The sequence below is a fragment of the Pseudomonas sp. PKS genome (genome assembly GCF_051913525.1).
Classification (GTDB): Bacteria; Pseudomonadota; Gammaproteobacteria; order Pseudomonadales; family Pseudomonadaceae; genus Aquipseudomonas; species Aquipseudomonas guariconensis_D.
The window spans coordinates 1-57671 of sequence record NZ_JBEGDO010000017.1; the positions used below are offsets into that span (position 1 = coordinate 1).

The 57671-nt window shown below is 63.1% G+C and carries 46 protein-coding genes; 17 read left to right on the top strand and 29 right to left on the bottom strand.

The genetic code is table 11. The annotated features are described in order from the left end of the window. Positions 1-45: 45 nt before the first annotated feature. The 4 genes from ABOA88_RS17035 to ABOA88_RS17050 form a co-directional block, all read right to left on the bottom strand. Positions 46-2892, bottom strand: a complete 2847-nt coding sequence (locus ABOA88_RS17035; RefSeq protein WP_367851473.1) for a valine--tRNA ligase — start codon at positions 2890-2892, stop codon at positions 46-48. A 200-nt stretch (positions 2893-3092) separates the two neighbouring features. Further along, a complete protein-coding gene (locus ABOA88_RS17040; RefSeq protein ID WP_196167705.1) occupies positions 3093-3461 on the bottom strand; it encodes a DNA polymerase III subunit chi in 369 nt (122 codons plus the stop codon). Between the two features lie 5 nt (positions 3462-3466). Beyond that, positions 3467-3895 (bottom strand): DNA polymerase III subunit chi, encoded by a 429-nt coding sequence (locus ABOA88_RS17045; RefSeq protein WP_196167704.1) that lies wholly within the window; start codon positions 3893-3895, stop codon positions 3467-3469. Between the two features lie 48 nt (positions 3896-3943). Then, the gene (locus ABOA88_RS17050) at positions 3944-5434 is read right to left on the bottom strand and encodes a leucyl aminopeptidase (protein WP_043210717.1); all 1491 of its coding nucleotides are present in this window, start codon (positions 5432-5434) and stop codon (positions 3944-3946) included. Between the two features lie 271 nt (positions 5435-5705). Here ABOA88_RS17050 and lptF point away from each other — a divergent pair, with 271 nt between their 5' ends. Together lptF and lptG are read left to right on the top strand one after the other, a co-directional pair. Then, on the top strand, positions 5706-6821 hold the full coding sequence (gene lptF, locus ABOA88_RS17055) for an LPS export ABC transporter permease LptF (protein WP_196167703.1): 1116 nt from the start codon (positions 5706-5708) through the stop codon (positions 6819-6821). Beyond that, positions 6814-7875: an LPS export ABC transporter permease LptG gene (gene lptG / locus ABOA88_RS17060; protein WP_196167702.1), complete on the top strand. Its 1062-nt coding sequence runs from the start codon at positions 6814-6816 to the stop codon at positions 7873-7875. Before lptF ends, lptG begins: the two co-directional genes overlap by 8 nt. 163 nt (positions 7876-8038) lie before the next feature. On the opposite strand, the gene ABOA88_RS17065 is transcribed toward lptG, so the two are convergent. From ABOA88_RS17065 to gcvH, 6 genes are all read right to left on the bottom strand, one after another. Then, positions 8039-8527 (bottom strand): RDD family protein, encoded by a 489-nt coding sequence (locus ABOA88_RS17065; protein WP_196167701.1) that lies wholly within the window; start codon positions 8525-8527, stop codon positions 8039-8041. Positions 8528-8616: 89 nt separating this feature from the next. Continuing rightward, on the bottom strand, positions 8617-8829 hold the full coding sequence (locus tag ABOA88_RS17070; protein WP_043210709.1) for a cold-shock protein: 213 nt from the start codon (positions 8827-8829) through the stop codon (positions 8617-8619). 344 nt (positions 8830-9173) lie between these two features. Next, positions 9174-10295: a glycine cleavage system aminomethyltransferase GcvT gene (gene gcvT / locus ABOA88_RS17075; protein ID WP_367851472.1), complete on the bottom strand. Its 1122-nt coding sequence runs from the start codon at positions 10293-10295 to the stop codon at positions 9174-9176. Between the two features lie 26 nt (positions 10296-10321). Then, on the bottom strand, positions 10322-11698 hold the full coding sequence (locus ABOA88_RS17080) for an L-serine ammonia-lyase (RefSeq protein WP_367851471.1): 1377 nt from the start codon (positions 11696-11698) through the stop codon (positions 10322-10324). A 147-nt stretch (positions 11699-11845) separates the two neighbouring features. Then, the gene (gcvP, locus tag ABOA88_RS17085) at positions 11846-14701 is read right to left on the bottom strand and encodes an aminomethyl-transferring glycine dehydrogenase (protein ID WP_196167698.1); all 2856 of its coding nucleotides are present in this window, start codon (positions 14699-14701) and stop codon (positions 11846-11848) included. Between the two features lie 9 nt (positions 14702-14710). After that, positions 14711-15094, bottom strand: a complete 384-nt coding sequence (gcvH, locus tag ABOA88_RS17090) for a glycine cleavage system protein GcvH (RefSeq protein ID WP_196167697.1) — start codon at positions 15092-15094, stop codon at positions 14711-14713. Between the two features lie 438 nt (positions 15095-15532). Between gcvH and chrA the strand changes: the two genes are divergently transcribed. Next, positions 15533-16903: a chromate efflux transporter gene (gene chrA, locus ABOA88_RS17095; protein WP_196167696.1), complete on the top strand. Its 1371-nt coding sequence runs from the start codon at positions 15533-15535 to the stop codon at positions 16901-16903. Positions 16904-16958: 55 nt separating this feature from the next. Here the strand turns inward: chrA and ABOA88_RS17100 are convergent, their stop codons facing one another. From ABOA88_RS17100 to arcD (ABOA88_RS17135), 8 genes are all read right to left on the bottom strand, one after another. Beyond that, positions 16959-18860 carry a potassium transporter Kup gene (locus tag ABOA88_RS17100; protein ID WP_196167695.1) on the bottom strand — a complete coding sequence of 634 codons (1902 nt, stop codon included), beginning with the start codon at positions 18858-18860 and terminating at the stop codon, positions 16959-16961. A gap of 244 nt (positions 18861-19104) precedes the next feature. Beyond that, positions 19105-20310 carry a sodium/glutamate symporter gene (gene gltS / locus ABOA88_RS17105; RefSeq protein ID WP_196167694.1) on the bottom strand — a complete coding sequence of 402 codons (1206 nt, stop codon included), beginning with the start codon at positions 20308-20310 and terminating at the stop codon, positions 19105-19107. Between the two features lie 182 nt (positions 20311-20492). Further along, positions 20493-22001 carry a sigma-54-dependent transcriptional regulator gene (locus ABOA88_RS17110; RefSeq protein ID WP_196167693.1) on the bottom strand — a complete coding sequence of 503 codons (1509 nt, stop codon included), beginning with the start codon at positions 21999-22001 and terminating at the stop codon, positions 20493-20495. Positions 22002-22102: 101 nt separating this feature from the next. Then, positions 22103-22471: a DUF5064 family protein gene (locus ABOA88_RS17115; RefSeq protein ID WP_196167692.1), complete on the bottom strand. Its 369-nt coding sequence runs from the start codon at positions 22469-22471 to the stop codon at positions 22103-22105. 57 nt (positions 22472-22528) lie between these two features. Beyond that, on the bottom strand, positions 22529-23458 hold the full coding sequence (arcC, locus tag ABOA88_RS17120) for a carbamate kinase (protein WP_196167691.1): 930 nt from the start codon (positions 23456-23458) through the stop codon (positions 22529-22531). Positions 23459-23578: 120 nt separating this feature from the next. Next, positions 23579-24589 (bottom strand): ornithine carbamoyltransferase, encoded by a 1011-nt coding sequence (locus ABOA88_RS17125; RefSeq protein WP_043210689.1) that lies wholly within the window; start codon positions 24587-24589, stop codon positions 23579-23581. Positions 24590-24655: 66 nt separating this feature from the next. Continuing rightward, positions 24656-25909, bottom strand: coding sequence for an arginine deiminase (gene arcA, locus ABOA88_RS17130; RefSeq protein ID WP_196167690.1), 1254 nt, complete (start codon positions 25907-25909; stop codon positions 24656-24658). 32 nt (positions 25910-25941) lie between these two features. Then, a complete protein-coding gene (gene arcD / locus ABOA88_RS17135; protein WP_043210686.1) occupies positions 25942-27369 on the bottom strand; it encodes an arginine-ornithine antiporter in 1428 nt (475 codons plus the stop codon). A 435-nt stretch (positions 27370-27804) separates the two neighbouring features. Between arcD (ABOA88_RS17135) and arcD (ABOA88_RS17140) the strand changes: the two genes are divergently transcribed. Continuing rightward, a complete protein-coding gene (gene arcD, locus ABOA88_RS17140) occupies positions 27805-29232 on the top strand; it encodes an arginine-ornithine antiporter (protein ID WP_196167689.1) in 1428 nt (475 codons plus the stop codon). Here the strand turns inward: arcD (ABOA88_RS17140) and ABOA88_RS17145 are convergent. The 6 genes from ABOA88_RS17145 to gap all read right to left on the bottom strand — a co-directional run bounded on the left by ABOA88_RS17145 (position 29212) and on the right by gap (position 35928). Then, the gene (locus tag ABOA88_RS17145; protein WP_196167688.1) at positions 29212-29628 is read right to left on the bottom strand and encodes a YbaN family protein; all 417 of its coding nucleotides are present in this window, start codon (positions 29626-29628) and stop codon (positions 29212-29214) included. The two genes, arcD (ABOA88_RS17140) and ABOA88_RS17145, sit on opposite strands and share 21 nt — an antisense overlap. Positions 29629-29683: 55 nt before the next feature. After that, on the bottom strand, positions 29684-30277 hold the full coding sequence (locus ABOA88_RS17150; protein ID WP_196167687.1) for a biliverdin-producing heme oxygenase: 594 nt from the start codon (positions 30275-30277) through the stop codon (positions 29684-29686). A gap of 184 nt (positions 30278-30461) precedes the next feature. Beyond that, on the bottom strand, positions 30462-33059 hold the full coding sequence (locus ABOA88_RS17155; RefSeq protein ID WP_367851470.1) for a TonB-dependent receptor: 2598 nt from the start codon (positions 33057-33059) through the stop codon (positions 30462-30464). Between the two features lie 126 nt (positions 33060-33185). Continuing rightward, on the bottom strand, positions 33186-34148 hold the full coding sequence (locus ABOA88_RS17160) for a FecR family protein (protein WP_367851469.1): 963 nt from the start codon (positions 34146-34148) through the stop codon (positions 33186-33188). A 91-nt stretch (positions 34149-34239) separates the two neighbouring features. Then, a complete protein-coding gene (locus tag ABOA88_RS17165) occupies positions 34240-34752 on the bottom strand; it encodes an RNA polymerase sigma factor (RefSeq protein ID WP_196167684.1) in 513 nt (170 codons plus the stop codon). 174 nt (positions 34753-34926) lie between these two features. Beyond that, positions 34927-35928, bottom strand: a complete 1002-nt coding sequence (gene gap / locus ABOA88_RS17170; RefSeq protein ID WP_367851468.1) for a type I glyceraldehyde-3-phosphate dehydrogenase — start codon at positions 35926-35928, stop codon at positions 34927-34929. A gap of 265 nt (positions 35929-36193) precedes the next feature. Here gap and edd point away from each other — a divergent pair, with 265 nt between their 5' ends. The 10 genes from edd to ABOA88_RS17220 all read left to right on the top strand — a co-directional run bounded on the left by edd (position 36194) and on the right by ABOA88_RS17220 (position 48014). Beyond that, complete coding sequence (gene edd, locus ABOA88_RS17175; RefSeq protein ID WP_367851467.1) at positions 36194-38020, top strand: phosphogluconate dehydratase; 1827 nt, start codon at positions 36194-36196, stop codon at positions 38018-38020. After that, entirely contained in the window at positions 38017-38976 is a 960-nt protein-coding gene (locus ABOA88_RS17180) for a glucokinase (protein ID WP_196167681.1), read from the top strand. Before edd ends, ABOA88_RS17180 begins: the two co-directional genes overlap by 4 nt. A 76-nt stretch (positions 38977-39052) precedes the next feature. Then, positions 39053-39751: a response regulator gene (locus ABOA88_RS17185; protein WP_230387527.1), complete on the top strand. Its 699-nt coding sequence runs from the start codon at positions 39053-39055 to the stop codon at positions 39749-39751. Further along, complete coding sequence (locus ABOA88_RS17190) at positions 39732-41186, top strand: ATP-binding protein (RefSeq protein ID WP_230387463.1); 1455 nt, start codon at positions 39732-39734, stop codon at positions 41184-41186. The genes ABOA88_RS17185 and ABOA88_RS17190 overlap by 20 nt, the downstream gene beginning before the upstream one ends. A 133-nt stretch (positions 41187-41319) precedes the next feature. Further along, positions 41320-42585: an ABC transporter substrate-binding protein gene (locus ABOA88_RS17195; RefSeq protein WP_196167679.1), complete on the top strand. Its 1266-nt coding sequence runs from the start codon at positions 41320-41322 to the stop codon at positions 42583-42585. Positions 42586-42772: 187 nt separating this feature from the next. Beyond that, positions 42773-43681 (top strand): carbohydrate ABC transporter permease, encoded by a 909-nt coding sequence (locus tag ABOA88_RS17200; protein WP_367851466.1) that lies wholly within the window; start codon positions 42773-42775, stop codon positions 43679-43681. After that, complete coding sequence (locus ABOA88_RS17205; RefSeq protein ID WP_196167677.1) at positions 43674-44510, top strand: carbohydrate ABC transporter permease; 837 nt, start codon at positions 43674-43676, stop codon at positions 44508-44510. Before ABOA88_RS17200 ends, ABOA88_RS17205 begins: the two co-directional genes overlap by 8 nt. Before the next feature lie 3 nt (positions 44511-44513). Next, a complete protein-coding gene (locus ABOA88_RS17210; protein WP_367851465.1) occupies positions 44514-45656 on the top strand; it encodes an ABC transporter ATP-binding protein in 1143 nt (380 codons plus the stop codon). Between the two features lie 42 nt (positions 45657-45698). Further along, positions 45699-47042, top strand: coding sequence for a carbohydrate porin (locus ABOA88_RS17215; protein ID WP_367851464.1), 1344 nt, complete (start codon positions 45699-45701; stop codon positions 47040-47042). 117 nt (positions 47043-47159) lie between these two features. Continuing rightward, on the top strand, positions 47160-48014 hold the full coding sequence (locus ABOA88_RS17220; RefSeq protein WP_196167674.1) for a D-hexose-6-phosphate mutarotase: 855 nt from the start codon (positions 47160-47162) through the stop codon (positions 48012-48014). Here ABOA88_RS17220 and hexR read toward each other — a convergent pair. Continuing rightward, positions 48007-48870, bottom strand: a complete 864-nt coding sequence (gene hexR, locus ABOA88_RS17225) for a DNA-binding transcriptional regulator HexR (RefSeq protein WP_177343703.1) — start codon at positions 48868-48870, stop codon at positions 48007-48009. The genes ABOA88_RS17220 and hexR overlap by 8 nt on opposite strands. A 210-nt stretch (positions 48871-49080) precedes the next feature. Between hexR and zwf the strand changes: the two genes are divergently transcribed. From zwf to ABOA88_RS17240, 3 genes are read left to right on the top strand one after another with little or no spacing between them, the layout of a single operon-like run. Continuing rightward, positions 49081-50550 (top strand): glucose-6-phosphate dehydrogenase, encoded by a 1470-nt coding sequence (gene zwf / locus ABOA88_RS17230; RefSeq protein WP_196167672.1) that lies wholly within the window; start codon positions 49081-49083, stop codon positions 50548-50550. Then, on the top strand, positions 50537-51250 hold the full coding sequence (pgl, locus tag ABOA88_RS17235; RefSeq protein ID WP_196167671.1) for a 6-phosphogluconolactonase: 714 nt from the start codon (positions 50537-50539) through the stop codon (positions 51248-51250). Before zwf ends, pgl begins: the two co-directional genes overlap by 14 nt. A 17-nt stretch (positions 51251-51267) precedes the next feature. Then, on the top strand, positions 51268-51942 hold the full coding sequence (locus ABOA88_RS17240) for a bifunctional 4-hydroxy-2-oxoglutarate aldolase/2-dehydro-3-deoxy-phosphogluconate aldolase (protein ID WP_196167670.1): 675 nt from the start codon (positions 51268-51270) through the stop codon (positions 51940-51942). Positions 51943-52085: 143 nt separating this feature from the next. Here the strand turns inward: ABOA88_RS17240 and ABOA88_RS17245 are convergent, their stop codons facing one another. The 4 genes from ABOA88_RS17245 to leuA form a co-directional block, all read right to left on the bottom strand. Continuing rightward, a complete protein-coding gene (locus tag ABOA88_RS17245) occupies positions 52086-53114 on the bottom strand; it encodes a DUF6384 family protein (protein WP_367851463.1) in 1029 nt (342 codons plus the stop codon). Continuing rightward, on the bottom strand, positions 53111-54256 hold the full coding sequence (locus tag ABOA88_RS17250) for a merozoite surface protein 3b (RefSeq protein WP_070574749.1): 1146 nt from the start codon (positions 54254-54256) through the stop codon (positions 53111-53113). The genes ABOA88_RS17245 and ABOA88_RS17250 overlap by 4 nt, the downstream gene beginning before the upstream one ends. Next, on the bottom strand, positions 54253-55557 hold the full coding sequence (locus tag ABOA88_RS17255) for a hypothetical protein (protein WP_367851462.1): 1305 nt from the start codon (positions 55555-55557) through the stop codon (positions 54253-54255). Before ABOA88_RS17255 ends, ABOA88_RS17250 begins: the two co-directional genes overlap by 4 nt. 218 nt (positions 55558-55775) lie before the next feature. Further along, positions 55776-57449 carry a 2-isopropylmalate synthase gene (gene leuA / locus ABOA88_RS17260; RefSeq protein WP_070574744.1) on the bottom strand — a complete coding sequence of 558 codons (1674 nt, stop codon included), beginning with the start codon at positions 57447-57449 and terminating at the stop codon, positions 55776-55778. Positions 57450-57671: the final 222 nt, after the last annotated feature.

Genomic DNA, 57671 nt, shown 5'->3' on the forward strand with positions numbered 1-57671 from the left:
GGGAGCGGGCTTGTCCCGCGATGGCATCACTGAGGTCTGCGGCTGTTACAGTGCCGCGATCCGCGCATGTTGCTCTGTCAAGTTGGCCAGGGCCTGTTCGGACTCGGCCAGCTTGGCGCGTTCTTTTTCGATCACGGCAGGCGGGGCCTTGTCGACGAACGCGGCATTGGACAGCTTGCCGCCCACGCGCTGGACTTCGCCTTGCAGGCGCTGGATTTCCTTGCTCAGGCGTGCCAGTTCCGCGTCCTTGTCGATCAGGCCGGCCATCGGCACCAGTACCTGCAAGTCACCCACCAGTGCGGTGGCCGACAGCGGCGCTTCGTCCTGTTCGCCGAGCACGGTGAACGACTCGACCTTGGCCAGCTTCTTGAGCAGCGCCTCGTTCTCCTGCAGGCGACGTTGGTCGTCCGCGTTGGCGTTCTTGAGGAACAACGGCAGTGGCTTGCCAGGGCCGATGTTCATCTCGGCGCGAATGTTGCGCAGGCCTACCATCAGTTGCTGCAGCCACTCGATATCGCCTTCGGCGGCGGTGTCGATGCGGCTTTCATTGGCCACAGGCCAAGGTTGCAGCATGATGGTCTTGCCTTCGATACCGGCCAGCGGCGCGATGCGCTGCCAGATTTCTTCGGTGATGAACGGCATGAACGGGTGGGCCAGGCGCAGGGCGACTTCCAGCACGCGAACCAGGGTGCGACGGGTACCGCGGGCACGCTCGACCGGGGCATTTTCGTCCCACAGTACCGGCTTGGACAGCTCCAGATACCAGTCGCAGTACTGGTTCCAGATGAACTCGTACAAGGCTTGGCTGGCCAGGTCGAAGCGGAACTGCTCGAGCTGGCGGGTCACCTCGGCTTCGGTGCGCTGCAGCTGCGAGATGATCCAGCGATCGGCCAGCGACAGTTCGTAGGCCTCGCCGTTCTGGCCGCAGTCCTCGCCTTTGTCCAGCACGTAGCGGGCGGCGTTCCAGATCTTGTTGCAGAAGTTGCGATAACCCTCGACACGGCCCATGTCGAACTTGATGTCGCGGCCGGTGGAGGCCAGCGAGCAGAAGGTGAAGCGCAGGGCGTCGGTGCCGTAGCTGGCAATGCCTTCAGGGAACTCGGCCTTGGTCTGCTTGGCGATCTTTTCGGCAAGCTTGGGCTGCATCATGCCGCTGGTGCGTTTTTCCAGCAGGGCTTCAAGGGTGATGCCGTCGACGATGTCCAGCGGGTCGAGGACGTTGCCCTTGGACTTGGACATCTTCTGGCCCTGGCCGTCACGTACAAGACCGTGGACGTATACGGTCTTGAACGGCACCTGCGGGGTGCCGTCTTCATTCTTGATCAGGTGCATGGTCAGCATGATCATGCGCGCAACCCAGAAGAAGATGATGTCGAAACCGGTGACCAGCACGTCAGTGGAGTGGAATTTCTTGAGGAACTCGGTCTGCTCTGGCCAGCCCAGGGTGGAGAAGGTCCACAGGCCCGAACTGAACCAGGTGTCGAGCACGTCGTCGTCCTGGCGCAGTGCCACGTTGGCGCCCAGGTTGTGCTTGGCACGGACTTCTTCTTCGTTGCGACCGACATAGACCTGGCCGGCCTCGTCGTACCAGGCCGGGATGCGGTGACCCCACCACAGCTGGCGGCTGATACACCAGTCCTGGATATCGCGCATCCAGGAGAAGTACATGTTCTCGTACTGCTTGGGCACGAATTGGATGCGGCCGTCTTCCACGGCGGCGATGGCAGGTTCTGCCAGCGGCTTGGTGGAGACGTACCACTGGTCGGTCAGCCACGGCTCGATGACCGTGCCGGAACGGTCGCCCTTGGGCACCTTCAGGGCGTGGTCGTCGATGCTGACCAGCAGGCCCTGGGCGTCCAGGTCGGCGACGATCTGCTTGCGCGCGACGAAGCGGTCCAGGCCTGCATACTGGGCCGGCAGGCTGGTGTCGATCTGCTCGTTGACGCTGCCGTCGAGGTTGAAGGCCTGGGCGCTTGCCAGCACCAGGGCGTTCTTGTCGAAGATGTTCAGCAGTGGCAGGTTGTGGCGCTTACCGACTTCATAGTCGTTGAAATCATGGGCCGGGGTGATCTTCACGCAGCCGGTGCCGAACTCCGGATCGCAGTAGTCGTCGGCGATGATCGGGATGCGGCGGCCGACCAGCGGCAGCTCGACGAACTTGCCGATCAGGGCCTGGTAGCGCTCGTCGTTCGGGTTCACGGCAACGGCCGCGTCACCCAGCAGGGTTTCCGGACGGGTGGTGGCGACGACCAGGTGGTCCTTGCCTTCGGCGGTCTTGGCGCCATCGGCGAGCGGGTAGCGCAGGTTCCACAGGTGGCCTTTCTCGTCGTGGTTTTCCACTTCGAGGTCGGAGATGGCGGTGTGCAGCTTGGTGTCCCAGTTGACCAGGCGCTTGCCACGGTAGATCAGGCCGTCTTCATGCAGGCGCACGAAGGCTTCCTTGACCGCTTCGGACAGGCCGTCGTCCATGGTGAAGCGTTCGCGGGTCCAGTCTACCGACGAGCCCAGGCGGCGAATCTGGCGGCTGATGTTGCCGCCGGACTGATCCTTCCACTCCCAGACCTTCTCCAGGAACTTCTCGCGGCCCAGGTCATGACGGTTCTGGCCCTTGGCTTCGAGCTGGCGCTCTACCAGCATCTGGGTTGCGATGCCGGCGTGGTCGGTGCCTGGCTGCCACAGGGTGTTGCGGCCCTGCATGCGGCGGAAGCGGATCAGGGCGTCCATGATCGCGTTGTTGAAGCCGTGGCCCATGTGCAGGCTGCCGGTCACGTTCGGCGGCGGGATCATGATGGTGTAGGACTCGCCTGCACCTTGCGGGGCGAAATAGTTCTCGGACTCCCAGGTGTTGTACCAGGAAGTTTCGATGGCGTGCGGCTGGTAGGTCTTATCCATGCGCGGCGGGACCCTATGGCATTAATTCGGGAAAGCCGGGAAGTATAACCAAGCCAGGGGCCGCAGGCGACAAGCTGCTGATATCTGTAGGTGCAACGGTGCCTTCTTTGCAGGGAAACCCGCTCCTACAGGCTTACTGCACGCGTTGAGCGCGGCGGTATACCGGTATGGGCGGGTTTGCCCGCAACGAAAAGCGGCGTTTATTCGGCGCGTTTGAGCAGGCGCTCCATGCGCGCATCGAGACGTCGTTTGATCTCATTTTCGATGTGCGGCGTGAAGTCGTTGATCACGTCTTGCATGATCTGTTGGGCAGCGGCGCGCAGATCGGCTTCCAGGTGCAGCAGGGTGTCCTGGCGGCGGGTCTGCGGATCGTCCTCGGTGGCTGCGACCGACAAGGGCTCGGCAACTGGCGTGGTATTGCCTGCGGGCTCGTCGAGCAGCAGGGGAATCTGCTCGACCGTTTCGGTCAGCAGGGGCGGTTGCAAATCGGCATCGCCCAGTAACTGGCGGATCGACTCAAGGTCGTCGAGCAGATGAGCTGAATCGGGCAGGGGGGAGTGCTTGTCCATCGTCGTCAAAGTCGCTGTAAGCGGTGGTCTTGCAGAGCATAGCCCTGTTCGCGGTAGAAACGGAATCGTTCTCGCGCAGCCTGGCGAATGCCTGGCTCCTCGACGACGATTTCGGCCACCCGCTCGAACTGGCCGACGAACCCCGGAATTTCGGCGCCCAGGTTGATCAGCAGGTCGCGGTGGGTACCGGCATCGTCACCCAGTCCCAGGGCTACCGTAGCCTCGGCGTTGACCTCGGCAGGGTCGTGCGGGACGAAGGCCTCGCCCTTGAAGTGCCACAGGCGCTCGTCCAGCGCCTTGCGCTGCTCGGCGTCCTGGCAGTGCAGATAGACCCGATGACCCAGGCGCCAGGCCTTTTCGCACAGCTTGCAGGCGAAATCCAGGCGTGCCGACAACGCGTCAGTGGGCAGGATGTAGAAATCGACTTTGCTCATGTTCGGTCTGCCGACCGGCAGCGCGCGAGCGCCGCCGGCCTTGTGGCATCAGGCGTTGGCGCGATCGAGCAGGTACTGGGTGAGCAGCGGGACCGGGCGGCCCGAGGCGCCTTTGTCCTTGCCGCCGCTGATCCAGGCGGTGCCGGCAACGTCCAGGTGCGCCCAGTTATAGGCTTTGGCGAAGCGCGAGAGGAAGCAGCCTGCGGTGATTGTGCCAGCCTTGGGGCCACCGATGTTGGCGATGTCAGCGAACGGGCTGTCCAACTGCTCTTGGTACTCATCGAACAGCGGCAGTTGCCAGGCACGGTCGTCGGCGCGCTTGCCGGCGTCGAGCAGTTGGCCGACCAGTTCGTCGTTGTTGCCCATCAGGCCCGAGGTGTGGCTGCCCAGGGCGACGATGCAGGCGCCGGTCAGGGTAGCGATGTCGATCACTGCCTGGGGCTTGAAGCGTTCGGCGTAGGTCAGGGTGTCGCACAGCACTAGGCGGCCTTCGGCGTCGGTGTTGAGGATCTCGACGGTCTGGCCGCTCATGGTGGTGACGATGTCGCCCGGACGCGTGGCGCCGCCGCTGGGCATGTTCTCGGCGCAAGCCAGCAGGCAGACCAGGTTGATCGGCAGTTGCAGCTGCAGCACTGCGCGCAGGGTGCCGAAGACACTGGCCGCACCACACATGTCGTACTTCATTTCATCCATGCCGGCGCCCGGTTTGAGGCTGATGCCGCCGGTATCGAAGGTGATGCCCTTGCCGACCAGCACGAATGGTTTTTCGCTCTTTTTGCCGCCCTGGTAGTTGAGCACGATCAGCCGTGGCGGTTGGTCGCTGCCCTGGCCCACGGCGTAGAACGCGCCCATGCCCAGATCCTTGATCTTTTTCTCGTCCAGCACCTCGACCTTGAGGTTCTTGTGCGCCTTGCCCAGCTCCTTGGCCTGTTCGGCGAGGAACGTTGGGTGGCACAGGTTTGGTGGCAGGTTGCCCAGGTCGCGGGTGAAGGACATGCCCGAGGCGATGGCGCTGGCGTGCTTCACGGCGCGCTCGACTTCAGCCTGGCCGGGCTTGTCGGTCAGCAGGGTGACTTTCTTGAGGGCGCGGGGCTCGGCCTTCTGGCTCTTGAACCGGTCGAACACGTACTCGCCATCGAGCAGGGTCTCGGCCAGCAGGCGGTATTTGGCGTAATGGGCGTCGCGGGCGGTGACGCTGACGTCATCCAAGGCCAGCACCGCGTCGCTGCCGTTCAGGCCTTTGAGCACACCGGCGACACTGGCGACCAGCTTGCGCCAGCTGCGATCACCCAGGGCTTCCTTGCCGCTGCCGACCAGCAGCACGCGCTCGGCCTTCAGGCCCGGCAGGCTGTGCAGCAGCAGGGTCTGGCCCGGCTTGCCGGCCAGGTCGCCGCGCTTGAGCACCGCGCTGATTGCGCCGTTGCTGGCCTGGTCGACGGCTTTGGCGATGTCGCCGAGCTTGCGCCCTTCACCGACGGCCAGCACCAAGGTGGCGGTTTTCAAGGAGGCGGCGGCTACACTTTTTACAACCAGTTCCATGTCAGGGTCCCCGAATGATCTGTCAGTTGGCGCAGTCTCGTGCAAGCGCTCGAAACAGGTGTGGCCGCACGGTCGCGGGCCACTTGAAAAGCTGCCAGTTTGAGCCTGGGGGAACCTGGATGACAACCCCGACGTGCGCCGTCATGCGCGGCCAAGTGACAGGCGCGGTCAATCACAGGATAATGCGCGCACTTTATATGGAGGTTCGCCGTCGGCGAACCGGCAAGTCATTGTTTGGCTCTGCGCCCCTGACAACCCAGGAGTGTCTGGTTTGATCGTCTTTCGTTATCTGTCCCGCGAGGTCCTGGTGACCTTGAGCGCCGTCAGCGCCGTGCTGCTGGTGATCATCATGAGCGGGCGCTTCATCAAGTACCTGGCTCAGGCCGCCCAGGGCGTGCTCGATCCGAGCGTGCTGTTCCTGATCATGGGCTTCCGTCTGCCGGGCTTCCTGCAACTGATCCTGCCCTTGGGCCTGTTCCTCGGCATCCTGCTGGCTTATGGCCGGCTCTACCTCGAAAGCGAGATGACCGTGCTTTCTGCCACGGGCATGAGCCAGCAGCGCCTGCTGGCACTGACCATGGCGCCGGCTGCGCTGGTCGCCCTGCTGGTGGCCTGGCTGAGCCTGAGCCTGGCGCCCCAGGGCGTTGCCCAGGTGCAGCAGATCATCAACCAGCAGGACGCCCTCACCGAGTTCGATACCCTGGTGCCCGGGCGCTTCCAGACCCTGCGCGATGGCTCGCGGGTCACCTACACCGAGCAGCTGTCGGACGATCGCGTCAATCTGAACGGTGTGTTCATCTCCGAGAAGCGCTTCAACCAAGATAAGACCAAGGATCGTGCCCCCTCGGTGCTGGTCGCCGAGAAAGGCCACCAGGAAGTGCAGGCCGACGGCAATCGCTACCTGATCCTTGAGAACGGCTATCGCTATGACGGTAACCCCGGCCAGGCCGATTACCGAGCGATCAAGTACGACACCTATGGCGTGTTGCTGCCCAAGCCCGAAGTCAGCGAGGAAGTGACCGAGCGTGAAGCCATCCCGACGTCCGAGCTGTTCGGCAAGGACGGTCTGCGTGAACAGGCCGAGCTGCAATGGCGCCTTTCCCTGCCGCTGCTGGTGTTCATCGTGACGCTGCTGGCGGTGCCGCTGTCCCGGGTCAACCCGCGCCAGGGCCGCTTCCTCAAGCTGCTGCCGGCCATTCTTCTGTACATGGCTTATCTGACAATGCTCATTTCCGTACGCGGCGCCCTGGAGAAGGGCAAGATCCCTATTGCCTTGGGCATGTGGTGGGTTCACGGCCTGTTCCTGCTGATCGGCCTGGGCCTGATGTACTGGGAGCCGCTGCAGCTCAAGCGTGCCGCCCGTCGTACGGAGGTGGCCCATGGCTAAGCTGGATCGCTACATCGGCCAGAGCGTGCTCCTGGCCATCCTGGCGGTGCTGGGCATTATCCTTGGCCTGGCTTCGCTGTTCGCCTTCATCGACGAGATGAGCGACCTGAGCGATACCTACACCGTGATGGATGCAGGCAGTTTCGTGCTGCTCACCGCGCCGCGCCGGCTGTATGAGATGTTGCCGATGGCCGCGCTCATTGGCTGCCTGATCGGCCTGGGCAGCCTGGCCAGCAGCAGCGAGTTGACCATCATGCGCGCCGCGGGCGTGTCTATCGGACGTATCGTCTGGGCGGTGATGAAGCCCATGCTGGTGCTGATGCTGGTCGGCGTGCTGATCGGCGAGTACGTGGCGCCTGTCACTGAGAACAAGGCCCAGGCCGAGCGTTCCCTGGCCCAAGGTGGCGGTGAGGCGCAGAGCTCCAAGCGCGGCATGTGGCACCGCCAGGGCGAAGAGTTCGTGCACATCAACTCGGTGCAGCCCAACGGCTTGCTGCTGGGGGTGACCCGCTACCGTTTCGACGCCGAGCGTCACATCGTGACTTCCAGCTTTGCGCGCCGTGCCCAGTACAACGAGGACCACTGGATGCTGAGCGATGTGGCCACCACCTACTTCCGTGGCGACCACACCGAGGTGGTGAAGGCGCCGCAGGAGCGCTGGGACGTGTCGGTGACGCCGCAACTGCTCAACACTGTGATCCTGGCGCCGGAATCCCTGTCGATCACCGGCCTGTGGGACTACATTCACTACCTCTCCGACCAAGGCCTGAACAACGCCCGTTATTGGCTGGCATTCTGGACCAAGGTGCTGCAACCGATGGTGACCGCAGCCCTGGTGCTGATGGCGATCTCCTTCATCTTCGGTCCGCTGCGTTCCGTGACCCTGGGCCAGCGTGTGTTCACCGGTGTACTGGTGGGCTTCGTGTTCCGCATTGGTCAGGACCTGCTGGGCCCTTCCAGCCAGGTGTTCGGCTTCCCGCCGCTGCTGGCGGTGGTGATCCCGGCCGGTATCTGTGCGTTGGCGGGTGTGTGGTTGTTGCGCCGGGCAGGGTGATGGCCTGAGCGACATGAAAAAGCCGACCCTAGGGTCGGCTTTTTCGTGGGTGGCGTTCTCTGTTCGCGGGTAAACCCGCTCCCACAGGTTTCGCAGTCTGCCGACCGGAGGTAATCCTGCGGGAGCTGGCGAAGCCTGCAAGGGGGGAGCAGCAGTCCTAGAGTTACGGCTTGCGCTTGGGCACCCGCACCAGCTGCGTATCCGAATAGATGTCATGCCAGCCACGCTTGCGCTTGTCGACCAACGCCCAGAAGAACCCGAGCCCAAGGCACAGCCAGGAGGCGATGGAAACGACAAAGCGCAGCAGCGCTTGCCACAGGCTGATCGCGCTTCCATCGGCGTTCTGCACGCGCACGCCCCACACCTGCATGCCCAAGGTCTGACCGCCGTGGGTCCAGAACTTGGCGAAGAAACCGAAGAGAGCGAACAGCAGCAAGGTCGACAGCAGGGGGTCGCCGTCCAATGCTCCGGCCTCGGTCAGCTCGCGCATGCGTGCTTCGCCGATGATCGACATCTGCACCATCTTGTAGACGCCTGCTGTCACGATCAGCAGGGCAGTACACAGCAGGAAGTCATAGAACATGGCGGCCAGTCGACGGCCCAGGCCAGCCGGGGGGAAGTCACCCTGAGGGGTGAGCAGGGGCTTTGACATGCATGACGCTCCGTATGACGAAGCCGCTATTCTACGGGCAAAAAAAAGCCCCTGCACTTGGCAGGGGCTTTTGGAAGTCTGGATCTCGCTTAGGCGATGACCTGAACCTTGTCAGCTTGCATGCCTTTTTGGCCTTGCACGGCTTCGAAGGAGACTTTCTGGCCTTCTTTCAGGCTCTTGAAGCCGTTGCCTTCGATGGCACGGAAGTGCACGAACAGATCCGGACCGCTTTCTGGGGTGATGAAGCCGTAACCTTTCTCGTCATTGAACCACTTGACGGTACCGTTCTGACGCTCAGCCATTGTCTTGTTTCCTATGAAGCTTAATTTTTGATGACAGTTACTTTCATATCTAACCGATATAAAAGATTACCGGGCTGGGTTGCAGGAAAGTAAGAGACGTCGAACGGGTTGTAGCAGATTCAGCTACTGGCCCAGGTCACGAACTGTTGCGACCCATGCAAACACAGTGCAGTGACTCTACGCTAACTCCGCCGACAAAAACAAGCCCTCCAGACCGCCGGAATTCAGGGTTTTTCCGATAACCGACAAAATTGTCGGAAACGGCGTGGCGCCTGGCCTGGCGCTATGTTCAAAAGTTATTGGGCAGGTTCGAAAACGAATATGACGAACCTGCCCACAGTCAATCAACCGCGATAGTAACGTTGCGCAACGAAAGGCATTTTGCTGACCTTCAAGGCAACCTGCTTGCCACGCACAACAGCAAACAATGCGGTATCGAGCGCAGCATGTTCGCTCTCGACATAACCCATGGCGACCGGTGCGCCGAGGGTTGGGCCGAAACCACCGCTGCAGACTTCACCGACCGTGCGGCCGTCTGCGTCGACGATCTGTGCGCCTTCGCGAACCGGGGTGCGTTCCTGCGGCAGCAGGCCAACACGCTTGCGGGCAACACTTTGCCGTTGCTGCTCGAAGATGGCGTGGGCGCCAGGGAAACCACCGGCACGCTCGCCATCGGCACGGCGTACTTTGGAGATGGCCCACAGCAGGCTGGCCTCCACCGGCGTGGTGCTGGTGTTCATGTCGTGGCCATACAGGCAAAGACCGGCTTCCAGGCGCAGCGAGTCACGGGCGCCCAGACCGATCGGCTGTACCTCGGGCTCGGCCAGCAGTCGGCGGGCCAAGGCTTCGGCATCGGTTACCGGGACCGAGATCTCGTAACCGTCTTCACCGGTGTAGCCCGAGCGGCTGACATAGCAGTCGGCGCCGAGCAGGGTGACGGGGCGGAACTGCATGAACGTCATGCTGGCGACTTCCGGCGCCAGGCGCTCCAGCACCTTGACCGCCGCCGGGCCTTGCAGGGCGAGCAGAGCGCGTTCCTCGAACAGCGGCTGGATCTCGCAGCGGGTACCGATGTGCTTTTGCAGGTGTGCCAGGTCCTGGTCCTTGCAGGCGGCGTTGACCACCAGGAACAGCTCGTCGTCGCCCAGGTTGGCGACCATCAGGTCGTCGAGGATGCCACCTTGCTCGTTGGTGAACATCGCGTAGCGCTGCATGCCCACCGGCAGGTCGATGATGTCCACGGGTACAAGGGATTCCAGGGCCTTGGCCGCATCGCTGCCGCGCAGCCGGATCTGGCCCATGTGCGAGACGTCGAACAGGCCTGCCTGCTCGCGGGTGTGCAAGTGTTCCTTGAGCACGCCCAGCGGGTACTGCACCGGCATGTCGTAGCCGGCGAACGGCACCATGCGTGCGCCCAATTCCAGGTGCAGGGCGTGCAAGGGGGTCTTTTGCAGTGTTTCGGACATCGGTGACTCCTCGTTTTTTGTTCGGGTCAACATTCGATGATGTTGACGGCCAGACCACCGCGGGCGGTCTCCTTGTATTTGCTTTTCATGTCTGCGCCGGTCTGGCGCATGGTGCGGATGACCTTGTCGAGCGACACGTAATGTTGCCCATCGCCACGCAAGGCCATGCGTACCGCATTGATCGCCTTGACCGAGCCCATGGCGTTGCGCTCGATGCAGGGCACCTGGACCAGTCCGCCGATCGGATCGCAGGTCAGGCCCAGGTTGTGTTCCATGCCGATTTCGGCAGCGTTCTCGACTTGCTGTGGGGTGCCCCCCATGACCTCGCACAGTGCGCCGGCGGCCATGGAGCACGCCACGCCGACTTCCCCCTGGCAGCCGACTTCGGCACCGGAGATCGAGGCGTTTTCCTTGTAAAGGATGCCGATGGCAGCGGCGGTGAGCAGAAACCGCACCACCCCGTCCTCGCTGGCGCCAGGCACGAAGCGCATGTAGTAGTGAAGGACCGCCGGGACGATGCCCGCCGCACCGTTGGTGGGTGCAGTGACCACCCGTCCGCCGTAGGCGTTTTCTTCATTGACCGCCAGCGCATAGAGGTTGACCCAGTCGAGCACCGACAAGGCGTCACGCAGATTCGCCTCGGGATGCCGGCTGAGCTGGCGGTACAACGCTGGAGCCCGTCGCTTGACCTTCAGCCCACCGGGCAGGATGCCCTCATGACGGCAACCCGCTTCTACGCAGTCCTGCATGACTTGCCAGATGTGCAGCAGACGCTCGCGCGTCTGAGCCTCCGGGCGCCAGGCCGCTTCGTTGGCCAGCATCACCTGGCTGACCGACAGGTGCTGCTCGCTGCAATGGGCGAGCAGTTCCTTGGCCGTGCGGAAAGGGTAGGGCAGCACGGTGCTGTCCTCGACGATCCGGTCGTGACCGGCAGCGTCCTCGTCGACCACGAAACCACCGCCTACCGAGTAGTACTCCCGGCTACGGATTTGCAATCCGGCTGCATCGAAAGCGCGGAAGATCATGCCGTTGGGATGGTAGGGCAGGGGTTTGCGGATCATCGCCAGGTGCTGTTTTTCGACGAAGCCGATCTCGTGCTCACCCAGCAGGCGCAGCCGACCGCTGTCGCGGATCGCCTGCAGTCGCGCGGGAATCGATTCGGTGTCGATGGTGTCTGGATGCTCGCCTTCAAGGCCTAACAGAATAGCCTTGTCGCTGCCATGGCCCTTGCCGGTGGCCCCGAGCGAGCCATACAGCTCGGCCTTGATGCTGTCGGTCTGTGCCAACAGGCCATCACGGCGTAGCCCTTCGGCAAAGCGTGCGGCAGCCCGCATGGGGCCGACCGTGTGGGAGCTGGAGGGGCCGATGCCGATCTTGAACAGGTCGAAAACGCTCAAAGACATGGTGACCTCCTGCCAGGTTGATTGGGCGGACGGTGAGCTCCGTGGGAGCGGGTTTACCCGCGAATTCGGCGGTAAAGCCACCCTCGCATTCGCGGCTAAACCCGCTCCCACAGGCCGCCACCCAAGTCAGGTGGCGGGCAAGGGCTATCAGGCGTCCTGGTAGCTCTCGATCGACGGGCACGCGCAGACCAGATTGCGGTCGCCGAACACGTTGTCGACCCGACCCACCGGCGGCCAGTACTTGGCCTCCACCAGGCTCGGCAGCGGGTACACCGCCTGCTCACGGCTGTAACCGTGGGCCCACTCGCCGACCAGCTCCGCTGCGGTGTGCGGGGCGTTCTTCAGCGGGTTGTCGTCCTTGTCCAGGGTGCCGTTCTCGACCGCGCGGATTTCCTCACGGATCTGGATCATCGCGTCACAGAAACGGTCCAGTTCTTCCTTGGACTCACTTTCGGTCGGTTCGATCATAAGGGTGCCGGCCACCGGGAAGGACATGGTCGGGGCGTGGAAGCCGAAGTCGATCAGGCGCTTGGCCACGTCGTCGACACTGATGCCGCTGCTGTCCTTGAGCGGGCGCAGGTCCAGGATGCATTCGTGGGCGACCAGGCCATTGCCGCCGGTATAGAGGACAGGATAGTGCTCTTCCAGGCGACGGGCGATGTAGTTGGCATTGAGGATCGCCATCTGCGAGGCGCGCTTGAGGCCCGCGCCGCCCATCATGCGGATGTACATCCAGGTGATCGGCAGGATGCTGGCGCTGCCGAACGGTGCGGCGCAGACCGCGCCTTCGGTGTTTTCCAGTGTCGCATGGCCCGGCAGGAATGGCGCCAGGTGCGACTTGACACCGATCGGGCCGACGCCTGGGCCGCCACCACCGTGAGGGATGCAGAAGGTCTTGTGCAGGTTCAGGTGCGAGACGTCGCCGCCGAACTTGCCGGGGGCGCACAGGCCGACCATGGCGTTCATGTTGGCGCCGTCGATGTACACCTGGCCGCCGTTGTCGTGGATGATCGCGCAGATCTCGCCGATCGCTTCCTCGAACACGCCGTGGGTCGATGGGTAGGTGATCATGATCGCGGCGAGGCGGTCACGGTGTTCGATGGCCTTGGCGCGCAGGTCCTCGACATCGACGTTGCCGCGGGCGTCACAGGCGGTGACCACCACGCGCATGCCCGCCATGTGGGCGGTGGCAGGGTTGGTGCCGTGGGCCGAGGAGGGGATCAGGCAGATGTCGCGATGGCCTTCGCCGCGGCTGCGGTGGTAGGCGCGGATCGCCAGCAGGCCCGCGTACTCGCCTTGGGAGCCGGCGTTCGGCTGCAGCGACACAGCGTCATAGCCGGTGGCGGCGCAGAGCATGGCTTCCAGCTCGGTGGTCATCTGCAGATAGCCCTGGCTCTGCTCGGCAGGCGCAAACGGGTGCAGGTTGCCGAATTCCGCCCAGGTCACCGGGATCATTTCGCTGGCGGCGTTGAGTTTCATGGTGCACGAGCCCAGCGGGATCATGCTGCGGTCCAGCGCCAGGTCCTTGTCGGCCAAGCGGCGCAGGTAGCGCATCAGTTCGGTTTCGCTGTGGTAGCGGTTGAACACCGGATGCTCGAGGATCGCCGACTGGCGCAGCAGGGCGGCCGGCAGACGCGAGGCGGTGGAGGCGGCCAGGCTGTCGAACGCCGGCACGGCCTTGCCTTCGGCGAACAGCTGCCACAGGGCCTCGACGTCGGCCTGGGTGCTGGTTTCGTCCAGGGACAGGCCCAGGTGTGCGGCGTCGATCTGGCGCAGGTTGATGCGCTGGGCACGGGCCAGCTCATGCAGGCGGGCGGTGGCATCACCGGTGGCCAGGGTCAGGGTGTCGAAGTAGGCGCGGGTGACGACCTTGACGCCCAACTGCTCGAAACCGGCGGCCAGGATCGCGGTCAGGGCGTGGGTACGTTCGGCGATGCGCTTGAGGCCAGCTGGGCCGTGGTACACAGCGAACATGCTGGCGATGTTGGCCAGCAGCACCTGGGCGGTGCAGATGTTACTGGTGGCCTTTTCGCGACGGATGTGCTGTTCGCGGGTCTGCATGGCCAGGCGCAGGGCTGTCTTGCCGAAACGGTCGATCGAAACGCCCACCAGACGGCCTGGCATGTCGCGCTTGAAGGCATCGCGGGTGGCGAAGTACGCCGCGTGCGGGCCACCGAAGCCCAGCGGCACACCAAAGCGTTGGGCGCTGCCGATGGCCACGTCGGCGTCGAATTCACCGGGCGGGGTGAGCAGGGTCAGGGCCAGCAGGTCGGCGGCCACGGCCACCAGGGCGTTGGCGCCATGGAAGCGCTGCACGAGCTCGCGGTAGTCGAATACGTCGCCATTGCTGGCCGGGTATTGCAGCAGAGCGCCGAAGAAGCTGCTGACATCGGTCAGTTCACGCTCGTCGCCAACCACCACTTCGATGCCCAGCGGTTCGGCACGGGTGCGCAGCACGTCAAGGGTCTGCGGATGGCAATGGCTGGAAGCGAAGAAGGCATGGCCGGTCTTGTTCTTCGACAGGCGCTTGCAGAAGGTCATGGCTTCGGCGGCGGCAGTGGCTTCGTCGAGCAGGGAGGCGTTGGCGATCGGCAGGCCGGTCAGGTCGCTGATCAGGGTCTGGAAGTTGAGCAGCGCTTCCAGACGGCCTTGGGAGATCTCTGGCTGGTAGGGGGTGTAGGCGGTGTACCAGGCCGGGTTTTCCAGCAGGTTGCGCAGGATCGGTGCCGGGGTATGGGTGTTGTAGTAGCCCTGGCCGATGTAGTTCTTGAACAGTTGGTTCTTGCCGGCGATGGCTTTGAGGTCGGCGAGGGCATCGGCCTCGCTCTGGCCGTCGTGGCCACCGAGAACGCTGGTGCCTTTGATGCTGTCAGGGATGACCGCAGCGGTCATGGCTTCCAGCGACTCGAAGCCCAGGGCGGCGAGCATGGCCTGCTCATCGGCGCTGCGTGGGCCGATGTGGCGGGCGATGAATTCGTTGGCGGTGCTGAGGTTGATGGTCATGGCAGGTCCTCAGGCGTCGTCGTTGGCGTTGAGCAGGCGGTCATAGGCGCCTTGGTCGAGCAGGCCGCTGATGGCACTGGCATCGGCGGGGACGAAGCGGAAGAACCAGCCTTCGCCCATTGGGTCTTCGTTGACCAGTTCAGGGCTTGCGTCGAGCTGGTCGTTGACCGCGACCACTTCGCCGGTCAGTGGCATGTAGACGCCGCTGGCGGCTTTCACCGATTCCACGGTGGAGGCTTCGGCGCCTTTGTCGTAGTGCTGCAGCTCCGGCAGTTGCACGAAAACCACATCGCCGAGGGCATTCTGGGCGTAGGCGGTGATGCCCACGGTGACGCTGCCGTCAGCTTCGACGCGCAGCCATTCGTGATCTTCGGTGAAACGCAACTCGCTCATGGGGGATCCTCGCGAAGCAGGGAAGTGGGCACGGTGGTTCCGCGCTCTTGGTTGTAATTCCCATAGCAATAATGCGGCCAAGTCGCTCCAGGCCTTGTAAATCAAGGGGTGGGCTCAAATGTGCGTGAACGCAGGTCATTTTACTGTAATGAAATCGCTACATGGTTTCGACGATTGAAAAGGCTTGTGGGATCAAACCGTTGCGTAGACGGTGTCAGCGCGTAATGTATCGATTTCAATACGTCGTATTGAAATCGATACGGTTGCGGCGGGTGGACGGTTTCCGATCGCGGCTATCCTGTTGATTTTTGACTGGCTCAGATTAATGTAACGCGACAATTCAGAAGCCTCGATGAACGCCTCGAGCGCGGCTGCGTGCGGATCACTCCGCACGTCGTCGGGGGGATCTAACGGCACTCTCAAACGAGGAACTTCCCCATGGTCAACAGACCCTGCGCTGCAAGCGAACAGCCAGCGGCGCATGCGGCCCGGCAGCCGGTCGGCTTGTTCGAAGCCTTCCTGTTCTGGCTCAAGCTGGGTTTCATCAGCTTTGGCGGCCCGGCTGGACAGATCTCGATCATGCATCAGGAGCTGGTGGAGCGGCGGCGGTGGATCAGCGAGAAGCGCTTTTTGCATGCGCTGAACTACTGCATGTTGTTGCCAGGCCCCGAGGCGCAGCAATTGGCCACCTACATCGGGTGGCTGATGCACCGCTCCTGGGGTGGGTTGATCGCCGGTGCGCTGTTCGTGCTGCCTTCGTTGTTCATCCTGATCGGCTTGTCCTGGGTCTACATCGCTTTCGGTGAAGTGCCGGTGGTGGCGGGGATCTTCTACGGCATCAAGCCCGCGGTGACGGCGATCGTCGTGCACGCGGCTCACCGGATCGGCTCGCGTGCACTCAAGAACGGCTGGCTGTGGGCCATGGCCGCGGCGTCATTCGTGGCCATCTTCGCGCTCAACGTGCCGTTCCCGCTGATCGTGCTGGTGGCGGGGATCGTCGGCTACCTGGGCGGGCGATTCGCGCCGAGCCAGTTCGTGATCGGTGGTGGGCATGGCGCGGCCAAGGGCAACCATGGACCGGCGGTGATCGATGACGATACCCCCACGCCCGCGCACGCGCGTTTCCAGTGGAAGCATCTGTTGCGCCTGGTTGTGATCGGGACGGTGCTCTGGACCCTGCCCATGGCACTTCTGACGCTCTCGTTTGGCTGGAGTGGAACCCTCACGCAGATGGGCTGGTTCTTCACCAAGGCCGCGTTGATGACCTTTGGCGGCGCCTACGCGGTGCTGCCGTACGTCTACCAGGGCGCCGTGGGGCATTACGGTTGGCTCTCGCCCACCCAGATGATCGATGGGCTGGCCTTGGGCGAAACCACGCCAGGCCCGCTGATCATGGTGGTTGCCTTCGTTGGCTTCATCGGTGGGTACGTGTACCCGATGTTTGGCGCTGAGCACCCGTTTCTTGCCGGAGCGGTGGCGGCGAGCCTGGTCACCTGGTTCACCTTTTTGCCGTCATTTTTGTTCATTCTCGCCGGCGGCCCGGTGGTGGAGTCGACGCACAACGAGATCAAGTTCACGGCGCCGCTCACCGGCATCACGGCGGCCGTGGTGGGCGTCATTCTGAACCTGGCGCTGTTCTTCGGTTACCACGTGCTTTGGCCGCAGGGCTTCAGTGGTGCGTTCGACTGGCCGTCTGCGCTGATCGCCATCGCTGCGGCGGTCGCACTGTTTCGCTTCAAGCGTGGCGTCATTCAAGTTTTGCTGGCGTGCGCACTGGTGGGGTTGGCGGTGCACCTGCTGCGCACGTGATACCCGTAGCCGGCCGATGTGTGTCGGCCGGCTTGAGAGGGTTTCGCCCCTTGCCTCACATCTCGACCTGCGTACCGAGCTCGATCACTCTGTTCAACGGCAACTGGAAGTACTTCAGGTTGCTGTTGGCATTCTTGAGCAAGAAGGCGAACAGATACTCGCGCCACCGCGCCATGCCGATTCGCTTGGTCGCGATGACGGTTTCACGGCTGAGGAAATAGGTGGTTCGCATGGGGCCGAAATCGAGGTCATCGCGTTGGCATCCGCCCAGCGCCTTCGGTACGTCCGGCTCCTCCATGAAGCCAAAGTGCAGGGTCACGCGGAAGAAGCCTTCGCCGAAGGCCTCCACCTCGAATCGTTTGCTGGCGCTGACACGCGGTTCGTCTTCGGACACGACGGTCAATAGGACCACCTGCTCATGCAGCACCTGGTTGTGCAGCAAGTTGTGCAGCAACGCATGGGGCACCGCATCGGCCCTGGCGGTTAGAAACACCGCCGTACCCTGTACCCGATGCGGAGGCTGGAACTGCAGGCTGGCGATGAACAGGTCCAGTGGCAGTGCACTTTCGTCGAGTCGCTCGACGATGATCCGGCGGCCGCGCTTCCAGGTGGTCATCAGCACGAACAGGGCAACCCCGGCGATGACCGGGAAGGCTCCGCCTTGCAGGATTTTTGGCGCATTGGCGGAAAAGTACAGGCTGTCGACCAGCAGGAAGCCCAGCAACAAGGGAACGGCCAACCAACGCGGCGCCTTCCACAGCAACAGCACCACCGCTGAGGACAGCAGTGTGGTGATCAGCATGGTGCCGGTGACGGCTACCCCATAGGCGGCGGCCAGGGCGCTGGAGGATTCGAAGCCGATCACCAGCAGCACGACGCCAACCATCAGTGCCCAGTTCACCATGCCAATGTAGATCTGGCCCTGTTCCTCGCTGGAGGTGTGCTGGATGAACATGCGCGGTACATAGCCCAACTGGATTGCCTGCCGGGTGAGGGAGAAGGCGCCGGAAATCACCGCTTGCGAGGCAATGATGGTGGCAAGCGTGGCCAGCCCGACCATCGGCAGCAAGGCCCAGGCGGGCGCCAGTAGATAGAACGGGTTGCGCACGGCGTCTGGATTGCCCAGGATCAACGCGCCCTGCCCGAAGTAGTTCAGCACCAACCCAGGCAGCACCAACACAAACCAGGCCCGCGCGATGGGCTTGCGGCCAAAATGCCCCATGTCGGCATAGAGCGCTTCCGCGCCGGTCAATGCCAGCACCACCGCCCCCAGAATGGCGACACCCATGCCCGGGTGGACAACGAAGAACTGCACCGCCCAGGTGGGATTGAGCGCTTGCAACACCTCGGGGCGCTGCGCGATGCCATGAATGCCAAGCGCCCCGAGAACCACGAACCACAGCACCATGATCGGCCCGAACAGGATCCCGATGCGTGCTGTGCCGTGTCGCTGGATCATGAACAGCGCGACCAGCACCACCACCGAAAGGGGCACGACCCAATGCTCGATGCCATCGAAGGCCAGTTGCAGCCCTTCGACCGCCGACAGCACGGAAATCGCCGGGGTGATCATGCTGTCGCCATAGAACAAGGCAGCGCCGAACAGGCCGAGCAAGACCAGCACCCGACCCAGTCGCGCATAGGGCGCTGCGGCCCGGTGCGCCAGCGCCGTCAGGGCCATGATGCCGCCTTCGCCTTGGTTGTCGGCCCGCAGGATGAACAACACGTATTTGATCGAGACGACCCAGATCAACGACCAGAACACCAACGACAGCACCCCCAGTACGCCGGCTGCGTTGACCTGGACGCCATAGTGGCCTGAGAAGACTTCTTTAAGGGTGTACAACGGACTGGTACCGATGTCGCCGTACACCACACCGACAGCGGCAACGAGTATGCCGACGCCTGAGGTTTTGCGGGGAAGGGTTTGATGTGCAGTGGTCGCAGTCTGGCTCACGGATGACTTCTCTGGACGGGCGGGTCGAGCGCGCATGCCTTCCCTGTGCTGCACGCGTCCCTGACGCCTGAACGGTCGATGCCGGCGCTACGCACAGGCGTAACGCCGGCATCGACCGTTCAGGCAGCAAGCGCAGCCAGTATCGTTTCAACTGCCCTTGGTGAGCGTAAAAAGAGCGTAAAAATTGCCGCTGCGAGCAGGGCCGTCCTGCTGCCGCCGCTTGTCCCGATGAATCCGTTGGCCGTTACACGGCGGCAAAAAATGGCAACGCCAAGTACAGCTTGATGACGATGGCGTTGATGATGTCGATGAAGAATGCCCCCACCATCGGCACCACCAGGAAGGCGATCTGCGATGGGCCATAGCGTTGGGTCACAGCCTGCATATTGGCAATCGCTGTTGGCGTGGCGCCCAGGCCAAAACCGCAATGGCCGGCTGCAAGTACGGCGGCATCATAGTTGCGGCCCATGACCCTGAAGGTCACGAAGATCGCAAAGAGTGCCATCACCACTGCCTGGGCGGCCAAGAGAATGAAGAACGGCAATGCCAGCGCCGCCAGGTCCCATAACTTCAGCGACATCAGCGCAATGGCCAAAAACAGCGACAAACTGACGTTGCCCATGACCGAAACTTCGCGTTCGAACACTTGATACAAGCCAAACATTGAAAGCCCGTTTCGTAGCAATACGCCTACGAACAAGACGCACACGAAGGTCGGTAGTTCGAAGGCAGTCCCGTGCAGAAACTTATTCAACAGGGAACCTGCCAGTAAGCTGACCGAAATCAGCGCGATGGTTTCGATCAGGGAAAAGGGTGTGATCAGTCGCTCTTTGTTCGGTTGTTCAAACCCCTGTGGCAAGCGCGGCGTCTGTTGTTCGACACCCGGCGTCTGGACACGGGCGATCAGCAAGCGTGCGACCGGACCACCAATCAAACCGCCCAGTACCAGGCCGAACGTGGCGGAGGCCAGTGCCAGTTCGGAGGCTGAGGCCAGACCGAACTTCTCGCTGAAGGTGGCCCCCCACGCAGCGCCTGTGCCGTGCCCGCCCGACAAGGTGATCGAACCTGCCAGCAAGCCCATCAGCGGGTCCAATCCAAGCGCCGTGGCAAGTCCGATGCCCATGGCGTTCTGGACCACCAGCAGTGCGGTGACCACCAGCAGAAAGATGCCGACGACACGGCCGCCTTTCTTCAGGCTGGCGAAATCCGCACTCAAGCCGATGGTGGCGAAGAATGCCAACATCAAAGGTATTTGCAGTGAAGTATCGAATTGGACCTGGACATCGAAACTGCGCAGCCCCAATAGCACCACGGCGACCAGCAAGCCACCGGCGACCGGTTCGGGAATATTGTAAGTGCGCAGAAAAGTGATGCGTGCAACGAGGCCTCGTCCTAACAGCAGCACCAAGGAGGCGGCGACGAGTGTCCCATAGAAATCGAGCTCAAGCATGTGATGCGTACTCTTTGTAAATTCAGAAGAATATTTACTTGGGCGCGCCATTCTAGGGACGGCCATTACGCGAGTACGTAGGTTTATTCTGAAAGTTATCGGCTTATGACGGTTATTTTTGTGGTTTTATGCGCCACCCCGACGCTGGCGGGGCGGTGTCGAACCGTGGCGCGGGCCTTGTCTCATGCTTTGTTTGGAATCCCGTACTTGCGTAGCCGCTGGGCAATCGCGGTGTGGGAGGTTTGCAGGCGGCTGGCCAATTGGCGGGTGGACGGATAGCTCAGGTAGAGGCGCTGCAGCAGATCGCGCTCGAAAGCCTGCACGGCCTGCTCGAGGCTGGCCACTTCGCCGTCCTGGCCACGGGCCACGGCGGTGCCGGCAATGTCCAGATCGTCGATGTCCACCAGGCTTTGTTCGCTGATGGCTGCGGCGCGGAAGATCACGTTCTGCAACTGGCGCACGTTACCCGGCCAAGGGTTGGCCAAGAGCGCCGAGTGCGTGGCCGGGGCCAGGCGGCACGGTGGGCGCTGGATCTGCGTGCAGGCCTGTTGCATGAAGAAATGCGCCAGCAGCAGGATGTCCTGGCCACGTTCGCGCAGGGGGGGAACCTGCAGGTTGAGGACGTTGAGGCGGTAGAACAGGTCCTCGCGAAAGCTTCCCTCGGCCACCATGCGCTCCAGGTCGCGGTGGGTGGCGCTGATGATGCGTACGTCCACTTTGATTTCCCGGTCTCCGCCGACCCTGCGAAAGCTGCCGTCGCTCAGAAAACGCAGCAGCTTGGCCTGAAGGTAAGGCGACATTTCGCCGATCTCGTCCAGGAACACGGTGCCCTGGTTGGCCAGCTCCATCAGCCCCGGCTTGCCGCCGCGTTGTGCCCCGGTAAACGCCCCTGGGGCATAGCCGAACAGCTCGCTTTCGGCCAGGCTCTCGGGCAGGGCCGCGCAGTTCAACGCAAGAAATGGCGCGGCATGGCGACTGCTGATGGCATGGCAGGCACGGGCCACCAACTCCTTGCCGGTGCCGGTCTCGCCGTGCACCAGCAGTGGCGCGTCCAGGGCCGCGACGCGCAGGGCGCGGGCCTTGAGGGTGCGGATCGCCGGGGAGTCGCCGAGCAAGGCATCGAACCCTTCGGCATGGTCGTGGTGCAGGGCCGACAGGCGTTCGCCCATGCGGTTCGGCGGGTAGAGCGTCAGCAGACCGCCAGCATGGGTAATTGGTGTGGCGTCGAGCAGCAGGCTCTGGCCGTTGAGCTGCATCTCGCGCATCGGCAGGTGGAAATTGTTGTCCAGCAGAGCCTGCAGCAGCCCAGGGTCATTGAACAGCTCGCCCACCGAGCGCCCGGCCGATTCGCGCCCGCACAGGGCGATCAATGCCGGGTTGGCCAGCAGCACCTTGCCTGCGCTATCCACCGCCAGCACCGGGTCGCTCATGGCGGCTAGCAGAGCATCGAGCTGCAGGTGACGGCGTTGGCCGGGAAGGATGTCGACCACTTCCACCGACTGCACGCCCTGGACTTCGAACAACGCATCGTGGAGCTCTTCGAGCACAGCAGGGCTGAGGGTGGGCGCATCGATGTAGACGTTCGGCGGCACCATCTCCACGGCGTCCAGGTTGAGATTGCGGGCACCGAGCAGGGCCAGGACTTCCTGGGTGATGCCGACGCGGTCGATGAAGCTGACGTGGATGCGCATGGGGTTGAGGGGGCTGTGGCCGGGGGAGGGCGGTAGTATGCCTCGGTCGGTCGATCAAGCCCAATATTGCCGGGGCCGCTGTGCGGCCCCTGATCGTGAAGTCATTCCAGGTGTTCAGGCTTGATCGGGTCGCCCGATTTAACGTCCAGCTTTTCGCGGATGTCCTTGAACATCCAGTCATAGATCTTGTGCGGCGAACCCAGGTTCTCGAACTTCTTGGGCGGCGCCAGGTAGGACTGGGCCCGGCGGGAGAGTTGCATGAGGAAGCTGGGCAGCACCTGGTCCTTGGCCAGGAAGAATTTTTCCTCGACCGACTTGCCCTCGATGATGCCGTGCATGTGGAACTGGATGCCTCTGCCTTCCTTGGGGTCCGACGCGGCCTCGTATTCGATGTTCAAGTCATAGCTGTGGTCATTCTTGTTCAGCGCGGTGCGCTCGATATGGACATGACCGGGGTGGTATTGGGCCATTGACACGCTCCTCTGGAAGGTCGAAAACGGCGGGCGTCGCGCGCCCGCCTACTGCATTCAACGGTAGCTGATCCCTGGCTTGGCGGTGGACACGCGGGTACCGGCGGCGCCTTTGACGATCTCTTCGATGTCCGACAGCGAGCCGATCACCGCCACCTTGCCGGTGTTGCGGGCGAAGTCGCAGGCCGCTTGCACCTTGGGCCCCATGGAGCCGGCGGCAAAGCCCAGGCGTTCCAGTTCGTCGGGGTGGGCCTGGGCGATGGCTTTCTGGGTCGGCTTGTTGAAGTCGATGTATGCGGCGTTGACGTCGGTGGCGATCACCAGCAGGTCGGCGTCCAGCTGTTCGGCCAGCAAGGCCGAGCACAGGTCCTTGTCGATGACGGCCTCGATGCCTTTGAGCTTGCGGTTTTCATCGTACATGGTGGGGATGCCGCCGCCGCCTGCGCAGATCACGATGCTGCTCTTTTCCAGCAACCACTTGATCGGGCGGATTTCGAAGATGCGCTTGGGTTTGGGGCTGGCCACCACGCGGCGGTACTTGTCGCCATCGGCCTTGACCACCCAGCCTTTCTCCTTGGCCAGGCGCTCGGCCTCTTCCTTGCTGTAGACCGGACCGATGAATTTGGTCGGGTCCTTGAAGGCCGGGTCGTTGGCATCCACCTCCACTTGGGTCAGCAGCGTGGCGAACGGCACTTCGAAAGCCAGCAGGTTGCCCAGCTCCTGTTCGATCATGTAGCCGATCATGCCTTCGGTCTCGGCTCCCAGCACATCCAGCGGGTAAGCCTCGTCGGGTTTGTAGGACAGGCCCTGGAGCGACAGCAGGCCGACTTGCGGGCCGTTGCCGTGGGCGATGACCAGTTCGTTGCCAGGATGGATCTTGGCGATCTGCTCGGTGGCGGTGCGGATATTGGCGCGCTGGTTTTCAGCGGTCATGGGCTCGCCGCGACGCAGCAGGGCGTTGCCGCCCAATGCAACAACGATACGCATGGTGAATGTCCTTCTCAGGTCAGCTTCAAGCTTCAAGCCGCAAGCTGCAAGCAGAGGCGGGTCTGGGTGAGGCGCCGCGTTTCTTGTGGCTTGGAACTTGAAGCTTGCAGCCAATAGCGTTTAGAGATCAGCCAGGGTCGACACCAGGATCGCCTTGATGGTGTGCATGCGGTTTTCCGCCTGCTCGAAGGCGATGCACGCCGGCGACTCGAATACGTCCTCGGTGACTTCGATGCCGTTGGCCAGGTGCGGGTATTGTTCGGCGATCTGCTTGCCGACCTTGGTCTCGGAGTTGTGGAACGCTGGCAGGCAGTGCATGAACTTGGTGCGAGGGTTGCCGGTGGACTTCATCAGTTCCTTGTTCACCTGGTAGGGCAGCAGCAGCTTGATGCGCTCGCCCCAGGCTTCGACCGGCTCGCCCATCGACACCCAGACGTCGGTGTGGATGAAGTCGACGCCCTTGACCGCAGCCTTGGCGTCCTCGGTCAGGGTGATGCGTGCGCCGCTTTCTTCGGCGTACTGCTTGCAGCGCTGGACCAGGTCGTCATGAGGCCACAGTTCCTTGGGCGCGGCGATGCGCACGTCCATGCCAAGCTTGGCGCCGATCAGCAGCAGCGAGTTGCCCATGTTGTTGCGGGCATCGCCCAGGTAGGCATAGCTGATGTCGTGCAGGGGCTTGTCGCTGTGCTCACGCATGGTCAGCACGTCGGCGATCATCTGGGTCGGGTGGTATTCGTCGGTGAGACCGTTGAACACCGGCACGCCGGCGAACTTGGCCAGCTCCTCGACGATTTCCTGCTTGAAGCCACGGTACTCGATGGCGTCGTACATGCGGCCCAGCACGCGAGCGGTGTCCTTCATGCTCTCTTTGTGGCCGATCTGCGAGGAGTTCGGGTCGATGTAGGTGACGTTGGCGCCTTGGTCATAGGCGGCGACTTCGAAGGCGCAGCGGGTGCGGGTCGAGGTCTTCTCGAAGATCAGGGCGATGTTGTTGCCCTTCAGGTGCTGCTGTTCGGTGCCGGTGTACTTGGCGCGCTTGAGGTCGCGGGACAGGTCCAGCAGGTACTTCAGCTCGCGGGTGGTGTGGTGTTCGAGGCTGAGCAGGTTGCGGTTGTGGATGTTGAACGCCATGACGGTTCTCCTTGAATTCGGGGCAGCCCGGCCGTCGCCTTGTGAGGACGGCCGGGGAAATGGTCGTTAGTAGTCGATTGGGTCGCGCACGATCGGGCAGGTCATGCAGTGGCCGCCGCCACGGCCCCGGCCCAACTCGCCGGCACTGATGGTGATGACTTCGATCCCGGCCTTGCGCAGCAGGGTGTTGGTGTAGGTGTTGCGGTCGTAGCCGATGACCACGCCCGGCTCGACCGCCACCACGTTGTTGCCGTCATCCCACTGTTCGCGCTCGGCAGCGAAGCTGTTGCCGCCGGTCTCGACCACGCGCAGCTTCACGCCCAGTTGCTCGCCGACCACCTCGATGAACGACTTGTTCTCGCGGCGCACGTCCATGCCGTAAGGCTTGCTTTCGTCCGGGCGAATGATGAACGGCACGATTTCGCGGACCACTTCCGGGAAGACCGTGACCAGGTCGCGGTCGCAGAAGCTGAACACGGTGTCCAGGTGCATGGCCGCGCGGGACTTAGGCAGCCCGGCGACGATGACTTTCTCCACTGCACCTTTGGCGAACAGGTTCTGCGCCAGTTGGCCGATGGCTTGGCGCGAGGTGCGCTCGCCCATGCCGATCAACACGATGCCCTTGCCGATCGGCATCACATCCCCGCCTTCGAGGGTGGCCTGGCCGTGGTCTTTGTCCGGGTCGCCGTACCAGACCTGGAAGTCGGCCTTGGTGAACTCGGGGTGGAACTTGTAGATGGCGGTAGTCAGCAGGGTTTCCTGGCGTCGTGCCGGCCAGTACATCGGGTTGAGGGTCACGCCGCCGTAGATCCAGCAGGTGGTGTCACGGGTGAACTGGGTATTGGGCAGAGGCGGCAGGATGAAGCTGGAGTGGCCCAGGTAGTCGTTGTACATCTTGACCACGCTGGCGCCTTCGCTTTCCGGCAGGTCCTGGCCGGCCACACCGCCGATCAGGAACTCGGCCAGGTGACGGGGTTCCAGGCCTTCCAGCCAGCTGCGCACTTCGTTGGTCAGGCCGACACCGACGGTGTCAGGGGTGATCTTGCGGTCGAGGATCCACTTCAGTGCTTCGGGGTTCTGCACGATGTCGGTGAGCAGGTTGTGCATCTCCAGCACATCGACGCCGCGCTCGCGCATCTTGGTGACGAAGTCGAAATGGTCGCGCTTGGCCTGGTCGACCCAGATCACGTCATCGAACAGCAGCTCGTCGCAGTTGCTCGGGGTCAGGCGCTTGTGGGCAAGGCCTGGAGCGCAGACCATCACTTTGCGCAGTTTGCCGGCTTCGGAGTGGACACCGTACTTCTGTTTTTCCGTGGACATTGTTCATTCCTCCAAGAATGCGAAGACGTGGATCAAAGCGTCAGGAAGCCGTCGTAGAGTCCGTAGGCGGCCACCAGGGCGCCCACCACGACGGCGGCAAAGATCAGTTTTTCAACCGAGGTGAAGATCGGTTGGCCGACCTCGCGCTTTGCCTTGGCGAACAGGATCGCGCCAGGGGCATAGAGCAGGGCCGAGAGCAGCAGGTATTTCACGCCGCCGGCATACAGCAGCCAGATGGCGTACAGCAGGGCGATGCCACCGATGATCAGGTCTTTCTGGCGTTCGGCCAGGGCCTGCTCGTAGGTTTCGCTACGTACCGCAAGCAACACCGCATAGGCCGCCGACCACAGGTAGGGCACCAGGATCATCGAGGTGGCGAGGTAGATCAGCGACAGGTAGGTGCTGTTGGAGAACAGGGTGATGACCAGGAAGATCTGCACCATGGCGTTGGTCAGCCACAGCGCATTGGCCGGCACATGGTTGGCGTTCTCGCGGCGCAGGAACTCCGGCATGGTGTGGTCCTTGGCCGCGGCGAACATGATCTCGGCGCACAGCAGCACCCACGACAGCAGGGCACCGAGCAGCGAGATGATCAGCCCGACGCTGATCAGCACCGCGCCCCAGTGACCGACCACGTGCTCGAGCACGGCAGCCATCGAGGGGTTCTGCAGCTTGGCCAGTTCCGGTTGGGTCATTACGCCCAGCGACAGCACGTTGACCAGCACCAGGAACAGCAGCACGGTGATGAAACCGATGACGGTAGCCTTACCTACGTCGGAGCGTTTTTCCGCCCGGGAGGAGAAGATGCTCGCGCCTTCGATGCCGATGAACACCCATACGGTGACCAGCATCATGTTGCGCACCTGGTCCATCACGCTGCCCAAGTCAGGGGAGCCTTTGCCCCAGATGTCGGCGGTGAAGATGTCCAGCTTGAAGGCGAACAGACAGATCAGCGCGAACAGCGCCAGCGGCACGACCTTGGCCACGGTGGTGACCAGGTTGATGAACGCCGCTTCCTTGATGCCGCGCAGTACAAGGAAGTGCACCGCCCACAACAGGATCGAGGCGCCGATCACCGCCGCCGGGGTGTTGCCCTCGCCGAAGATCGGGAAGAAGTAGCCCAAGGTGCTGAACAACAGGACGAAGTAGCCGACGTTGCCCAGCCATGCGCTGATCCAGTAGCCCCAGGCCGAGGAAAAGCCCATGTAGTCGCCGAACCCTGCCTTGGCGTAGGCATACACCCCGCCGTCCAGATCCGGTTTGCGATTGGCCAGGGTCTGGAACACGAAGGCGAGGGTCAACATGCCCACCGCCGTGATGGCCCAGCCGATCAATACAGCGCCGACACCGGCGCTGGCGGCCATGTTTTGTGGTAACGAGAAGATCCCGCCGCCAATCATGGAGCCGACGACAAGTGCAACAAGTGCACCCAGTTTTAGTTTTCCGGGAGAATCAGACATTTAACAACTCCATGCCAGGAGAAAGTTGACCTCAGAGTAAATCCGACGCCTGTGCCATGTGCTGACATGGGTCAGTTTCATGGCGATGTGAAGTAGGAAAACTCCTTCACATGACTCCTGGAGAGTGCCGACTGCTGTGCTGCAGGCCTTGTGTGCTGGCACCTCCATGTCCTTCTAGAGCAAAAGCTCCGTGTTGCCTGCGAGGTTTCAAGCTAGCCGCTTTTGGGCAATAAGCAAATTTTCGTGAAAATCCCGTCTTAACTATGTTTGTCACTGACCTGCCTCATGGAAGGGGCAGTATTAATGCCAACTATATAGACCGACTCGTTATGAGCGTTTTAGCCTTGATCGCTTGGTCTAATATAAGTTGACCGGCCCGTTATAAGAATCAACAAGGTGTTTCATGCGTATGACAACAGCCCAAAGGGGAGCCCTATGAGTGAACCGGGACAGAAGCTGCGCCTGGGTGCGCTGATCGCGCTGGTGGTCGGCTCGATGATCGGCGGCGGGATCTTCTCGTTACCGCAGAACATGGCGGCGCGGGCCGATGTGGGCGCGGTGCTGATTGGCTGGGGCATTACCGCGGTGGGCATGCTGGCACTGGCGTTTGTGTTCCAGACCCTGGCCAACCGCAAGCCGGAGCTGGACTCAGGGGTGTACGCCTATGCCAAGGCCGGCTTTGGCGAGTACATGGGCTTTTCCTCGGCTTGGGGCTACTGGATCAGCGCATGGCTGGGCAATGTGGGCTATTTCGTGTTGCTGTTCAGCACCTTGGGTTTCTACTACCCGGTGTTCGGCGAGGGCAACACGCCGGTGGCCATCGCGTGTGCGTCTTTGCTGTTGTGGGCGGTGCATTTTCTGGTGCTGCGCGGCATCAAGGAAGCGGCGTTCATCAACCAGGTGACCACCGTGGCCAAGGTGGTGCCGCTGCTGATCTTCATCGTCATTGCCGCCTTCGCCTTCCGGGCCGATATTTTCACCCGTGACATCTGGGGGCTGAGCAACCCCAAGTTCGGCAACGTGCTGGAGCAGGTGCGCAACATGATGCTGGTGACCGTGTTCGTGTTCATCGGCATCGAGGGCGCCAGTGTGTATTCGGGGCGGGCGCTGCATCGCTCTGACGTGGGCAAGGCCACGGTCATCGGCTTTCTCGGGGTGCTGGCATTGTTGGTGCTGGTCAACGTGCTGTCGTTGGGGGTGATGACCCAGCCAGAACTGGCCAATCTGCAGAACCCCTCGTTGGCTTCGGTGCTGGAACACATCGTCGGGCCCTGGGGCGCCTTGCTGATCAGCATCGGCTTGGCGATATCGCTGCTGGGCGCGCTGCTTTCCTGGGCGCTGCTGTGCGCCGAGATCCTCTTCGCCACGGCGCGGGACCAGACCATGCCGCGTTTCCTGGCCAAGGAGAACGCCAACCATGTACCGGCCAACGCCCTGTGGCTGACCAATGTGATGATCCAGGGCTTCTTGCTGATCACCCTGTTCTCGGCGGGCACCTACACCAGCCTGATCTACCTGGCGTCGTCGATGATCCTGGTGCCGTACTTCTGGTCGGCGGCCTACGCGGTGCTGCTGACCCTGCGTGGCGAAGGCTATGCCGAGCAGCCGCAGGTGCGTCGCAAGGACCTGATGGTCGCCCTGGTGGCGCTGCTTTATGCCGTCTGGTTGCTGTATGCCGGGGGGCTCAAGTACTTGCTGCTCTCGGCCCTGCTCTATGCACCGGGCGTCATCCTGTTCGCCCGAGCCAAGCACGAGCAGGGCAAGGCGTTGTTCACCGGTTGGGAGAAGCTGATCTTCGCAGCGGTGCTGGCTGGAGCGGGGCTGGCAGCCTATGGCTTGTATTCAGGGGTGCTGAGCTTGTGAGGGGCAGGGCGGGACAGGTTGCTCCGGGCGTGACCAGATCCACAGATTGCCCACGGTCATGCCGCCAATGGCCAGGAACACTGGCCAGCGATGCTCGAAGAACGTCAGCATCAACCCCGCGCACAGCAGCATGCTGAGCGTGGCGCTGACCTTGGCGCGGCGCTGGATCACCTTGCCATTGCGCCAGTTGTAGAGGATCGGCCCGAACAACCGATGATTCTCCAGCCAGGCGCTCAAGCGCGGCGAGCTGCGAGTCGCTGCCCAGGCGGCCAGGAGAATGAATTCGGTGGTGGGCAGGCCGGGTACGACGATCGCGACCAGCCCGATACCCAAACTGACATAGGCCAGGATTGCGTAGAGCAGGCGGGCGAGTTTCGAGCGGGCTGGTCGGGTCATGGTCTCACTGCGAAAAAACGGTCCGGTCGCCGAAGCGGTGACCGGGTGAAGCCTCTCAGGCCAGTGCGGCATCCGCGGCATAGGCATGCTTGAGCAGTTCGGTGAAACGCTCGAAGGCGGCGACCGCGCCACGTTCGGCGGCGGCATCCTCCTCGGCCGACAGCGCGAGGTTGTCGAGGATTCGGGTGAACTGCTTCCAGCCTTCGGCGCGACCACCGGCCGGCTCGCCCAGATGACGGGCGCCGAAGCTGTCGGATAGCTCAAGAGCCACGGCACGCTTGATCAGGAACGCAGCGCCCAGTTTGGAGCCTTCGGAGACGAAGATCCAGCCCAAGGCCTGGCCCAGGCTCGGCCCTTGCAACGCGCCGGGCAAAGGGGCGGGAACGTCGGTGTCCAGGTCGGCCAAGTCCAGGCGCGCCTGCTCGGCGCGGCAGCGCTGGGCCAGGTCCGGCACGATGGCGATCAGTTGCGGGTCGTTGTACAGGGCCTGCAGTTCGGACTGGAACAGGTACTGGGCGACCACGAAGCGGGCGAAGCTTTCGCGGCTGTCGAATGGCTTGTGGGATTTGACCAGGGCGTCCAGCTCGGTGTGCGGTGCGTGGGTGACCTGGTTCAGGCGCTGCGAGCGCAGGGCGGGGGTGGCGGTCATGGAAAGGTCCTTGGCAGATGAGGGCTCTAGACGAGACGAATCGGGGCGGGTCCGACCGTAAAAAAAGGTGGTTGCAGAGGGTGCAGACCCCACAGGTACTGTGCCGATCCTGAGAGCGGCGCAGTCCCTGTGGGAGCGGCTTCAGCCGCGAAGCAGGCGACGCGGTGCCTGAGCACGACGGCGCTCAGATATCCCAGATCAAATTGATGGCGAAGTTGCGTCCCGGCGCGGTCAGGCGGTCGAGGTTGGCGGGCTGGGTGACGGCGGCTTCGCTCTGGCCGTTCTGGCCGACAGTGGCATAGCTGCGTACGTCATCCCACTGCCAGTACTTCTTGTCGGTCAGGTTGTACAGGCCGGCATTGACAGTCAGGTCGTCGGTGATCTGGTAGAAGCCACTCAGGTCGAGCACGCCATAGCCGGGGGTACGCCAGCGCGAAGTGCTGCCGTCGGGGGAGAAGAACGTGGTGTCGTCGACGCGGTTCTTGCGCTTGACCAATGTCCAGCTCAACAGGCCGCCATAGCTGTCCTGCTCATACCCCAGGCCAAACACGCCAGTGAGTGGGTTGACGCTGTTCAGCGGCTGTCCGGTGTCATCGTTGCGGCCATAGGCGTAGGCCACCGAGCCTTGGGTGTACAGGCCTTGCGGTGCGCCAAAGTGATCCAGGTTCAGACGACCTCTGACTTCGGCGCCCTTGATGGTGGCGTGCTTGATGTTCTGCGCCTGGAAGTCGAGCGCATCGTCGCCGTTGAGCAGGGCGTCTTCATTGATGAAATCGCGGTACTTGTTATAGAAGACGGCGACATCGAAGTTGCCCGCATCGAAGTTGCCGCGCAGACCGGTCTCATAGCTTTTGCTCTTTTCCGGCTCAAGGTTCGGATTCGGCTGGACGACATAGCCGCCGACCGGGTTCTCGAAGCGGCCATACAACGCCTTGGCCGTCGGCGTGCGGAAGCCTTCGGCGTACTGCCCGTACCAGGTGTAGTGGTCGTTGAAGGCGTAGGTCACGCCCAGCTTGGGCGAAACGCGGTGCCAGTTCTTCTGTTCGTCGCTGACGGTGGTATTGCCCGAGGTCGGCAGGGTGGCTAGGAATGCATCGGTCAGGTGCGGCTTGAGCTGGGTGTAGTCGTAGCGCGCGCCCGGCAGGAAGGTCCAGTTGTTCCAGCGGATCTCGTCCTGGGCGAACAGGCTGTAGGTGTTGATGGTCGGGTCGGGGAAGTCGCTGACCCGGGCCAGGCTGTCGGCGGGACTGATCTGGCCGATGGCTGTGCAGGTGCCCCCTACATTCAGACAGACGCCCGTACCGCTACGAGAACCGGTGACTTTTTCCTGCTTGAGCGTTGTGCCGTAGGTCAGCAGATGGTCGGTGGCGCCAGCGGTGAAGGCTTTGTCGAACTGTGCATCCAGCACCCATTGGCGGTCCTTATAGGTTGTCTGCCGATCACGAAGCACTTCACGACCACGGGCGAAGTAAAGCTCCTCGGTGCGTTGATCGGTCTTGGCGATCTGGTAGTTCAGGCTCCATTTCATGTGATCGGCCAGCAGGCTGTCGAGGCCGAACTCATGATTGATGCCCAAGCGTTCCCGCGTGATGGAGTCGTCGGCGCTGCGGGCGCGATACATGTTCGAAGCGCCCATGCCGGGAATGAACGGTCCACCCACGGCACTGAGCACATGCTGGTCGCGATCGTCCTTGTAACGCTCGTAGGTAACGCCCAGTCGCGCGTCCTCGGCGTAGTTCCAGCCCAGTTTGGCCAGTACGTTGGTGGTGCGCGCGTCCTCGGGGTTGGCCTGGGTGCGGTCAAGGCCGGTGCCACCGTGCTCGCCGTAGGATTCGGTTTCGTGACCGTTGCGCTGGCTCAGGTGCAGCAGGCCGTCGAAGTCGCCCTGGCGGCCGGCGGCGGTGGCGGAGGTCAGCCAGCTATCATCGGCCGAGCTGTAGCCGGTCTTGAGGCGGACGCCCATGTCCTTGCCAGGTTTGATGATGTCGTCCGGATCGAGGGTGAAGTAGCTGACCGCGCCGCCAATGGCATTGCTGCCATAGAGCACCGAGGCTGGGCCGCGAAGGATCTCCACGCGCTTGACGATCTCGGGGTCGACATAGTTGCGTTGGGTCTGGGCATAGGGGCCGTAGAAGAAGCCATCTGGAACCGAGACGCCATCGACCTGGGTGAGGATCCTTTCGCCATCGATGCCGCGGATGTTGTAGCCGTTCAGGCCGCTGCGCTGGCCGACGCCGCCGACGGAGACGCCGGGCTCGTAACGGACCAGTTCCTTGATGTCGTTAACGTTCTGGCGGTCCAGTTGCTCACGGGTCTGCACGCTGACGGTGCTCGGCACCTGGCTGACGTCCTGGGCGCTGCGGGTGGCGCTCACGGTCAGTTGCTGCAGGGCGATGGTGTTGCCGGCCTGCTGGCGCTCCAGTACCACGTTGGCGTTGCCGATCTTGCGCAGGCTCAGCCCCGTGCCTTGCAGTAGGCGACGCAATGCGGCCTCCGCTGGCAGCGAGCCCCGTACTCCCGGTGACGACACGTCCTCGGCCAATTCGGCACTGAAACCGACTTGCCAGCCGGTGACCTGGCTGAACGCGTTGATCGCCGAGACCAGTGGCTGCTGCTCGATGGCAAAGCGGTAGTCGCCCAGGCGTGGGCTGCTGGCATTGGCCGGTTCTGCGGCCAGGGTGGGCAGGCTGCAGGCGCCGCTGGCGAGCAGGGCCAGGGTCAGCAGGGACAATTGCCCCATGCGGCGGGAAGGGGTGGACGGGCGAGTTGGACCTGTGGACATCGAAGGCGCTCCCTGACGCGCGAACTGTTATAGGTGATGACCGTTCTTGTTTCAAACAAGAATCAGTTGCATTGGCTATAACGAGACGGACGGGTAGGCGCGATCGCGTAAAAAAACTTCAGGGCGTCAGTTGAGGATCACCAGCGCCGGATACTCGTGCACTTGTGCAGAGGTGATGTGGGCCAGGGCGCGCAGGGTTTCCAGGGGTTGGTCCAGGCGGTAGTTACCGGTCACCGCCACCTGTTCGAGCTGCGGGTTGCGGTTGATGATCCAGCCGGGGTAGTAGCGGCGCACTTCGGCAAGCACTTGGCTGAGCGGGCAATTCTCGAACACCAGGCGGCCTTCGACCCAGGCTAGGTCTTTGTGCATGTCCGGGCGCTGGCGCTGGCCGAACCCCTGGGGGCCGACGCTGATGCTGTCGCCGGCCGAAAGGCGGATGCGCTGGTCACGGGCGCCCTGCAAGTCGATATCGCCACGCTGCACCCGCACTTGCGCTTCGCCATTGAGGTAGCGCACGGCGAAGTCGGTGTCTTGTGCCTGCGCGCGCAGCGGGCCTGCTTCCAACTCCAGCGGGGCAGGGCTGTTGCCAGGTACCTGGAAGTAAGCCTCGCCTTGCAACAGACGGGCGACCTGGCGGCCGTCACGCAGGTCGTTGGCGAAGGCTGAATTGGTGTTGAGCAACACCTGGGCGCCATCGTCCAGTTGCAGGCGCTGGCGTTCGCCGGCCACGGTCAAGTGGTCGGCCTGCAGGCGCACGGGCAGGTTGCCGAAGGTGAGCAGCCCGACCAGCAGCACGGCGGCGGTGGCCAAAGGTTTCCAGTGGGAACGCAGACGACCGCGCAAGGTGGTGCGGTGAAGGTGGTGCAATTGCACGGCGGCCTGATGCAGCGGCGCGCCGTTCCACAGGGCTTCGGCTTCGACGTAGGCTTCGGCGTTTTCCGCGGCGGCGCCCAGCCAGGCTTCGAAATCCCGGGTGTCCTGCTCGCTGGCGCATTGCAGACGTACCAGCCAGTCCAGCGCTTCGTCCATGGCGCGCGCTCGGGCATCAGGCGCGTCGGGAGACGGGCGAGGGGCAGGGCTGTCTGTCACAGAAAATCCTTGCTGTGGGTTTTTCGCGAATGATCATGGCTGCGAGCAGGTGTGGCAAGGGGGGGCCGTTGTCGACCGGCGAATGGTCGGCTTAGCGCAGGCGCTCGGCGACGCCCATGCAGATGGCCATGATCAGTTTCAGCTCTTTCTGCACGGTGCTGGCTGACACTTTCAACTGCTCGGCAATCTCCAGGTAACTGGCGCCATGCAGCCGGCTGAGGATGAAAATGCGCTGCTGGCGTGGGGTGAGCTGATTGAGACTGACGCTCAGGTGCTCAAGCAGTTGCTCTGCGTGAGCGGCCTCTTCGCTGCTGCTCGTCGGCGCGGCAACGTTGTGCAGCACCTCGTCAGGAACATCGTCAACCAGCGTGCGGGCCTGCACGCGGCGCGCGCGCAAGTGATCGAGCGCAAGGTTGCGCGCAGTCTGGAACACGAACGGCTCCAAGTGCTCGATGGGGCGTTCGCCCAAGGCGCGGGTGACCCGCAGGTAGGTCTCCTGGAGCAGGTCCTCGGCCGTGCTGGGATTGCCCACCATGCGCTGCAACGTGCGCAGCAAAGGGAGGCGCTGGGTGAGGAACACTGTGTTGAACCGGGACTGACTCACGAGGAAACCTGACCGACGAAAGGCAAATGATAATGCTTATCATCTTGTGGCTTGGTCAAGCCTCATTGATGTAAAGAGTGGGTAAGTGTCGCGGTGTTGCGACCCGTCGCAGGCTTCGCCAGCCCCTACAAAAAACGCATCAGGCGCTGGCGCAGCGTGCGATGGACTGCCAGATCAACCCGCGTTGCACAGCGCCAGGCAGTTGTCGAGCATGCGGTTGGAGAAGCCCCATTCATTGTCGTACCAGGCCAGCACCTTGAGCATCCGGCCGTTGGCGCGGGTGTGGTTGGCATCGAAGATCGACGACAGCGGGTTGTGGTTGAAGTCGCAGGACACCAGCGGCAGGGCGTTGTAGCCCAGGATGCGCGAATGCCGGCTGGCTTCGAGGAACAGTTGGTTGACCTCCTCGGCACTGGCTTCGCGCTTGAGGTTGACGGTCAGGTCTACCAGCGACACATTGATCACCGGCACCCGCACCGCCATGCCCGTGAGCTTGCCGGCCAGCTCCGGCAGCACCAAGCCCACGGCCTCGGCGGCGCCGGTCTTGCTCGGGATCATCGACTGGGTGGCCGAGCGCGCGCGATAGGGGTCGGTGTGGTAGACGTCGGTGAGCACCTGGTCATTGGTGTAGGCGTGGATGGTGGTCATCAGCCCTTGCTCGATGCCGAACTCACGGTGCAGCACCTGGGCGATCGGCGCCAGGCAGTTGGTGGTGCAGGAGGCATTGGAGATGATCTGGTGCGAGGCGCGCAGGGTGTCGTGGTTGACCCCGTACACCACCGTGGCGTCAGCCCCCTTGGCGGGCGCCGAGATGATCACCTTGCCTGCGCCGGCGCTCAGGTGGGCCGCTGCCTTGGCGCGCTCGGTGAACAAGCCCGTGCATTCGAACACCACGTCCACCGCTTCGGCCTTCCACGGCAGGTCCGCAGGGTTGCGAATGGCGCTGACCGAGATACGGTCGCCATTGACCGTCAGGCTCTCCTGGTCGGATTCGACCTGGGCATCGAACGTGCCGTGCACGCTGTCGTACTTGAGCAAGTGGGCATTCATCGCACTGTCGCCCAGGTCGTTGATGGCGACGACCTGCAGGTCCTGGCGGTAGCCTTGGGTATAGAGTGCGCGCAGGACGTTGCGTCCAATGCGGCCAAATCCATTGATGGCGATGCGAAGGGTCATGGCATTACCTCTGGCAGTCCGAGTGAAGCTTGTGGCAAAAAGGTCACTTCACTGAAACGGTTTTGTTATTGGAATTACAAGATTATTCACTGCTGGATAGAAAACAAGCCTTTTTGATGGCAGTATTTTGTTAAACCTACAACGAGTGGTCGGGCAGACCACCCCCAGATCGCGTCAGGCCCCCTTCCCTTGAGCCTAGGCCGCAATCGTTTGAAGGGGAAATGCCCATCGACGCCACCCTTACAGTCAGCCTGGAGTCCAGTACATGCATCCGCGCATCCTTGAGGTCACCGCACGGTTGGTCGAACGCAGCCGTGCCACCCGTGAACGCTACCTGGAGCTGATTCGCGGCGCGGCCAGCGACGGTCCCATGCGCGCCAGCCTGCAATGTGCCAATTTCGCCCACGGTGTGGCCGGCTGCGGCGCCGAGGACAAACACAGCCTGCGGATGATGAACGCCGCCAACGTGGCCATCGTCTCGGCCTACAACGACATGCTGTCGGCGCACCAGCCGTACCAGCACTTCCCGGAACAGATCAAACAGGCTCTGCGCGAGATCGGCTCGGTCGGCCAGTTCGCCGGTGGCGTGCCGGCCATGTGCGATGGCGTTACCCAGGGTGAGCCGGGCATGGAGTTGGCCATCGCCAGCCGTGAAGTGATCGCAATGTCCACCGCCATCGCCTTGTCCCACAACATGTTCGACGCCGCCCTGATGCTGGGCATCTGCGACAAGATCGTGCCGGGCCTGATGATGGGCGCCCTGCGCTTTGGTCACCTGCCGACCATCTTCGTCCCAGGTGGGCCGATGCCCTCAGGCATCTCCAACAAGGAAAAGGCCGACGTGCGCCAGCGCTACGCCGAAGGCAAGGCCAGCCGCGAAGAGCTGTTGGAGTCGGAGATGAAGTCCTATCACAGCCCCGGCACCTGCACCTTCTATGGCACGGCCAACACCAACCAGCTGGTGATGGAGGTCATGGGCCTGCACCTGCCCGGCGCATCGTTCGTCAATCCCTATACACCGTTGCGTGACGCCTTGACCGCCGAGGCCGCGCAACAGGTCACGCGCATGACCAAGGCCAGCGGCAGCTTCATGCCCCTGGGCGAGATCGTCGATGAGAAGGCGCTGGTCAACTCGATCGTCGCCCTGCACGCCACTGGCGGCTCCACCAACCACACCCTGCACATCCCGGCCATTGCCCAGGCTGCCGGCATCCAGTTGACCTGGCAGGACATGGCGGACCTCTCCGAGGTGGTACCGACCCTGTCTCACGTCTATCCCAACGGCAAGGCCGACATCAACCACTTCCAGGCGGCGGGTGGCATGGCGTTTCTCATCCGCGAATTGCTCGATGCCGGGCTGTTGCACGAGGACGTCAATACCGTGGCCGGTCACGGCCTGCGCCGCTACACCCAGGAGCCGTTCCTCGAGGAGGGCAAGCTGGTCTGGCGTGAGGGGCCGCGCCAGAGCCTGGACGAGAGCATCCTGCGCCCGGTGGCACGGCCGTTCTCGGCTGAAGGTGGCCTGCGGGTGATGAACGGCAACCTCGGGCGAGGTGTCATGAAGGTGTCGGCCGTGGCGCCCGAGCATCAAGTCGTGGAGGCACCCGCCCGGGTGTTCCATGACCAGCAATCCCTGGCCGATGCGTTCAAGGCCGGCGAGCTGGAGCGCGACTTCGTCGCGGTGGTGCGCTTCCAGGGGCCGCGTTGCAACGGCATGCCGGAACTGCACAAGCTGACCCCTTTCCTGGGAGTGTTGCAGGACCGTGGCTACAAAGTGGCGCTGGTCACCGATGGGCGGATGTCCGGCGCCTCGGGCAAGATCCCGGCGGCGATCCATGTGTGCCCCGAGGCCTACGACGGTGGCCCGCTGGCGCGGGTGCGCGATGGCGATATCGTGCGGGTCGATGGCATCGAAGGCACGCTGCAGCTCATGGTGTCGGCCGAGGAGCTGGCCACCCGTGACCTGCCGGCACCTCCCCAAGGCAACGATTTGGGAATGGGGCGCGAGCTGTTCGGCTTCATGCGGGTGGCGTTCAGCTCCGCCGAGCAGGGCGCCAGCGCCTTCACCTCGGCCTTGGAGCAGCTCAAATGAATGCGCTGCTGGTTGGCGATATCGGCGGCACCAATGCCCGCTTTGCCTTGTGGCACGACAACCAGTTGCAGGCGGTGCAGGTCCTGGCCACTGCCGACTACACCAGCCCCGAGCAGGCCATCGAGGCTTATCTGGCTGGGCAAGGCATTGCCCGCGGCGGGCTGGCGGCAGTGTGCCTGGCAGTTGCCGGGCCTGTGAGCGGCGATGCGTTTCGCTTCACCAACAACCACTGGCGTCTGAGCCGCCGTGCGTTCTGTCAGGCCTTGCAGGTCGAGCACCTGCTGTTGATCAACGACTTCAGTGCCATGGCCCTGGGCATGACGCGCCTTCAGGCGGGCGAGTATCGCCAGGTGTGTCCGGGGGCGGCTGACCCTGCGCGCCCGGCTCTGGTCATCGGCCCAGGTACCGGCCTGGGCGTGGGTAGCCTGTTGCGCCTGGACAACCAGCATTGGCTGGCCTTGCCGGGTGAGGGCGGACATGTCGATCTGCCGGTGGGCAACGAACGCGAAGCGGCGATCCATCGGCAGATCCATCGGCAGATTGGCCATGTCAGCGCCGAGACGGTGTTGAGTGGTGGCGGGCTGGTGCGTCTGTACCAAGCCATGTGCGCGCTCGATGGCGACATCCCCAGGCACAAGACGCCCGCGCACATCACCGATGCCGCGCTGGGCGGCGAGCCGCGTGCATTGGCGGTGATCGAGCAGTTCTGCCGCTTCCTCGGGCGTGTGGCCGGCAACAACGTCCTGACCCTGGGCGCGCGGGGCGGGGTCTATATTGTCGGCGGCGTGATTCCGCGCTTTGCCGAGCTGTTTCTGCACAGTGGCTTTGCCGCGAGCTTTGCCGATAAAGGCTGCATGAGCGGCTATTTCGAAGGGGTGCCGGTATGGCTGGTGACTGCGGAGTTTTCCGGGTTGCTGGGGGCCGGTGTGGCGTTGCAGCAGGCGTTGGATCATTGATCGCTGGGCTCTTGGTGCCCATCCGTTATCACCACCAGAGGAAGGTTCAGTGACCACTGCTGGCAAATCGATCCTGATGGTCGACGACGACCAGGACATCCGCGAGTTGTTGCAGGCGTACTTGAGCCGGTCAGGTTTTCAGGTGCATGCCGAGGCCGATGGCAGGGGCTTTCGCCAGGCGCTGGAGGCCGTGCCCTGCGATCTGGTGATTCTCGATGTGATGCTGCCCGACGAGGATGGTTTCAGCCTGTGTCGGTGGGTACGTCAGCACCCGCGTCTGGCGCGGGTGCCGATCATCATGCTGACTGCCAGCTCCGATGAAACCGACCGGGTGATCGGCCTGGAACTAGGTGCCGACGATTACCTGGGCAAACCCTTCAGCCCGCGCGAGTTGCTGGCGCGGATCAAGGCGTTGTTGCGCCGCGCCGAGTTCGGTCAGGCGGCGCCCAGCCAGGCGGTGCTGGCCTTCGACGATTGGCGCCTGGATACCATCAGTCATCGCCTGTTCCATCGCGATGGCGAAGAAGTGATTCTCTCCGGCGCCGACTTCGCCTTGCTCAAGCTGTTTCTCGACCATCCGCAGCAGATCCTCGATCGCGACACCATCGGCAATGCCACCCGAGGTCGTGAGCCGATGCCGCTGGACCGCATCGTCGACATGGCGGTCAGCCGCCTGCGCCAGCGGCTACGTGACACGGATAAACCGCCACGGCTGATCCGCACCGTGCGCGGCAGTGGCTACCTGCTGGCGGCCCATGTCTGCCCTGCCTGCTGAGCGGCGCTGGCGCCTGCTGCCGCGCTCGCTGCTCGGGCGCATGCTGTCGTTGACGTTGCTGGTGGTGCTGCTGGCCCAAGGGCTGTCGAGCGTGATCTGGGTCTCCCAACTGCGTGCCAGCCAGCTCCAGGGCCTGCAGGCCAGTGCCCGCAGTTTGGCCCATTCGATGAGCGCCAGCGTCAGCTACTTCCGCTCATTGCCAGTCGCCTATCGGCCTATGGTGCTGGACCAGTTGCGCAGCATGGGTGGCACGCGATTCTTCGTCTCGCTCAACGACAAGCCGCTGGACATGCCGGTGCTGCCGATCACGCCACGCAAGCAGGCGGTGATCGACGTGTTCCAGTCAGTACTGCACGAGCGGCTGGGGCCGCAGATGGAAATCTCCGTGGAATTCGTCAGCCCCCAGGAGCTGCGCATCTTCAACAGTGGCCTGAAGCTCGACGAGCTGCCGCGCTCCTGGGCGCATTACTCCCTGACCCTGGAGCCGCTCAACCCGCCGGTGTTGGTCACCCAGATCCGCCTGGACGAAGGCGAGTGGCTGTACATCGCCTCGCTGTTGCCCGAGCCCTACACGAGCCTGGAAGCCGAGCGCTTGCCACGTCAGCAGATCGGCTTCATCGCGTTGACCACCGCCTTGCTGTTGCTGTTCATCGGCCTGCTCGTGCATTGGCAGAGCCGCCCGCTCAAGCGTCTGGCACGGGCGGCGCGGGAGATGTCCCTGGGCGCCGATGTCGCGCCGGTCACTGAAGGCGGGGGCAGCGAAGTGGTTGAAGTAGGGCGGGCCTTCAACAGCATGCGCGAGCGCATCAGCCGCTACCTGACTGAACGCGCGCAGCTGTTCAGCGCCGTGTCCCATGACCTGCGCACGCCCATCACGCGTTTGCGCCTACGGGTCGAACTGCTCGAGGACGAGCAAATGCAGGCCAAGTTCAGTCGTGATCTGGACGAGCTCGAACTGCTGGTCAAAGGGGCGTTGCAGTGTGTGAAGGACACCGACATCCACGAGAATATCGAGCCTGTGGACCTCAACCAGGTGCTGGAGATACTCGCCGAGCCCTACCTGGGCGATGGCCGTATCACCCTCGAAGGCCGTGCCCTGGCGCCCTACGCGGGCAAGCCTCTAGCCCTGCGTCGGTGCATCGGTAACCTGATCGACAACGCCATCAAGTATGGCGAACGGGCTCATCTGCGCATTCTCGACAGCGCCACAGGGTTTGTCCTGCAGGTGGATGACCAAGGGCCTGGGGTGCCCGAACAGCGCCTGGAACAGGTCTTCGAACCGCATTTTCGCCTGGCCGGTCAGCAGCAGGGCTACGGACTGGGGCTGGGCATTGCGCGCAACATCGCCCATAGCCATGGCGGAGAGGTCAGCCTGCTGAACCTGCGTCAGGGTGGCCTGCGGGTCACTCTCAGCTTGCCGCGCAGCACCGATTGAGCGGCGAATGTCACCGCTTGGTGACATTCGCGCATCCCTTCGTTACCTGACGGCCTTCGTCGGCTGTTTAGACTCCAAGGCAAGCGCAAGCACCTTGACTTGCCTCGTATAACAACAAGAAAGGTTCTCCACGATGAATGCGATCACTCGCCTCGCCGCTGTCGTTTCCCTCGCCTCATTCATGCCGCTGACCGCCCTGGCTGTCGAAGAAAGGGGCTCTGTCGAAGTCCTGCATTGGTGGACCTCCGGCGGCGAGGCTGCCGCCGTCAATACCCTCAAGCAACAGGTCGAAAAAGACGGTTTCACCTGGAAGGACAACGCCGTGGCCGGTGGCGGTGGTGCCGCGGCCATGACCGTGCTCAAGAGCCGCGCAGTGGCCGGCAACCCACCCGCCGCCGCCCAGATCAAGGGCCCGGATATCCAGGAGTGGGGCGCCTTGGGCCTGCTCGCCGAGCTCGACGAGGTGGCCAATGCCAACCACTGGGACACCCTGCTGCCGGCCAAGCTGACCCACATCTGGAAGTACGATGATCACTATGTAGCCGTGCCGGTGAACATCCACCGGGTCAACTGGCTGTGGGTCAATCCGGTGGTGTTCGAGAAGGCAGGCGCCAAGGTGCCGCATACGCTCGATGAACTGTTCGTCGCCGCCGACAAACTCAAGGCCGCAGGCTTCCAGCCGCTGGCCCATGGCGGCCAGCCTTGGCAGGACAGCACGGTGTTCGAAAGCCTGGTCCTGAGCATCCTGGGGCCTGAGGGCTACCGCAAGGCGTTCGTCGAACTGGACGAGCAGACGCTCACGGGCGACAAGATGGTCGAGACTTTCAAGACCTTGCAGCGCCTGGGCACCTACATGGACGCCAACCGCGCCGGTCGAGACTGGAACATCGCTGCCGCCGACGTCATCAATGGCAAGGCCGGCATGCAGATCATGGGCGACTGGGCCAAGAGCGAATGGACCGCCGCCCACAAGGTGGCCGGCAAGGACTACCAGTGTGTGCCATTCCCCGGCACCCAGGGCAGCTTCACCTACAACATCGACTCCCTGGCGATGTTCCAACTCAAGAACAAAAGCGATATCAAGGCCCAGAACGACCTGGCCAAGGTCGCGCTGGAGCCGGCCTTCCAGACCGCCTTCAACCAAGCCAAGGGCTCGCTGCCGGTGCGCCAGGGCATGGACATGACGCCGTTCGATGCCTGCACCCAGCAGTCGCTGAAGGACTTCCAGGAGGCCGAGAAAGGCCAGGGGCTGCAACCGAGCATGGCGCACAACATGGCCTCATCGCTGGCGGTGCAGGGGGCCATCTTCGATGTGGTCACCAACTTCCTCAACGACCCCAAGGCAGACCCTGCCAAGGCAGCCAAGCAGCTGGGCGCGGCGATCAAGGCGGCGAAGTAGCCCTGCTGGCGGCCCTTTCACCGCACCTCGGTATTTGACGGTACAGGCCCCTGTGGGCGCGGGTTTTCCCGCGAAGCATACGACGCGCTGCACGGCGCCGGCTTCGCCAGTGTTCGCGGCTGTTCGACGCCTCGATAAACCCGCTCCCACAGGACTCGCGCTAGATGCATGTTCTTCGGTACTTCACATGAACACAGCAACCGCAACCCTGCGGGCCTCCCCCCTGGACGCCCTGCAACGCTGGCTTCCGAAACTGGTGCTGGCGCCCAGCATGCTGATTGTCCTGGTGGGCTTTTATGGCTACATCCTCTGGACCTTCGTGCTCTCTTTCACCAACTCAAGCTTCATGCCCAGCTACAAGTGGGCCGGGCTGGCCCAGTACGTCAAACTGCTGGCCAACGACCGCTGGTGGGTCGCCAGCAAGAACCTGCTGGTGTTCGGTGGCCTGTTCATCGCCATCAGCCTGCTAGTGGGGGTGCTGTTGGCGGTGCTGCTCGACCAGCGCATCCGCCGCGAAGGTGTCATCCGCACGATCTACCTGTACCCAATGGCGCTGTCGATGATCGTCACCGGCACCGCCTGGAAGTGGCTGCTCAACCCAGGCCTTGGCCTGGACAAACTGCTGCGGGACTGGGGCTGGGAGGGCTTTCGCTTCGACTGGCTGGTGGACCCGGATCGGGTGGTCTATTGCCTGGTGATTGCTGCGGTGTGGCAGGCCTCGGGCTTTGTCATGGCGTTGTTCCTGGCCGGCCTGCGTGGGGTCGACCCGTCGATCATCCGGGCAGCCCAGGTCGATGGCGCGAGCCTGCCGAGGATCTATCTGCGCATCGTGCTGCCGAGCCTGAGGCCGGTGTTCTTCAGTGCCTTGATGATCCTGGCGCACATCGCCATCAAGAGCTTCGACCTGGTGGCTGCGATGACCGCTGGCGGCCCGGGCTACGCCTCCGACCTGCCGGCGATGTTCATGTACAACTTCACCTTCAGCCGTGGGCAGATGGGCATGGGCTCGGCCAGTGCGATCCTCATGCTTGGCGCCATTCTGGCGATCCTGGTGCCCTACCTGTATTCGGAACTGAGGACCAAGCGCCATGACTAGTCCGCGTTGGTTTGCCCCCAGCCGCCTGGCCATCCATGCCACTTTGCTTGCTGCCTGTGCGCTGTACCTGGTACCGCTGCTGGTGATGCTGTTGACCAGCTTCAAATCGCCTGAAGACATCCGCGCCGGCAACCTGCTGAGCTGGCCGGAAGTGATCACTGGGATCGGCTGGATCAAGGCCTGGGACACGGTCGGAGGTTACTTCTGGAACTCGGTGAAAATCACCGTGCCGGCCGTGCTGATTTCCACCTTGATGGGCGCGTTAAACGGCTATGTGCTGTCGATGTGGCGCTTCCGGGGTTCGCAGCTGTTCTTCGGCCTGCTGCTGTTCGGTTGCTTCCTGCCGTTCCAGACCGTGTTGCTGCCGGCCTCGTTCACCCTCGGCAAGCTTGGCCTTGCCAGCACCACCACGGGACTGGTGCTGGTGCACATCGTGTACGGGCTGGCCTTCACCACGCTGTTCTTCCGTAATTACTACTGCAGCGTGCCCGAGGCCCTGGTGCGAGCGGCGCGCCTGGACGGCGCGGGGTTCTTCACGATCTTCGGGCGGATCCTGCTGCCGATGTCGGTGCCGATCATCATGGTCTGCCTGATCTGGCAGTTCACCCAGATCTGGAACGACTTTCTCTTTGGTGTGGTGTTCGCCAGCGGCGATGCCCAACCCATCACCGTGGCCCTGAACAACCTGGTCAACACCAGCACCGGGGTCAAGGAATACAACGTCGACATGGCGGCGGCAATGATCGCGGGGCTTCCGACTCTGTTGGTCTATGTGCTGGCCGGCAAATATTTCCTGCGCGGCCTGACCGCCGGCGCGGTCAAGGGGTGACACATGGCACGGCTCGAACTTCGCAACGTCAACAAGCGCTACGGCAGCGGCCTGCCGGATACCCTCAAGGCCATTGACCTGGGCATCGAGTCTGGCGAGTTCTTGATCCTGGTTGGCCCCTCAGGGTGCGGCAAGTCGACCCTGATGAACTGCATCGCCGGGCTCGAGGACATCAGTGGCGGCGAAATCCTCGTCGACGGCACCGACATCAGTGGCATGAGCCCCAAGGACCGGGACATCGCCATGGTGTTCCAGTCCTATGCGCTGTACCCGACCATGAACGTGCGCGACAACATCGCCTTCGGCTTGAAGATTCGCAAGATGCCTCAGGCGGCGATCGACGACGAGGTGGCGCGGGTGGCCAAGCTGCTGCAGATCGAACACCTGCTCACGCGCAAGCCAGGCCAGCTCTCCGGTGGTCAGCAGCAGCGGGTGGCCATGGGCCGGGCCTTGGCGCGGCGGCCGAAGATCTACCTGTTCGACGAGCCGTTGTCGAACCTTGACGCCAAGCTGCGGGTGGAGATGCGCACCGAGATCAAGCTAATGCACCAGCGCCTGAAAACCACCACCGTTTACGTCACCCATGACCAGATCGAGGCCATGACCCTGGGTGACAAAGTGGCGGTGATGAAGGACGGCATCATCCAGCAGTTCGGCACGCCCCAGCAGATCTACAACGACCCGGCCAACCAGTTCGTCGCCAGCTTCATCGGCTCACCGCCCATGAACTTCATCCCGGCGCGCCTGACGAAACAACAAGGGCGCCTGGTGGCGTTGCTCGACAGCGGGCAGGCCCGTTGCGAGTTGCCCGTCGGGCATCTGTCGGACGAACTCGAAGGGTGCGAAGTGGTACTGGGGATTCGCCCCGAGCAGATCGGCATGGGCGAGGGCGTGCATGGCCTTCGCGCCGAGGTGCAGGTGACCGAGCCCACCGGGCCGGACCTGCTGGTGTTCGTCACCCTCAACCAGGTCAAGGTTTGCTGCCGGCTGGCGCCGGATGTCGCCTGCCGTGTGGGAGACAGCCTGCAGCTGCAGTTCGATCCTTCGCGGGTGTTGCTGTTCGATGCCGCCAGCGGGGAGCGCCTGGGGCAGGTTGCCCCCGCGCAAGTGGCCGCGGGCAATGTGGCGCGTTTCAAAGGGCGCTGAGTCGTCTAAACCATCAATAACAAGAAAAGTGAGGAACAAGGGATGGACCATCGCAAACGCATCAGGACGCTGGGCTCGCTGGCGGTGCTGACCCTCGTTGGCAGCGGCGGGGCACACGCGGCCGAGGCCTTCTCGGCGGATTCGAAATGGATGACCGGCGACTGGGGCGGCACCCGCACCGAGCTGTTGGAAAAAGGCTACGACTTCACACTCGACTACGTCGGCGAGGTGGCCGGCAACCTGCACGGCGGCTACAACGACGACAAGACTGCCCGCTACAGCGACCAGTTTGCCCTGGGCGCGCACCTGGATCTTCAGAAGATCCTTGGCTGGCACGACGCCGAGTTCAAGCTCGCGATCACCGAACGTAGTGGCCGCAACCTGTCCAACGACCGCATCAGCGATCCGCGCGCTGGGCAACTGAGCTCGGTCCAGGAAGTCTGGGGCCGTGGCCAGACCTGGCGATTGACCCAGATGTGGATCAAGCAGAAGTACTTCGATGGCGCCCTGGATGTGAAATTCGGGCGCTTCGGCGAGGGCGAGGACTTCAACAGCTTCCCCTGCGACTTCCAGAACCTCGCCTTCTGCGGCTCCCAGGTGGGCAACTGGGTGGGTGGCATCTGGTACAACTGGCCGGTCAGCCAGTGGGCGCTGCGGGTCAAGTACAACATCAACCCGGAATTCTTCGTGCAGGTGGGGGCCTTCGAGCAGAATCCGTCGAACCTTGAGACCGGCAACGGCTTCAAACTCAGCGGCAGCGGCACCAAGGGCGCGATCCTGCCGGTGGAGATGGTCTGGTCGCCCAAGGTCAACGGTCTGCCGGGTGAGTACCGCCTGGGCTACTACTACAGCACCGCCAAGGCTGACGATGTCTATGAGGACGTCAACGGTCTGCCCCAGGGCATCACCGGCAATGACTTCAAATCCCACTCCAGCAAGCACGGCTGGTGGGTCGTGGCCCAGCAGCAGGTGACGGCGCACAAGGGTGACGTCAACCGAGGCCTGAGCTTGTTCGCCAATTTCACCGTGCACGACAAGGCCACCAACGTCGTCGACAACTACCAGCAGGTCGGCATGGTCTACAAAGGCCCCTTCGATGCCCGGCCCAAGGACGACATCGGCTTTGGCATCGCGCGCATCCACGTCAATGACGACGTCAAGAAACGCGCCGAGCAGCTCAATGCCAGCAGTGGTATCGACGATTACGACAATCCGGGCTTCGTGCCGCTGCAGCGCACCGAATACAACGCCGAGCTCTACTATGGCTTTCATGTCACCAACTGGCTGACCGTGCGGCCGAACCTGCAGTACATCAAGAGCCCGGGGGGAGTGGATGAGGTCGACAACGCGCTGGTCGCGGGATTGAAGATTCAGTCGTCATTCTGAGAAAAATTGTTGTAAATTTACGCCATCCATTCCCGGCCACTTCATTTCCACTGGATCTCAGTGGAAATGAAGCCCGCGCCGAGACAGCGCTATCTCAAACAACAAGAGCTTGGAACCATGCCCGAACATCCGCTACATCGCTTCTTTTGCGCGCAGAGGCCCAGGCCGACGTTCGAGTGGGAGCGTTACCAGCAGCGCGATGTACTGATCATCGATCACCCCCGTTGCCAGGCGGTGTTCAGTCGCCAGGGCGCGCAGCTGGTGCATTTTCAGCCTGCCGGCGAACGCCCGTGGCTATGGTGTGCCGAGCAGTGGCCGCTGGCCGGGGCGATCCGAGGTGGCGTGCCGGTTTGTTGGCCATGGTATGGACGTCATCCCAGCGAAGATTTGTGGCCGTCCCATGGCTGGGCGCGCCTGCTCGACTGGAAGCTGGTCGAGAGCCAGGAGGACGAGGAGGGCGTGACCCTTACCTGGCGCCTGCAGCTGTGCGACTGGCAAGTGGACTTGAGCGCGCGCTTGGGCAGCGGCATGGAACTGAGCCTGACCACCGAGCACCAGGACAGCGAACCCTGCCAGTTGAGCCATGCGCTGCTGGCTTACTGGCGTATCAGTGACGTGTCCGAGATAGCGCTGTCCGGACTGGAGGACATCGAAGGCTATGACCGCCTCAACCGCCAGGCGTGCCGTGAGGACGGTGCGCTCAAGGTCAAGGGCGGCTGCCAGAAGGTCTATCCGGGTACGCCCCGGGTACAGCTGCAGGACCCGGCCTGGGAGCGTGAATTGTGCATCGACAGTGGGGATTCCGACGACACCGTGGTCTGGCACCCGGGCAGGCGTCCGCTGGTGGGCGTCAGCGGGCGCGAGTGTCAGCGGTTCGTCTGCGTCGAGATCGCCAGCGGCAGTGGCGAGGGTTTGAGCCTGGCACCGGGTCAGCAGGCTCACTTGAGCCTGCAGGCGCACCGGCTCAGTTGAGCTCGTCGTCCTCGATTGGATAACGGCTGGCGTTGAGGCTCTCCTTGATCTTGCGCAGGTGCGGTTGGAAGTCCACGCCGCGGCGCAGGGTCATGCCGGTGGCCAGCACATCGAGCACAGTGAGTTGGATGATCCGCGAGGTCATCGGCATGTAGATGTCGGTGTCTTCCGGCAACGGGATGTTCAGGCTCAGGCTGCAGGCCTTGGCCAGGGGCGAGCCGGCGGCGGTCAGGCCAAGCACGGAGGCGCCGTTTTCGCGCGCTACGCGGGCCACCTCCACCAGTTCGCGGGTGCGACCGGTGTAGGAGATGATCACGAACAGATCGCCGGTGTGGGCGACCGAAGCCAGCATGCGTTGCATGAGCACATCGGCATGGGCCGACACCGCGAGGTTGAAGCGGAAGAACTTGTGCTGGGCGTCGAGGGCCACCGGGGCCGAGGCGCCCAGGCCGAAGAAGTGGATCTGCCGGGCCTGGATCATCATGTCCACGGCGCGGCTGACCTGTTGCGGGTCGAGCGCCTGGCAGGCGCTGTCGAGCGACGCGATGGCGCTGCCGAAGATTTTCTGTGTGTAGGCGGCCGGGTCGTCGTCGGCTTCCACCGCGCGGCTGACGTAAGCGGCGCCGCTGGCCAAGCTCTGGGCCAGCTGCAGCTTGAGTTCGGGGTAGCCACTGACGCCGAAGGAGCGGCAGAAACGGTTGACCGTCGGTTCGCTGACCTTGGCGGCCTGGGCAAGCGCGGCGATGCTGAAGCGGGTGGCTTGTTGGGGGTTGAGCAGGATGACTTCGGCGACTTTGCGTTCGGCCTTGTTCAGCTCGTCGAGGCGTCCCTGGATCTGCTCCAGGAGGTTTCTCACGCGGTCCATGGTGTGTCCTTGGGTCGGGAAGACAGCCGGCTGATGGAGCAGCGGGCTTTTTGCACGGTGTCTATCGTACTGTCGGCGAGGTTGCCGTACCACTTGTCTGTCACAGTTATGGGGTGATGTTATGGTTTTTACTACATTACCCCTTGAAAACCGCGGTTGAAAACGATATTCCTAGGCCAACTTTAGGAAAGAACCAACATCATGGCTGCGATCAGTGTAGAACCTTGCACCTTTGCCCTGTTTGGCGCCCTTGGCGACCTGGCATTGCGCAAGCTGTTTCCCGCGCTTTATCAGCTCGACCGCGCCGGCTTGCTGCATGCCGATTCACGCCTGCTGGCCCTGGCCCGTGAAGCCGGCGACGGCGAGCAGCACCTGGCGACCATCGAGGCGCACCTGCGCCGCTTCGTGCCGGAGGCGGACATCGAACCCGGCGCGCTGGGGCGCTTCCTCGGTCGCCTGAGCTACCTGCGCCTGGACTTCCTCCAGGCCGATGGCTACCAGGCGCTGGCCGAACAGGTGGCCGCAGACCTGCCTTTGATCGCCTACTTCGCCACACCTGCCTCGGTGTACGGCGCGATCTGCGAGAACCTGGACAAAGCCGGCCTGGCCGCCCGCACTCGGGTCGTGCTGGAAAAGCCTATCGGTCACGACCTGGAGTCGTCCCGCCGGGTCAACGATGCCGTGGCACGGTTTTTCCCAGAAAGTCGGGTCTATCGCATCGACCACTATCTGGGCAAGGAGACGGTGCAGAACCTCATCGCACTGCGGTTTGCCAACAGCCTGTTCGAAACCCAGTGGAACCAGAACTCCATCTCCCACGTGGAAATCACCGTGGCCGAAAAGGTGGGGATCGAAGGGCGCTGGGGCTATTTCGACAAGGCCGGCCAGTTGCGCGACATGATCCAGAACCACCTGTTGCAGCTGCTGTGCCTGATCGCCATGGACCCGCCCAGCGACCTGTCCGCCGACAGCATCCGCAACGAAAAGGTCAAGGTGCTCAAGGCCTTGGCGCCGATCACCGGCGAAGCCCTGAGCACCCGGGTGGTGCGCGGGCAGTACATTGCCGGCTACAGCGATGGTGCACCGGTGCCGGGCTACCTGGAGGAGGACAACGCCAACGCCCAGAGCGACACCGAGACCTTCGTCGCCCTGCGCGCCGACATCCGCAACTGGCGCTGGTCCGGCGTGCCGTTCTACCTGCGTACCGGCAAGCGCATGCCGCAAAAGCTGTCGCAGATCGTCATCCACTTCAAGGAAACGCCGCACTACATCTTCGCCCCCGAGCAGCGTTTGCAGATCGGTAACAAGCTGATCATCCGCCTGCAACCGGACGAAGGCATTTCTTTACGGGTAATGACCAAGGAGCAAGGCCTGGACAAAGGCATGCAGCTGCGCAGCGGGCCCTTGCAACTGAATTTCTCCGATACCTGGCGCAGTGCGCGCATCCCGGATGCCTACGAGCGTCTGTTGCTGGAGGTGATGCGCGGCAACCAGAACCTGTTCGTGCGCAAGGATGAAATCGAATATGCCTGGACGTGGTGCGATCAGCTGATTGCCGGCTGGAAGAACGCTGGCGACGCACCCAAGCCCTACGCGGCGGGGTCCTGGGGGCCGATGAGCTCCATCGCGCTGATCACACGTGACGGGAGGGCGTGGTATGGCGATATCTGAACTGCAACTGCCGACCAGCGTAACGACGCATTCGCTGGCCGATGGCAAGGCCTTGGCGGCGACATTGGCCCATGATGTGGCCGAGCGCCTGCGCCAGGCCATTGCCGATAAAGGTCAGGCGTGCCTGGTGCTGTCGGGTGGCCGCAGCCCGGTACCCTTCCTGGAGAAGCTCGCGGACGAAGCCCTGGACTGGTCGAAGGTCACGGTCAGCCTGGCCGACGAGCGCTGGGTGCCGGTCGAGCATGCCGACAGCAATGCCGGGTTGCTGGTACGTCACCTGTTCAAGGGACCTGCCGCCAAGGCCCGCTTCGTGGGCCTGTATCACTGTGCCGAGAATCTTGAGGCCGCCGCTGTCCTGGCCGACCAGGCCCTGGCCGCGCTGCCCGAAATCGATGTGCTGGTGCTGGGCATGGGCGATGACGGTCACACGGCCTCGTTGTTCCCGGCCAGCCCCAACCTGCCTGAAGGCCTTGATGTGGGCAGCGCCCGCCGCTGCCTGCCGATGCTGGCACCCAGTGTGCCGCGCCAGCGCCTGAGCATGACCCGCGCCCTGTTGGCCAGTGCCGGCTTCACCGCGCTGTCCGTGCAAGGCCCGGGCAAACTCGCTACCCTGCGCGCCGCATTGGCGGCCGCTGACCCAACCGAAATGCCGATTCGCGCCTTTCTTCACGACCCCCTGGACATCTACTGGTGCCCATGAGCCAAGGATCCACTCTCATGACCACGCTCGAACGCCAACAGCCTCTGCTCTCGATGGCCGAGAAAGCCGCCCGGATCGACGCGATCTGTGGCAAGGCGCGCATTCTGCCGGTGATCACCATCGCCCGTGAGCAAGACATCCTGCCCCTGGCCGATGCCCTGGCCGCCGGTGGCATCCGTACCCTGGAGGTGACCCTACGTTCCGAGCATGGCCTCAAGGCCATTCGTGTGCTGCGCGAGCAGCGCCCGGAGCTGTGCGTCGGTGCCGGGACCGTGCTGGACCGCACCATGTTCGCCGCGGTCGAGGCCGCCGGCGCGCAGTTCGTGGTCACCCCAGGGGTGACCCAGGACATCCTCCAGGCCGGCGTCGAAAGCGATATCCCGCTGTTGCCCGGTATTAGCACACCGTCGGAAATCATGATGGGCTATGCCCTGGGCTACCGTCGCTTCAAGCTGTTCCCCGCCGAAATCAGCGGCGGCGTGGCGGCGATCAAGGCCTTCGCCGGCCCGTTCGGCGACATCCGCTTCTGCCCCACCGGTGGCGTCAACCCGGCCAACGTGCGCAACTACATGGCCCAGCCCAACGTGATGTGCGTGGGCGGGACCTGGATGCTCGACAGCAGCTGGATCAAGAACGGCGACTGGGCACGGATCGAGGCCTGCAGCGCCGAGGCGATGGCACTGCTGGACTGAACCTGATTCTGTTGTGTGCTACAACGCTTGCGGGGCGCCGAATTGGCGCCCCTTTTTTTGCCTGCCATGAAGACGATGTGTGAGCGCTGCCCGGGGAGCGGTCCTCAATAGAGGCGCCGCAGGCGTGCCTGCGGTCGGTCCGGTCAGAAGCGGGCGGTGATGTACTGTGGGTCTTCGGATGGGTTGTCGTATCTGCCACCGGGAATAATGCGAGCGTCGAAACCTCGGTCAAGGCTGTAGGCGTCCTTCTTGCCGAAGATCGGCTTGTCGATGTGGCCAGTGGCTCTCTTGCTTTTGCGCGACCTGAGGTATTGCGCACGGCTGACCTGGACGCCCACGGTGTCGGTGAAGGTGGTTAAGCCGTTGCTGCCTAACACCGGCATTGTCACCACCCGCCCCTGAGGGTCGTGCCCTTGGAAGACCAGGAACCATGCCTTGCCGTCTTTACTGCCTCGCTGGCACGTGTCGCCCATCAGGCAGCGTTCGTAACCGGACACCTCGCCCGTGCCGTCGGGAATCACCAGTTGCAGTTTCGACTCGACGAAGTCTGTGAACAACTGCAATTCGCGAAGCGCTTGGCTGGATGCGGCCGGTTGATGGTTGGCTACCAGCGGGCCGGTTGACAGGGCGTACGGCATCAGCCTGGCGCGCATGTCGCTCGACAGCGGCATGGCGTCGATACGGGCCATCAGCTGCGTGTATTGCTCCAGGCGTGCCTGGTAGGCGGCCTGTTCTGCTTTTGACGACCACTGTGGTGCGGGCACGGCCAGGCCGTTGCCGGCGCTGGCAATGCTGGATTTGCTCGGTTGGGAGGGTGCCGGAGATTGGTGCTGCTTGGTCGCCAGCAGCGTGCCGCCGAGCAGGGCGACGCCTACCAGCAACCACGCTGTCAGCGCGCGGCGCAGGAGAAGTCCGGCCAGCAATCGGCGCGGCCAGCTCAGCGCGGGCGCCTCGAACACCAGGCGGCGGGCGAAGAACTCGCGCACGCCTTGTTCGATCAGCGCGTCATCGCAGGCGATGCCCTGGCGTTGATAGTAGCCACGGATGCGTTCGGCGACTTCCTCGCGGCGCCGCGGCAGGTCCAGATGTTCCTGCATCTGGCGTTGCTGAAGGCGTAGCTCGTCGACCAGGGCCATGGCCCCCATCTGTTCGCTGAATGTGCCGTTGCTCATTGCGCGGCTTTGGTCAGCAGGGCGGAGAAGGCGCGCTTGGCGTCTTCCACGGCGGTGGCGATTTCCTGTGCAGCTTTGGTGGACTCTGCACGGTAGGTGTCGGTCAGGCCTTTCATGTCATTCTGGAAGTCCAGGGTGGCCTGGGCCAGGGCGCGTACCGAATCGACGCGGACGGTCGAGCCATAGCTGGCCTTGAGTGCGGCGTCCAGCTGTTGGTTACCCAGTTGGCCAAGGGCTTCGAGCCCCTTGCTGATGCCATCGGTGGTGGCATTGAGCGTGTGGGTGGCCTCGTTCATGCCCTGGTTGGCGGTGAACGAAACGGCCAGGCTGGTCAGCACCACTTCGTTGGTGGAGAAGAACGAAACCATACGTTGGTACTGGCGTTCCTTGACCACGTGGACCTGGCTGATGCGGGCGAAGACCATTTCGGCGGTGTTGTAGCCAACCCTCAGGTCATCGGCAATGTCCTTGATGATCTGGTAGCTCTTGTCTTCGTTTTGCAGCGCACGCACGGCTTCGTCGCGAGCCAGTTCCAGCGCCGCGCGCCGGGCGGGGTCCTGCTGCTCGGCTGCGGTCACCTGGGCGCTGGCCGCATCCAGGGCCTGGGTGCGCGCCTTGAGCGCCTGGGCGGCGATGGCCAGCACCTGCTGGGCCTCGACCTCGGCGGTCTTCATCGCCAGGCGGAAATCCATGTAGGTTTCCAGGATGAGGTTTTCCCGTGCGATCTGGTCGCTGGCGGCCTTGCTCACCTCCAGGTAGTGCTTGCGAATGTCGCCAAAACGGCTGGGAATCGAGCCGCGGGCCATGTTCATCCAACCCAGTTTCAGGCGTTCGAGGGTGTCCAGGCGACCATCGTCCATCCACGAGGCCATGTTCGCGGCATCTTCGCGGATCGAGGTGAAGCTTTCGGTGATGTCCAGGTAGCGGTTGGCGATGTCCATCCCCTCGATCTGCTCGCGCACGATCTGGTTGAACAGGGTGGCTTGCTGCAATACAGCGGCGATGGCCGTGACGCGGTCGTTGTCGTAATGCGCGACTTTATCCAGCAGCACTAACACCGGGGCGGGCTGAGCGGCGGGCTGGCCGAAGCTGATACCGAGTTGTTGCAGGCCATTGAGGGCTCGTTCCAGATATTGGCTCATGGGTGTCCTTGCATGAGTTGTGGGGCTGGGGAGAAGGTGTCGCTGACGGTGTGTTCCGGCGCCGTGGCCGGTGCCAGGCGTGCGGCCTTGATCGTATTGATCAGGGAACCCAGCAGCAGCGCGCGATTCATGTAGCTGTCGATCAGTGACGCATAGTCCGGGCGCGGCGCATAGCGCTCGCCTGTGGGCAACAGCAGGTGACAGGTACACCGTACGGGCGCCGTGGACTGGGCGCCGCACGTGCAAGCGAATGGGCTCATGCTGGCGCGCAAGGCGAACTCCAGTGCCTCGGCATGTCGAAGGGCGTCTAGTGCCTCGTTGATCTGCTCGGTGGCGATGTCCAGTCGCTGGCGCAGCGCGAGCAATTCCCGGCGATAGCGCTCGGGCTGGGGCGAGCCGATGGCTGCCCATTGCGCAAGTGCTGCCTCCAGTGACTCGGCCTTGAGTTCGTACTTCAGCCAGCGCAGGGCATCCTGGCCGTCCTCGTCCTCGCAGCGCGCATACCGGAGGGCTTCGAGATAAAGGGGCTCGACTTGGGCCCAGTGATCGATGACCTGGTTGGCCAGCGTTTCGATGCGTCGCACTTGCTTGGCCTGGACGGGCTGTTGAGTCAGTGCCTTGCGTAGATCCTCAAAACGCTGCTCCAGCGCGCCTATGTGTTTGTCATGCTCGGCCAGTTGTGCGGCGCTGTGTTGCTGCATGGCGTTGAGCAGCTGTTCATTGCGCAGGTTCTGGCTGAAATTGCAGTGCTTGGCGAGCCATTCGTCCAGGAACCGGTTCAGTGCGTTGCGTCGATAGGTCGTGCTGGCAAAGCCTTGCTGGCGCAGGTACCGATACATCGGATGGCGGACATAGCTCGCAAGCTTCTGCGTGCACTCCTGGCTGAGCAGTAGGTGGTCGCGCTTCAAGGGTTCGCGTGCGTCTTGAGCCTGTTGCAGTTCGTGCTGGCACTCACGCATCGCGGGGCTCTGGCTGGATTCGCCCAGCGCCTGTTGCAGATCCTGGTCCAGCTTGGCTTGATGTTCGCGCAGCGTCTGGGTCGATACGGCTGCGTCTTGGCTCGCCTGCTTCAGTTGCGCGTAGCACTGGGCTTGCTGCTGCTGACGTTGCTTGAGCACGTGCTGGATCTGGCGGGCTTCGAAGCTGTCATCGGCGATGTCGTACAGATCACTGAGAATGTGTACCTGTAATTGCAGGTGCTCTGTGTGTAGGTGGGCGCAACTGTGCAGGCAGTCGATTAGGCGGCTCAAGTAGTCTTGGCTGTTTTGGTCAGCCAGTGCCATGAGGGTGACGGGAGTCATCAGAAGCAGCGTCCCTGGTCCGTTTGCCGGTGATCGAGTGATGGCGGACGGGTTCACGGGTCGTCATCCTTGATCGAAGCTGTGGAAGATGAAGCGAGTATACCCAGCATTATGGGCAAAGTGATGGCTACCTGCCTTCTGTGTATGGCCGAGCGATCTTGCGCAAAAAAAAGGGCCCGTATCGGCGGATACGGGCCCTTTTCAGGGACGGCTGAAGCTTACGCCGCCTTGGCCGCCTGCTGGCTCAGCGAGCGGTTCAGTGCGCTGAACAGCGCCTTGAAGCTGGCGGTGGTGATGTTCTCGTCGATCCCCACGCCATGCACCGGACGACCACCGGCCACGCGCAATTCGATATAGGCCGCGGCCTTGGCGTTGGTGCCGGCACCGATGGCGTGTTCGTTGTAGTCCATGATTTCCACGCTGATGGGCAGGCCGGCGACCAGCGCTTCCAGCGCGCCGTTGCCTTTACCGCGCCAGTGCAGGGTGGTTTCGCCTTCTCCAGCGACTTCCACTTCCACGGCGCTGTGGCCGTTCTCTTCCTGCAGGCGATGGCTGACCAGCGCATAGGGCGTGTTGGCCTGGAGGTATTCTTTGTGCAACAGGCTGTAGATCTGCTGAGCGGTCATTTCGAGGCCCAGGCGGTCGGTCTCGCCCTGTACCACCTGGCTGAACTCGATCTGCATGCGACGTGGCAGGCTGATGCCGTACTCCTGCTCGAGCAGGTAGGTGATGCCGCCTTTGCCGGACTGGCTGTTGACGCGGATCACCGCCTCGTAGCTGCGGCCGATGTCGGCCGGGTCGATCGGCAGGTACGGCACTTCCCAGAGCGCATCGTCCTTCTGCTTGGCGAAGCCCTTGCGGATGGCGTCCTGGTGCGAGCCGGAGAACGCGGTGTGGACCAGATCGCCCACGTACGGGTGACGTGGGTGCACAGGCAGCTGGTTGCACTCCTCGACGACTTTGCGTACGCCGTCGATGTCGGAGAAGTCCAGTTTGGGGTCGATGCCCTGGGTGTAGAGGTTCAGGGCCAGGGTCACCAGGTCGACGTTGCCGGTACGCTCACCGTTGCCGAACAGGCAGCCTTCGGCACGGTCGGCGCCGGCCATCAGGCCCAGTTCGGTGGCGGCGATGCCGGTGCCGCGGTCGTTGTGGGTGTGCAGGCTGATGATCACGCTGTCGCGGCGGTTGACGTTGCGGCAGAACCATTCGATCTGGTCGGCATAGACGTTGGGTGTCGACACTTCGACGGTGGCCGGCAGGTTGAGGATGATCTTGTGCTCAGGGGTCGGGTTCCACACCTCGATGACCGCGTCGCAGACTTCCTTGGCGAACTCCATCTCGGTGGCGCTGAAGGTTTCCGGCGAGTACTGGAACGTCCACTGGGTTTCCGGCTGCTGCGCGGCATATTTGACGAACAGCTTGGCGGCATTCACGGCGATGTCCTTCACGCCCTGCTTGTCCTGGTTGAAGACGATGCGGCGGAACGACGGCGAGGTGGCGTTGTACAGGTGGACGATGGCCTTCTTGGCGCCACGCAGGGATTCGAAAGTACGCGCGATCAAGTCCTCACGGGCCTGGGTGAGCACCTGGATGGTGGTGTCGTCCGGGATGTGGCCGTCTTCGATCAGGGTGCGCACGAAGTCGAAGTCGGTTTGCGAGGCGGACGGGAACGAGGCTTCGATTTCCTTAACGCCGACCTGCACCAAGGTCTTCCAGAAACGCAGTTTCTTCTCCGAATCCATCGGCTCGATCAGCGACTGGTTGCCGTCACGCAGGTCGGAGCTGCACCAGATCGGCGCCTGGGTGATGGTCTTCGACGGCCAGGTACGGTCAGGCAGATCGATGGTCGGGAAGGCGCGGTATTTCTTCGAAGGGTCTTTGAGCATGGTCATGGAAGCAATCCTTTTATGTGCGGCCGAGATCGGGCCTGCCGAGCGATAACGAGATGAAGAGGCGAGGCGACGCGATCAGCCTGGTAGTCGGGCGCTGACCAGGCAGAGGCTGCGATGTTGTCGGAGCAGGATGAGGGTGCTGAAGGTTTTCATGCCTCAACCCTAACCAGTGGCTGGAGGGATGGCAAGCATTCGGCGAAAATTGAGAGGAATGCTTAAAAA

Coding starts and splice junctions, on each gene's coding strand:
- ABOA88_RS17035 (WP_367851473.1), bottom strand. CDS start 2,892: ATGGATAAGACCTACCAGCCGCACGCCATCGAAACTTCCTGGTACAAC.
- ABOA88_RS17040 (WP_196167705.1), bottom strand. CDS start 3,461: ATGGACAAGCACTCCCCCCTGCCCGATTCAGCTCATCTGCTCGACGAC.
- ABOA88_RS17045 (WP_196167704.1), bottom strand. CDS start 3,895: ATGAGCAAAGTCGATTTCTACATCCTGCCCACTGACGCGTTGTCGGCA.
- ABOA88_RS17050 (WP_043210717.1), bottom strand. CDS start 5,434: ATGGAACTGGTTGTAAAAAGTGTAGCCGCCGCCTCCTTGAAAACCGCC.
- lptG (WP_196167702.1), top strand. CDS start 6,814: ATGGCTAAGCTGGATCGCTACATCGGCCAGAGCGTGCTCCTGGCCATC.
- ABOA88_RS17065 (WP_196167701.1), bottom strand. CDS start 8,527: ATGTCAAAGCCCCTGCTCACCCCTCAGGGTGACTTCCCCCCGGCTGGC.
- ABOA88_RS17070 (WP_043210709.1), bottom strand. CDS start 8,829: ATGGCTGAGCGTCAGAACGGTACCGTCAAGTGGTTCAATGACGAGAAA.
- gcvT (WP_367851472.1), bottom strand. CDS start 10,295: ATGTCCGAAACACTGCAAAAGACCCCCTTGCACGCCCTGCACCTGGAA.
- ABOA88_RS17080 (WP_367851471.1), bottom strand. CDS start 11,698: ATGTCTTTGAGCGTTTTCGACCTGTTCAAGATCGGCATCGGCCCCTCC.
- gcvP (WP_196167698.1), bottom strand. CDS start 14,701: ATGACCATCAACCTCAGCACCGCCAACGAATTCATCGCCCGCCACATC.
- gcvH (WP_196167697.1), bottom strand. CDS start 15,094: ATGAGCGAGTTGCGTTTCACCGAAGATCACGAATGGCTGCGCGTCGAA.
- chrA (WP_196167696.1), top strand. CDS start 15,533: ATGGTCAACAGACCCTGCGCTGCAAGCGAACAGCCAGCGGCGCATGCG.
- gltS (WP_196167694.1), bottom strand. CDS start 20,310: ATGCTTGAGCTCGATTTCTATGGGACACTCGTCGCCGCCTCCTTGGTG.
- ABOA88_RS17110 (WP_196167693.1), bottom strand. CDS start 22,001: ATGCGCATCCACGTCAGCTTCATCGACCGCGTCGGCATCACCCAGGAA.
- ABOA88_RS17115 (WP_196167692.1), bottom strand. CDS start 22,471: ATGGCCCAATACCACCCCGGTCATGTCCATATCGAGCGCACCGCGCTG.
- arcC (WP_196167691.1), bottom strand. CDS start 23,458: ATGCGTATCGTTGTTGCATTGGGCGGCAACGCCCTGCTGCGTCGCGGC.
- ABOA88_RS17125 (WP_043210689.1), bottom strand. CDS start 24,589: ATGGCGTTCAACATCCACAACCGCAACCTGCTCAGCCTCGAACACCAC.
- arcA (WP_196167690.1), bottom strand. CDS start 25,909: ATGTCCACGGAAAAACAGAAGTACGGTGTCCACTCCGAAGCCGGCAAA.
- arcD (WP_043210686.1), bottom strand. CDS start 27,369: ATGTCTGATTCTCCCGGAAAACTAAAACTGGGTGCACTTGTTGCACTT.
- arcD (WP_196167689.1), top strand. CDS start 27,805: ATGAGTGAACCGGGACAGAAGCTGCGCCTGGGTGCGCTGATCGCGCTG.
- ABOA88_RS17145 (WP_196167688.1), bottom strand. CDS start 29,628: ATGACCCGACCAGCCCGCTCGAAACTCGCCCGCCTGCTCTACGCAATC.
- ABOA88_RS17150 (WP_196167687.1), bottom strand. CDS start 30,277: ATGACCGCCACCCCCGCCCTGCGCTCGCAGCGCCTGAACCAGGTCACC.
- ABOA88_RS17155 (WP_367851470.1), bottom strand. CDS start 33,059: ATGTCCACAGGTCCAACTCGCCCGTCCACCCCTTCCCGCCGCATGGGG.
- gap (WP_367851468.1), bottom strand. CDS start 35,928: ATGACCCTTCGCATCGCCATCAATGGATTTGGCCGCATTGGACGCAAC.
- edd (WP_367851467.1), top strand. CDS start 36,194: ATGCATCCGCGCATCCTTGAGGTCACCGCACGGTTGGTCGAACGCAGC.
- ABOA88_RS17180 (WP_196167681.1), top strand. CDS start 38,017: ATGAATGCGCTGCTGGTTGGCGATATCGGCGGCACCAATGCCCGCTTT.
- ABOA88_RS17185 (WP_230387527.1), top strand. CDS start 39,053: ATGGTCGACGACGACCAGGACATCCGCGAGTTGTTGCAGGCGTACTTG.
- ABOA88_RS17190 (WP_230387463.1), top strand. CDS start 39,732: ATGTCTGCCCTGCCTGCTGAGCGGCGCTGGCGCCTGCTGCCGCGCTCG.
- ABOA88_RS17195 (WP_196167679.1), top strand. CDS start 41,320: ATGAATGCGATCACTCGCCTCGCCGCTGTCGTTTCCCTCGCCTCATTC.
- ABOA88_RS17200 (WP_367851466.1), top strand. CDS start 42,773: ATGAACACAGCAACCGCAACCCTGCGGGCCTCCCCCCTGGACGCCCTG.
- ABOA88_RS17205 (WP_196167677.1), top strand. CDS start 43,674: ATGACTAGTCCGCGTTGGTTTGCCCCCAGCCGCCTGGCCATCCATGCC.
- ABOA88_RS17210 (WP_367851465.1), top strand. CDS start 44,514: ATGGCACGGCTCGAACTTCGCAACGTCAACAAGCGCTACGGCAGCGGC.
- ABOA88_RS17215 (WP_367851464.1), top strand. CDS start 45,699: ATGGACCATCGCAAACGCATCAGGACGCTGGGCTCGCTGGCGGTGCTG.
- ABOA88_RS17220 (WP_196167674.1), top strand. CDS start 47,160: ATGCCCGAACATCCGCTACATCGCTTCTTTTGCGCGCAGAGGCCCAGG.
- zwf (WP_196167672.1), top strand. CDS start 49,081: ATGGCTGCGATCAGTGTAGAACCTTGCACCTTTGCCCTGTTTGGCGCC.
- pgl (WP_196167671.1), top strand. CDS start 50,537: ATGGCGATATCTGAACTGCAACTGCCGACCAGCGTAACGACGCATTCG.
- ABOA88_RS17240 (WP_196167670.1), top strand. CDS start 51,268: ATGACCACGCTCGAACGCCAACAGCCTCTGCTCTCGATGGCCGAGAAA.
- ABOA88_RS17245 (WP_367851463.1), bottom strand. CDS start 53,114: ATGAGCAACGGCACATTCAGCGAACAGATGGGGGCCATGGCCCTGGTC.
- ABOA88_RS17250 (WP_070574749.1), bottom strand. CDS start 54,256: ATGAGCCAATATCTGGAACGAGCCCTCAATGGCCTGCAACAACTCGGT.
- ABOA88_RS17255 (WP_367851462.1), bottom strand. CDS start 55,557: ATGACTCCCGTCACCCTCATGGCACTGGCTGACCAAAACAGCCAAGAC.
- leuA (WP_070574744.1), bottom strand. CDS start 57,449: ATGACCATGCTCAAAGACCCTTCGAAGAAATACCGCGCCTTCCCGACC.